This is a genomic window from Serratia sp. 2723 (assembly GCF_050434425.1).
In the GTDB taxonomy this organism is placed as follows: Bacteria; Pseudomonadota; Gammaproteobacteria; order Enterobacterales; family Enterobacteriaceae; genus Chania.
The window spans coordinates 115,343-169,851 of record NZ_JBNDIN010000010.1; the positions used below are offsets into that span (position 1 = coordinate 115,343).

The following is a 54,509-nucleotide window of genomic DNA, read 5'->3' on the forward strand; positions in this document are numbered from 1 at the left end:
CAGGCTGTCCGGGTTTTCCGGTAGTTCGATGCTGTTCAGGGCCAACTGCAACAGGTTGCCGTAGTCGCTGGTATCGCCGACCAGCACCGCGCCGAGCAACGTTTTGTTGTCTGCGCTGACGACCAGGCGCTTATAGACCTCTTTGCTTTCATCCAGATAGACGTAGCTGCGGGCGCCTTCGGTACGCGCGTGTGCATCACCAATACCCCCAACATCGACCCCCAGCAGCTTCAGCTTGGCGCTCATATCGGCACCCTGGAAGCTGTTTTCACGGTTCAGCAGATGGTCGGCGGTGACCTGAGCCATCTTGTAGCCTGGGGCCACCAGGCCGAAGGTGCGCTGCTGCCAGGAGGCGCATTCGCCGATGGCGTAAACGTCCGGATCGGAGGTCTGACAGTTATCGTTAATCGCAATGCCACCGCGTGGGGCGGTAGCCAGCCCACATTGGTGAGCCAGTTTGTCCTGTGGGCGGATGCCGGTGGAGAAGACGATAAAATCGACCTCCAGCTCGCTGCCGTCGGCAAAGTGCATGATTTTGCGTGCGCTTTTGCCGCCGTTGATGATTTCGGTGGTGTTTTTGCCGGTGTGGACCTTGACACCCATGCGTTCGATCTTGCGGCGCAACTGGTCGCCCCCCATCGGATCGAGCTGTTCTGCCATCAACATCGGCGCGAACTCGATCACATGGGTTTCCACGCCCAGGCTTTTCAGTGCGCCAGCCGCTTCCAGGCCGAGCAGGCCACCGCCCACCACTGCGCCACGCTTACTGCGGCGGGCGCAGGATTCGATGGCGTTGAGATCTTCGATGGTGCGGTAAACGAAGCAATCCTGAGTCTCTGAGCCTTTGATCGGCGGGACCCACGGATAGGAGCCGGTCGCCATGATCAGCTTGTCGTAATACACCGTGCGGCCGGTATTGGAGTGGATCACTTTCTCTGCGCGGTTAATGGTTATGGCGCGCTCACCCACCAGCACGTTGACGCCCTGTTTTTCATAGAAGCCTTCGCGGACCAGCGAAAGTTCTTCGGCAGTGTGGTGGGAGAAATAGGAGGAGAGGTGTACGCGGTCGTAGGCGATGCGCGGCTCTTCACAAAAGATGGTGATGTCGAACTGGTCTTTGTCTGCCTTTTCCAGCAGATCTTCGATAAAGCGGTGGCCGACCATACCGTTGCCGATAACCGCGAGTTGGACTCTGCTCATTATTGCCTCAAAATTCTGATTTCCTGGATGTACCTTATTCCTCCCAGAAGGCAATTTATTGATACAGGTCAAAGTAGCCCCTATATACCTCTAAGGTGGTATTTCTATGATATTTATCGTTATTTGATAAGCCGTGGTTTTTTCTCAATTTTAGCTGAATCGAGACAGTTAATGAAAAAAGCATTCATTGAGGAGTAGCCAGGGTAAGTAAAGCCAAGCGGTGACTTTGTCAGTCCACCATTGGGTCAGTATGATGAACCAAATAGTGAGCCGAGCAGAGGTAAAAAATGGCGAACAATCCGGTAAAGTTTATCGATAACCTGCGCCTGAGCGGGCATGAAGGGCTGTGGCAGTTGGCCATCGATCAGGGACGGATCGCGCATATCATTCCACAACCTGAGGGGCTGGAATGGCGCAGCGACGTGTTGGACGCCGAGGGTGGGCTGGCGCTGCCGCCGTTTATCGAGCCGCATATCCACCTGGATACCACGCAAACCGCCGGGCAGCCCGCATGGAACCAGTCCGGCACGCTGTTTGAAGGCATTGAACGCTGGGCAGAGCGCAAAGCACTGCTCACCCATGAAGACGTGAAGCAGCGCGCGTGGCAGACGCTGAAATGGCAAATCGCCAACGGCGTACAGCATGTGCGCACCCATGTCGACGTGTCCGATCCTACGCTGACCGCGTTGCGGGCTATGCTGGAGGTCAAGCAGGAGGTCGCTCCTTGGATCACGCTGCAGATCGTGGCCTTCCCTCAGGAAGGGATCATGTCGTATCCCAATGGGGAAGCCCTGCTGGAGGAGGCGTTACGGCTTGGGGCGGATGTGGTCGGGGCCATCCCGCATTTTGAGTTCACCCGCGAATACGGCGTGGAGTCGCTGCACAAGGCCTTTGCCCTGGCACAGAAATATGATCGGCTGGTGGACGTGCACTGCGACGAGATTGACGACGAGCAGTCCCGCTTTGTGGAGACCGTGGCCGCGTTGGCGTTGAAGCTGGAGATGGGCGCCAAGGTTACCGCCAGCCATACCACCGCGATGCATTCCTACAACGGGGCCTATACCTCAAGGCTGTTCCGGTTACTGAAAATGTCCGGTATCAACTTCGTGGCCAACCCGTTGGTGAATATTCACCTGCAAGGCCGTTTCGATACCTATCCTAAACGGCGTGGCATCACCCGGGTGAAGGAGATGTTGGAAGCGGGCATCAACGTCTGTTTTGGTCATGACGACGTGTTTGACCCCTGGTATCCGCTGGGCACCGCCAATATGTTGCAGGTGCTGCATATGGGGCTTCATGTCTGCCAACTGATGGGCTATGGCCAGATCGATGCCGGATTGGATCTGATCACCACCCACAGCGCACGAACCTTGAACCTGGCAGATTACGGTTTGCGTGCAGGTAATAGTGCCGATTTGGTGATCTTACCCGCAGACAGCGGTTTTGACGCAGTACGCCGCCAGACGCCGGTACGCTATTCGATCCGTGCTGGTGCGGTCATTGCGGCCACCCAGCCTGCGCAAACCACGCTGTATCTGAAGCAGGAAGAACAGGTCGACTTCAGGCGTTAGACATAAAAAAGGGTTCTGCGTTGGCAGAACCCTCATGGGGAAAACTAGCAGCAGTTAGTGCGTGGTATGCCCATGGTTGCGGTGCTTGGTTACAAAACCGAGCAGCAGACACATCACAAACACGGCCAGATACAGGCCGTTGGCCGTAGTCAGCGCGGCATGGACTCCGCTGCTGGCAACGATCGGGCCGGTGACTACGAAGGTCAGCATAGTGCCGATGGTGCCGCAGGTCAGGATAAAGTTGACCAGTTTCGGTGAGGAAACCCTGGTTTGCTGAGAACCGAGCGTGATCAGCGTGGTGTAGATCGCGCTGGAGACGAAGCCCAGAGCCATGATGTAGTAGCTCAGGTACTCAGGATTATCGGTGCTGATAAACAGGTACATGGCACCCGTTGCCAGCGCAGCCAGCACGGTGACGATGCGTTGCAGGTCAAAGAAGCGCAGCACGAAGCTGAACACCCACATACCGATCATGTAAGAAGTCCAGAAATTGCTGACCACCTTGCCCGCCTGGTCGATATTCATGCCGAAGGTTTTGGTGGCGTATTCCGGCACCCATTGGATAAAGCCCAACTGGCCAAGGATGTAGCACAGCGCGGCGATAGCCAGGAACAGCACTCCGACACCCCATTTCTCTTTCACCACCGGCTCGCTGCTTTTCTCCCCGTTGTTACCCAGAACCGGGAACTCGGAGCACAGCGTCAGCACGAAGATGGCCAGGTACAGCAACCCGATACAGGCGTAAACCCAGTACCAGCCAATGCTGCGTGCCAGCAGCATCGCGGCGACGATCGGGAAGATCATCCCGGCCATGCTGAAGAAGGAATCGGTAAACAGCAGGCGTGAACCGCGTTGGCGGCCAGCATACATATGGGTGATCAGGAAGGTGCCGATCGACATGGTGATACCGCTGACCACGCCGAGTACAAACATGCACAGCGAGAACAGGGTCAGGCTTTTGCCCACCATCAGCCCGGCGATGGCCAACAGCATCAGGATAAAGCCAAAGATCAGCTGACGTTTCAGCGGAATGATTTCCATCAGCCAGGCATTGAGGAAGATTGAAATCAAAATACCCGCGTTAAGGAAGGTAAAGGTATTGCTCATGCTGGAAACCGGCAGGTTGAAATACTCTGCGATGTTTCCCATCACCATCCCTGTGACGATCACTAATGCACCGGTCAGCGCATAAGAGAAGAAGCTGATCCAGGTTAGCCGGATGCGGTTGCTGTCATTCATGTATATAGGCCTGATTATCTTTGTTGTGGTTTATACCCGTGGGCTGTCAGGTCGTAACCTGAGATCCCTGGGGTTTAAAGCTGGCATAAGGCCGCAGGTTTTCCTGGTAAAAACTGGAAAAGATCCCGATCAGGCCACCAGGAGGCGGATCCTAGCATAGACAACGGGAGTTTTTGTGATATGCATCGATTTTTTGATGCAAGCAATGAACGGTTATTAAGTTTTATGTGATCAACTACCGAGCGTGGCGATCGAATCGCGCTGGACGATCTTCGGCTCAAAGCTCACCGGCGCGGTCAGTGGATCTATCAGCAGGCGAGCGGCATATTGCGCCATCTCGGTAATGGGGAAATGCACGCTGGTGAGCGCCGGGCGGACAAAAGGCGCTCGCTCGCCGCTGTCATAGCAGATCAACGAAATATCCTGCGGTACGCGCAGATGACGTTCATTGATCGCCAGCAGGGCACCCATCGCCATTTCTTCGTTGCAGCAGTAAATCGCCGTAGGCAGCACTTTGCTACGCAGCAGTTGATCGGTGCACCGGTAGCCGCTTTCCAGGTCATACACCCCTTCCGGGCAGCCTAGCGGTTGCAGGTTGGCGGCCTGCATCGCATTGAGGAATCCTTGTAACCGCAGTTGGCTGGAGGCTCGCTGGGCTGGGCCGCTGATACAGGCAATGCGCCGATGGCCCGCGTCGATCAACTGCTGGGTAGCAAGCTGGCTGGCGTAAACGTGATCGAAGGTGACACAGCGATCTTCCAGGCCCGGGACCAGGCGATCCAGCAGCACAAAGGCGTGCTGTTCGGCAGCCAACTGGCGTAGCCGATCGTCGCTGAGGCAGCGCACGTGCAGGATCACGCCGTCGCAACGCAGGCTGAACAGGCGTTGGATCGCCAGCAGTTCATTTTCTGCACTGTTACGGCCTTGGGTCACCAGCAGCTGTTTACCGTTGGACTCGGCCTCGGTTTGGACAAAATCCATCAGGGCACCAAAGAAGCCGCCTCGGTATGAGGTGGTGACCAGGCCCAAGGTGTTGCTTTGGCTGGATGCCAACGCCCTGGCCGCCGGGTTGGGGGTATAGCCCAGTTCGGCCACCGCCCGTTTGACCTTCTCGCGGGTGAGCGCTTTGACCTTGTTGTCGCCGTTGACCACGCGTGACACAGTCGCGCGGGATACGCCCGCTATCGCTGCGACATCTTCCAGTGTCACCATTTTGCTGCTCCTGATTACGGGCTTATCCCCCACTTGATCAGATTACAGGAGATAAGTGGGCCCGGCGAGCCGAACCCAATGTTGATGGTTATGCGTTAAACTGCGGTAAATAGGCTTTATTCACCTCCAGCACCTCTGCCAGCAGCGGCTGGGCAATTTGGGCGTTGGCGACCAGGGGATTGGTGACCAGTGCCAGCAGCCCACTGCGGCGATCGCCATGCACGGCGGCCTCTATCGTCAGGCGTTCATAGGCTTTAACCTGCTGGGTGAGCGCATGCATCGAATCCGGCAGTTGGCCAAACGTCAGCGGATGGGCGCCCTGAGCATCGACGATACAGTTGGTTTCTATCACAGCATCGTCTGGCAAACCGCGAATAGCGCCACGGTTTGCGGTATTGACCACTAATTGCGTGCCGAGATTGTTGTGAATGGCACGGATCAGCTCCAGCGCCACTTCGGAATAGAAGGAACCGCCACGGAAACTGAGTTGCTGGGGCTTGCTGTCGAGATGTGGGTCTGCATACAGCTCGAACAACTCCTTCTCTACTTTCATGACCTGTTCGGCACGGGTACCGCGTTCGGCAGCAGCGGCAACCTCTTCTGCCAGCATCTCTTTGGTCTGGTAGAAATAGCGGTGATAAGGGCAGGGGATCGCCCCAACGGCGCGCAGGAACTCCGGCGGCCAAGGCTCTTCCTTGATGTTGTTCATGGTCAGCGCGGCACCGTCACACAGCATGTCGATCACTTTGCCGGTCACGTCCTTGCCGTTTTGTAGCACCTGGTGGACCCACACCATGTGGTTCAACCCGGCGAATTGCAACTGTACCTCGGCGTAAGGGGCCTTCAGCATATTGGCGATCATGTGATGCATGCTGATCGGCACGTTACACAGGCCGATGATTTTCGCCTTGGTATAGCGCGAAACGGCTTCGGTCACGATCCCGGCCGGGTTGGTAAAGTTGATGATCCAGGCATCGGGTGCCAGCTGTTCTACTTTGCGGGCGATATTCAGCATCACCGGAATGGTGCGCAGCGCCTTGGCAAAACCACCAACGCCGGTGGTTTCCTGGCCGATCAACTGGTATTTGAGACCCAGGCGTTCGTCGGCTGCCCGGGCTGGCAACTGACCTACGCGAAACTGGGTGAGTACGAAACTGGCACCGCGAATGGCCTCGTCCAGGTCGAAATGCACGCTGACCTTCACTTGCTCCAGGCCGTTACGGGCCAGCATACGCTGGGTTAATGCGGCAATGATCTCGACCTTCTCCCGGCCAGGCTCAACGTCCACCAACGCCAGCTCGGTCACCGGCAGCTCTTCAATTCGCAGGATCAGGCCTTCCACCAGTTCCGGCGTGTAGCTGCTGCCGCCGCCAATAATAGCGATTTTTAATGAACTCATGAGCGGGCCTCCTGCTGTGCCTGACGGCGATAAAGTTCGATCATGTCATCGGCCAGATCCTGGATGACCATGGCGTTCATCAAATGATCCTGCGCGTGCACGGTGATCAGGGTGATGGCCAGTTTGCCGCAGCCTTCGTCCATGCCGATCAGTTGGGTTTGAATGCGATGGGCCTGTTTCACCGCCTGCCTGGATTCGGCCATATGTTCGGCGGAGCCGATAAAATCACCGGCACGGGCCTGTTGCAAAGCCATCAGCGCGCTGCTGCGGGCGCTACCGGCAAATACCAGCAGCTCCATAATGGTGCTTTCAAAATCCTGGCTGACTTCAGCCATCAGTTCAGTCACGTTATCTCTCCTGTTACTGCGCGGCAGCGGCATTACTGGCTTCGCGTTCAGCCTCGGCCTGCTCGTGTTCCTGCGCCAATAGTTGTTTTTCATACACTTTGAAGAACGGCAGCCAGATCGCCAGGTCTATCACCATCAGCACCAATACCAATACGGCGGCACGGATATCCCAGGAGGCGGAGATCATCGCTCCCAGCGGTGCTGGAGCGGTCCAGGGGGCCATCGCCACCATTTTCTCAACCATGTCCCAGTGCAGGGCGAAATAAGCCAGAGTGGCGTTAACCATCGGCACCACAATCAGCGGGATAAACAGCGTTGGGTTCATCACCACCGGCGAACCGAACAGCAGCGGTTCGTTGATATTGAACGCCGCCGGGACTACGCTCAGCTTGCCGATGGTGCGCAGATGAATGGAGCGGCTGCGCAGATAGAGGAAGGCCAGCACCAGCGTGGAGCCAGAGCCGCCAATACAGACATAGAATGACCAGAATGGTGCGGTCAGCGTTTGGGTCATGGCGGCACCGTTGGCGACCAGCGCGGCGTTGGTCGCCAGGTTAGCCATAAAGATCGGGTTCAGCAGGCCGGTCACGATGTTGTCGCCGTGAATACCGGCAAACCACAGCAGGTTGGCAATCAGCACCGCCAACAGGATGGCTGGCAGCGTATCGCCAACGGAAATCAGTGGCTGGAATACCTGCATAATTGCGGCTGGCAGCAGCAGTTGGAATTCGCTCTGCATCAGGAGGCTGGCGGGGTAGACCGTCAACAGAATGCCTACCACCGGATACAGCAGTTCAAATGAACGAGCAATGGCGGGGGGAACCTGCTCCGGCATGCGGATGGTGATGTTGTACTTTTTCAGCAAGCGGATCAGTTCGACCGACCAAATGGCGCAGATCAGGGCGGTGAATACTCCCTGGCCACCCAGGAAATCGAGGGACATTTTGTTGTCGACCTGTGGCGCAGAGGCCAGCAGGAATGCCATCAGCGACAGCAGCGCGGCGGTCAGGGCGTCCATTCCGTAGTGCTTTGCCAGACTGTAGGCGGTACCGATAGAGACAAATACGCTCATCAAACCCATGGTCATAAAGAACGGCATGGTGATGGTGTCCCAGTGCTTCTTGGCGAACCCTAACCAGGCTTGTCCGAAGCTGGAGGTGGTGGTCGCGTCAAACGGCGGGTTGGCGACGATCAGCATGATACTGCCGACGATCAAAAACGGCATGGCGCTGATAAAACCGTCACGAATGGCAATAATATGGCGCTGGCTACCGATCCGGCCGGCCAGTGGTGCGATATGGCTTTCGACCACGCGCATCAGGGAAGCGTATAGGCTCATGGGGTTCTCCGCGGCGTCAGGCGATCAGGCTGAGGGCTTTGTCTAATACCTTGTCACCGCGCATAGTGCCGTAATCCATCATGTCGATGACGGCAACCTGCAGGCCATGCGGCTCGGCAAGCTGGCTGAAACGGGCCAGTTCGTACTTCACCTGTGGCCCCAACAGCACCACGCTGGCGGTTGGTAACTCGGCTTCGAAATCCGCAGCCGGTACCGCCACAATCTCCACGGCCAGTTCGCGCTTTTGCGCTTCGGTTTGCATGCGTTTGACCAGCATGCTGGTGGACATCCCTGCGGCACAGCACAGCACTATCTTCTTCATTATTGCTCTCCAATATTATTATGCTTATAAGCGCTAATGAGAGCGCTCTCATTTGTTTAGCCTAGCTGGATCGCAGAACCAAACCGGGATTTATGTCGCAAAAAACGATGAAGGGCGAAAATGGGCAAATAATGCGTGATCGGCTTGGCAAAAATCAGTACGGGGATCATACTGTCGGCAGGAAAAAATCGGGCGCAGTAAGAAACGTCCGGCAATTGAGTAAATATAGGTAAATGGCTGGCGCTGCCGGGCGCAGCTCTTTAGAATTAAAGCGCTTTCCGTTGTTTGTATCTCAAAGAAAGGACCCGTTCATGTTCAAACGTACTTTAGTGACCTTCGTTGCGCTGTGTTCCCTGACAGCCATGGCACCTGCCGCATTAGCCGCCGGTGAGACCCACGTCATGCTGACCACCTCGGCAGGGAATATTGAATTGGCGCTCGACAGTCAGAAGGCACCGGTCTCAACCAAGAACTTTATCGACTACGTGAACAGCGGTTACTACAACAACACCGTTTTCCACCGCGTGATCCCGGGGTTCATGGTTCAGGGCGGCGGTTTTACTGCGGATATGCAGCAGAAAACCACCAATGCGCCGATCAAGAACGAAGCCGACAACGGCCTGCGTAACCTGCGTGGCACCATTTCCATGGCACGTACCGCCGATAAAGACAGTGCCACCAGCCAGTTCTTCCTGAACGTGGCAGACAATGCGTTCCTCGATCATGGCCAGCGTGATTTTGGCTACGCGGTATTTGGCAAGATCGTGAAAGGGATGGACGTGGTAGATAAAATCTCCCAGGTGCCAACCGGTAACGTGGGCCCTTACCAGAATGTCCCTAGCAAACCTATCGTGATCCTGTCAGCCAAAGTGCTGCCATAAATCGCCCAAGCCGGTCCCTGCCTAGGGGTCGGCCTGCTTTTCCCTCTCGAAGCTTTGCCTGCATCACTGTTTTTTTCGACCCCGCGTGATTTAATTGCCCACCTATAACCAGACCGGATACCCGGCACTTTGTCGATCACCCCGTTGTTCAGGATGAGCCGTTTTTATGTACGAATTTAACCAGGTTTTACTGCTGCTACAGCAGATGTGCGTGTACCTCGTTATTGCCTATTTACTGAGCAAGACGCCGCTGTTTATTCCGCTGATGCAGGTGACCATCCGCCTGCCGCACAAGCTGCTGTGCTACGTCATTTTCTCGGTGTTCTGCATTATGGGCACCTACTTTGGCCTGCATATTCAGGACTCCATCGCCAATACCCGCGCTATCGGTGCCGTGTTGGGCGGGCTGCTGGGGGGGCCTTCCGTCGGTTTCCTGGTTGGCCTGACGGGTGGCCTGCATCGTTATACGCTGGGGGGCATGACAGACGTCGCCTGTGCGATCTCCACGGTGGCCGAAGGGCTGGTTGGCGGCATCGTGCATAGTATTGCCATGCGGCGCGGGCGTATCGATCTGCTGTTCAACCCGCTGTTTGTTGCCGGGATTGCGCTGGTGGCGGAAGTGCTGCAAATGGCGATTATCCTGATCGTCGCGCGTCCGTTCCCTGAAGCTGTGCTGCTGGTGGAGCATATCGTCCTGCCGATGCTGATCGCCAATACCATCGGTGCCGCCATGTTTATGCAGATCCTGCTGGATCGGCGGGCGATGTTTGAGAAATACACCAGCGCCTTCTCCTCCAAGGCGTTGAAGATTGCCGAACGTACCGAGGGTATCCTGCGCCAGGGGTTTGACCAGGAAAACAGCATGAAGGTGGCGCGGGTGGTCTATCAGGAGTTAGGCATTGGTGCCGTGGCGATCACCGATCGCGACAAGCTACTGGCCTTTATCGGCATTGGTGACGACCACCATCTGCCGGGCACGCCGATCTCCTCGGTCCACTCCCATCGCGCTATCGATAACAACGAAGTGGTGTATGCCGATGGCAACGAGCTTTCTTACTGCTGTTCCATCAACGGCCATTGCAAGCTGGGCTCGACACTGGTGATCCCTTTGCGTGGTGAAAATCAGCGGGTGATCGGCACTATCAAACTGTATGAACCCAAAACCAAGCTGTTTAGCACGATCAACCGCACGCTGGGGGAAGGGATTGCCAGCCTGCTGTCGGCGCAAATCATGGCCGGGCAATACGAGCGCCATAAACAGCTGCTGGCCCAGTCGGAAATCAAACTGCTGCATGCGCAGGTGAACCCGCATTTCCTGTTCAACGCCCTGAATACACTGGTGGCGGTGATCCGCCGCGATGGCGACCGGGCCTGCGAACTGGTGCAGTATCTGTCGACCTTTTTCCGCAAAAACCTCAAGCGTTCCGACGATGAGGTGAGCCTGGCGGACGAGATTGAACATGTGAACGCCTATCTGCAGATCGAAAAGGCCCGCTTTGCCGATCGGCTGGAGATCACCGTTTCGCTGCCGGAAGAGTTGCTGGCGGTACGTTTACCGGCGTTCTCGCTGCAGCCGATTGTGGAAAATGCGATCAAGCACGGTACTTCCCATCTGTTAGGGATTGGCCGTGTCGATATTGGTGCCCGTCTGGAAGGCGATCATTTGCTGTTGCAGGTGACGGATAACGCCGGGCTGTTCCGTCAGCAGACCGGTGGCAGCGGGTTGGGGATGAACCTGGTCGATCGGCGTATCCGCGTACGCTATGGTGAAGATTATGGCGTGCAGGTCACCTGCGAACCTGAAGCCTATACCTGCATCACCCTTAACGTTCCCTTGGCGAGGGCTGCTTGATGTTGAACGTACTGATTGTTGATGACGAGCCCTTTGCCCGCGATAACCTGCGCCACCTGCTGGAAGAGGAAGAGGGCATCACCATTATTGGTGAATGCGCCAATGCCATTGAGGCCATCAGCCAAATCCACCGCTTGCAACCGGACGTGGTGTTCCTGGACATCCAGATGCCGCGTATCAGCGGACTGGAAATGGTTGGCATGCTCGATCCGAACCGTATGCCCTACATCGTGTTTCTGACGGCTTATGACGAATACGCGGTGCAGGCCTTCGAGCAGCATGCGTTTGATTACCTGCTGAAACCGGCGGAGCCTAATCGGCTGAATAAAACCCTGCAGCGCCTGCATCAGCGCCGTGCTCCACAGAATATTGCGGCGTTGGAAGAAAGTGCGGGCTACCTGAAATATATCCCCTGCACCGGCCACAGCCGGATTTACCTGCTGCGTTTCGACGAGGTGATTGCCATCCGTTCACGCTCGACCGGGGTGTACGTGGTACGCAATGACGGCATGGAGTGTTTTACCGAACTGACGCTGCGCACACTGGAAGGCCGTACGCCATTGGTGCGCTGCCACCGGCAATATCTGGTGAACCTTGAGCAGGTCAAAGAGATCCGTTTTGAAGAAAGTGGCACGGCGGAAATGATTATGTCGGTGGGGGAGCCGGTACCGGTCAGCCGTCGCTATCTCAAATCGCTGAAAGAAGAGCTGGGGTTACGCGGATAATCTTGACAGGTACTGTTTGGCATAAGGACTGTTTGGCATGAGGGACTCTAACGTGCTACAGATTGACTTCCGCGTTTGATATCGGCTCGGCATCAGCTCCCTCTCCCTAAAGGAAGCGACTGGTTGCACGTTCAACGATATGGTTTGGCATGAGGGACTCTAACGTACCACAGATTGACTTCCGCGTTTGATATCGGCTCCGCATCAGCTCCCTCTCCCTGTGGGAGAGGGTTGGGGTGAGGGGGCCTTTGTGTTTATCCTTGACGGGTTTACGTTGCGCTTATAGCCTTGATGATATCAACGGGCGCATTCGCGCCGTACAGGGTTATAGGAACAGAAAATGAGTGAAGCACGGATTATTGCCAAAGCGATGAAAGACGGGAAACCGGTGCAGGATCTGGTCATTTTGCCTGCCCTGGCAAACCGCCACGGGTTGATCACTGGGGCCACCGGTACGGGCAAAACGGTCACCCTGCAAAAGATGGCGGAGCAGTTCTCGCGCATTGGCGTTCCGGTTTTCCTGGCGGACGTTAAAGGCGACCTGTCGGGCATTGCGGCCGAAGGTGTTCCCTCCGAGAAGTTGCAGGCGCGGTTAGCCGCCATTGGCGTTACCGACTGGCAACCCCAAACCTGTTCCATGATCCCTTGGGATATTTTTGGCGAAAAGGGCCATCCGATCCGCGCCACCGTTTCCGATCTCGGCCCGCTGCTGCTTGGCCGCCTGCTGGATCTGAACGAGGTGCAGAGCGGCGTGTTGCAGTTGGTGTTCAAGATCGCCGATGACAACGCCTTACTGCTGTTGGATATGAAAGACCTGCGGGCGATGGTGCAGTACGTAGGGGATAACGCCAAACAGTTCCAAACCCAGTACGGCAATATCTCTTCGGCCTCGATCGGGGCGATCCAGCGCGGCTTGCTGACGCTGGAACAGCAGGGGGCCAATCAGTTCTTTGGCGAGCCGATGTTGGATATCAACGATCTGATGAGAACCGACGCCAACGGGCACGGTATCATCAACCTGCTGGCGGCGGATAAGCTGATTAACCAGCCGAAGCTGTATGCGGTGTTTTTGCTGTGGCTGCTGGCGGAGCTGTTTGAGCATTTGCCGGAAGTCGGCGATCCGGAACAGCCAAAGCTGGTGTTTTTCTTCGACGAGGCCCACCTGCTGTTTAACGATGCGCCACCGGCATTGCTGACCAAAATTGAACAGGTGGTGCGCCTGATCCGTTCCAAAGGCGTGGGCATCTACTTTGTCACCCAGAACCCGCTGGATATCCCAGACAGCGTTCTGGGTCAGTTGGGCAACCGTGTTCAGCACGCGCTGCGTGCCTTTACCCCTCGCGATCAGAAAGCGGTGAAGGCTGCGGCTCAAACCCTGCGTGCCAATCCAGACTTTGATGCGGAAACGGCAATCACCGAGTTAGGTGTGGGCGAGGCATTAGTCTCCTTCCTGGATGAGAAAGGGCGGCCGAACGTGGTGGAGCGTGCGATGGTGATCGCACCGGAATCAAAAATGGGCATGCTGGGGGCTGAAGGGATGAACAGCGCCATCAATAAATCTCCGCTCTACGGGCGCTATGAAGATATGGTGGATCGTGAATCAGCCTATGAAAAACTGGCCGCAGGCGGTTTTGCCACTGTGGGGACGCCGCAGCCTGGGCAGCCGGCTCAGAAACCGGCCGCAGGGCAGGAAAATGGCGGTGGTTTGATGGGCGGTTTGAACGAGATCCTGTTTGGTTCCACTGGCCCGCGCGGTGGTAAACACGATGGCATCGTACAAACTGCTGCCAAGAGCATGGCTCGCGATCTGGGCCGCCAGATCCTGCGCGGCGTTTTAGGCTCGATCATGGGTGGCCGTAAGAAGTAGGTCTGCGATTCTTTTGTGGGGCGCAGCATATACTCTGCGTCCGTTTAGCTTTGCCAGCGCTTTCAAGCCTGGCAGACTACACCACCCGTACGCAGCTTGGCAGTCAGAGCAGGTTTCGCAGACAGTGTCTGCGAAATGGCTTGCCTCACAAATTTCTCTGATAGCATCTGAGCAATTTCCAGACCAAGGCCCTAAAACTGCTCAAGATGCTGGGTGTGAAACTGGATGATTGAGCAAGTTATTAAATCAACACCTTAAGCCCATGTTTCAGGACCACGGTAAGTAACTTCAACGACAGGCCACTGGGGCGTTTTGCGCCGCTTTCCCATTTTTGGACTGTAGAAACGCTGGTGTTCAGATAACGGGCAAAGACTGGCTGGCTGACATTGAGATTTTCTCGTAATGCTTTTATTTCAAGTGGTTGAAGATCTTTGACGTTGCTGATGCAGGTTTGATCGAAGCTACGCATTGTCTCCTGCGGGATGGCATCGACGCTGAAGAACCCAGAAGCTGCACTATGGATGGCTTCAAACGCAGGACTTTTGAATTTACTTTTTGCAGTCATGACAAATCTCCACCAGCTCTTTATTTGTAATCAATGCCATAATCTTTTCATCTGTAAGTACCGCATAGTACTTTGCCAACTCTCGAAATCCAGCAGGTTCACGTTTATCGATGTTGGCCATATCCTGTTAAGCATACAGGAACGTGTAAAACCAATGCACTCCGCCTCCGAGGTCATCGGCCTTCCCTTCTATCACTGCGTCAATAGCCCGACATAATTCCCTATCTTTGATGCCATGAGATTCGGCCGTTTTGGCAAACCATTTGGTTTTAAATACGCGCATTAGGTTGACATCCTGTTACCTTAACTATAGCACTTGGTGCTATATTACTCTTTTTTGGCTGATTCAACGTTTTCAAATCAGCAAAACTGGCCGTCTTTATGGAGGACTGTTCGAACGTGGCTATAGGTGTAACGGCGAAGGTTAGATAAACTCGGCTATCTAGCTATTTGATACGGGCGACCGTAACGATCCTTCACACTAAGTTCATTTAAACATGCTGCTGCTGATCGATAACTACGACTCTTTTACCTACAACCTCTATCAGTACTTCTGCGAGCTGGGTGCAGAAGTGCTGGTGAAGCGAAACGATGAACTGCAACTGGCCGATATCGAACGGCTGGCACCGCAGCATCTGGTGATCTCCCCTGGCCCCTGTACGCCGAACGAGGCGGGCATCTCACTGGCTGCCATTCGCCATTTTGCCGGTAAGCTGCCGATCCTTGGGGTTTGCCTCGGCCATCAGGCATTGGGCCAGGCGTTCGGTGCCGACGTGGTTCGTGCCCGGGAGGTGATGCACGGTAAAACCTCTGCCATCCGCCATAATAATCTCGGCGTGTTCAAGGGATTGAATAATCCGCTGACCGTCACCCGCTACCATTCGCTGATCCTGGACGCTGCCACATTGCCGGAGTGTTTTGAGGTAACGGCCTGGAGCGAACGTGACGGCGAGCGGGATGAGATCATGGGTATCCGCCATCGGACGCTGGCGCTGGAAGGCGTGCAGTTCCACCCGGAGAGCATTCTCAGCGAACAGGGGCACCAACTGCTGGATAATTTCCTTGGAAGTTAGCCGTTAGTGGTTTTTTAAGCTTGCCCTTGGTTGGTTTTTTATGCATATTTTGTGATTATATTTTCACTTGATAGTTAGCCGTCTGGAGCCAATAATGACCGAAAGAACCGCAGTCACCCGTAGCACCTTTGATCAGGTTATCCTGCCTGTTTATGCACCCGCCCAGTTTGTGCCGGTGAAGGGCAAGGGGAGCCGCGTATGGGATCAGCAGGGGAAAGAGTATATCGACTTCTCTGGTGGCATTGCGGTGACTGCGCTGGGGCACTGCCATCCGGCCCTGGTTGAGGCTTTAAAGCAACAGGGTGAAACCTTATGGCATACCAGCAACGTATTCACCAATGAGCCAGCGTTGCGTTTGGCCAGTAAACTGATCGCAGCCACCTTCGCCGACCGGGTATTCTTCGCCAACTCGGGAGCGGAGGCTAACGAAGCGGCCTTCAAGCTTGCGCGTCATTACGCGATTACCCGCCATAGCCCGTATAAAACCAAGATCATCGCGTTTAATAATGCTTTCCATGGCCGTACGCTGTTCACCGTTTCCGTGGGTGGGCAGCCAAAATATTCCGACGGCTTTGGGCCGAAACCGGCCGATATCGTCCATGTGCCTTTCAACGATCTGGCCGCGGTGAAAGCGGTGATGGACGATCACACCTGTGCGGTAGTGATGGAGCCTATTCAGGGTGAAGGGGGCATTACCGCTGCCGATCCCGTCTTCCTCAAGGGCGTGCGTGAACTTTGCGACCAACATCAGGCGTTGCTGGTATTTGATGAAGTGCAAAGCGGTATGGGCCGCAGCGGCAAGCTGTTTACCTATATGCATTACGGCATTACACCTGACATCCTCACGACAGCCAAAGCGCTGGGCGGCGGTTTCCCGGTGAGTGCGATGCTGACCACCGAAGAGATCGCCTCGGTGATGCAGGTTGGCACTCATGGTACCACCTACGGCGGCAACCCACTGGCCTGCGCTGTGGCAGAGGCTGCGTTGGACGTTATCAACACACCGGAGGTGCTAAGCGGTATTGAACAGCGTCGTGGGCTGTTTGTTCAGGCTTTGCAGGAGATCGGTAAGAAATACGATGTGTTCAGCGATATTCGTGGCATGGGGCTGTTGATTGGTGCAGAGCTGAAGGCAAACTATCACGGCAAAGCGCGTGATTTCCTCACCGCCGCCGCCGCACGTGGCTTGATGATCCTCAACGCCGGGCCAAACGTGATCCGTTTTGCGCCTTCTCTGGTGGTTGAGCTGAAGGATATCGATGAAGGTATGGCGCTGTTTGAGCAGGCCGTGCAGGATGTGATTAAGGCTTAAGTCATTCGTCGGGGCCGAACTTCAGCATCGGCCCCGGCAACCTCAGCTTTCCCGCAGTTTGCGCTTCAGCCAGATCCCATGATGTGGGCGCTGGCGCCACGCCAGTGACGAAATGGTATGCATCACGGTCAGGTGAGAAAGGATCCGCCGCAGGTGGCGTTCCATCTCGGTTACCGGCATGTCCGGGTGCAGGTCCGGTGGCTGCATGATGCTGTTACTGGTACTCGGGCCGTCATATTCCAAGCGCTGCTGGCAGCTCTGCAAAGCTATCTCAGAGGTTTGCAGATACTCCTGAGCCAGTTTTGGCGTCAGCATATAGTGCTCGCGCGCCAGAATGGTCATCGCATTCAGGTGTTCAACGATAAACTGGTTATGGGTGATCCACAGCCGCATATCTGCCAGATAATTCGATTCAAACCCCGGTTCCTGCATTGCCTGATTGAGCGAGGTAAACAGGGCGTTATGCGCCTGATTGACCTGCATACGCGTGTAGGCCAGTTCGCTGGGGTCCGGCTCCTGTTCTTCAAGCAATAAGCGTAATGCCGTCTGATCGTGCTCCAGCGCCTGATGGGCGTTTTTACGTAGCAGGCCACTCTGCCACTGCGGCCATAGCCAGATCGTGCCGCCAAACACCAATACGCAGCCGATAAGGGTATCGATCAGGCGGGGGACCAGGAAATGGGTGCCATTCAGCGCCAGGAGCTGCAAGGTGTAGACGGCGGTCACGGTGAAGCCCATCACCGCCAGCCCGTAGTTTTTCCGCAGGATCAGATAGGCTGCCAGGGTGATCGCCAACATGATGCTCAGCGTCACGTTCTCCGGCATCTGCAGTTGCAACAGCCCGGCGGCAATCACCAACCCGGCCAACGTGCCGAGGGCACGGTGCTGGATCCTCACCCGCGTAGCGTTATAGCCGTTTTGGCTGACCAGCATGATGGTCAGCAAGATCCAATAGGGTTTTGGCAGGTTGAACAACATGCCCAGGCTGCTGCCTGCCGCCAGAATGACCCCCAGCCTGGTGGCGTTGCGCAGGGCGTTGGATTTGAATGACAGATAGCTCACCACCGCGGGCCAGAACGGCAGCCGTGACTGATTGGCCATCAGATTGCGGCGGTAAAGCGGGTGCTGGGTGCGCAGCAGGCGTGCGATGCGGCTGAAGTGGTAATAGCAGAACTGGCCAACCGGATTATCTGCGTGTTGTGAGGCCACTTTTTCCAGCGCCGCCAGCTCATTCTTCATACTGAAACGCGCAGAGTGTCGATGATAGAGAATATCGTCGGCCACCACCCGCAGGCGCGTGGCGATCACCTGGGCGTTGCGGCGGATAATCGCTTCGGCCTGGCTTTGCTCCACCAGCTTTTGCACTTCTTCCGGCAGATGCAGGCTGACGGTGATGTGCTCTTGCAAATCGAGCGCCACCTGAAACGTGCGTTGCAGGCGCTTCTGCTCCAGGTTATCGGCATGGGGCAGGAAGTTAAGCTGTTGGTATAGCAGACTGATCAGATCCATCACTTGCTGTTGGCGTTGCAACAGCGGCGGCAGGGCCGTTTCAGGAACGGTGTGCTGCGTCAGTAATGAGTATTTGGCTTCAAAATAGTCCGCCAACTGCATATACAGCTGGCTTAAGGATTCGCGCATCGGCTGCTCTTTCCACAGCTTGAACCAGGCCCAGGTAAACAGCCCGTACCAGGCGGTGCCAACGATATACAGCAAAGGGGCATACCAGATTGGTACGGTGCCTACCATGCTGAGGGAAAAGATGGCGGCAACCAGTGCGGCTGGCAGCAGGCGTGCATGTAGTGGGCTGATCTCACCGCTGACGCCGAGTAACAGCGCCATTGCCAACATCAGCAAGGGTAACGGCAGGTCCCACAGCAGGGCTTGTTGCAGCAGAAAGCTGCTGAGTGCGAATAGAGAGCCACCTACGATCAGGCGTTTGAAAAAGCGTTTGTGTGGCGTATCCAGCCCGGCAATGTTGCAGCAGGCGGGCACCAACGAGAACAGCATGCCGAGTTGCAGGTTGCCAATCAGCAAACCAAACGCCACCGGCAGGCACAACACCAGCGTTTGCCGCAGTGCGTAGTTGACTTCCGGGTGGTAGATCAGACGGCGCCACATGGTTGGCTATTCAGCAGGCAAAGAAACGGCGCATTGCTGCACCGTTTCCCTGGGGATTAACGCGTACCGTACACGACAATGGTTTTGCCGTGTGCGGAGATCAGGTTTTGATCTTCGAGCATTTTCAAAATACGACCGACGGTTTCACGTGAGCAACCGACGATTTGGCCAATTTCCTGGCGGGTGATCTTGATCTGCATGCCGTCTGGGTGAGTCATGGCATCAGGTTGTTTTGCCAGGTTCAGCAAGGTCTGTGCAATGCGACCAGTAACGTCAAGGAAGGCGAGGTTACCCACTTTCTCTGAGGTGACTTGCAGGCGGTTAGCCATCTGTGCGGACAGGCGCATCAGGATATCCGGGTTTACCTGGATCAACTGGCGGAATTTCTTGTAGGAAATTTCAGCCACTTCACAGGCGGTTTTGGCCCGTACCCAGGCGCTACGCTCCTGGCCTTCTTCAAATAATCCAAGCTCGCCGATGAAATCCCCCTGGTTAAGGTAGGACAGGATCATCTCTTTGCCTTCTTCATCTTTAATCAGCACCGCGACGGAGCCTTTGACGATGTAGTAAAGCGTTTCGGCCTTTTCACCTTGGTGAATCAGCGTACTCTTTGATGGATATTTGTGGATATGGCAATGAGACAGGAACCATTCGAGAGTCGGGTCTGTTTGCGGTTTGCCGAGAACCATTCGCTGTTATCCTCTGTTGTTATCGCTGCCTTGTATCACAGGGGTCAGAGTTCCCTGTAAAACGTGCTTATAGCCTGGTGTTTTAATTGTGGCTATCAACAGGTTTTGAGGCGTGTTATAGAAATACGCTTGTGCTCTAGCATATTAACTTGCGGGGAGTGCTGCAAGCTACATTCTGTTAACATACCAATATAGGGGCCTTTCCTTGGACGTATCCCTGAAATCGGTGACCTGGAAAGAGTTATTGCGGCTCTGTTTGTAGCACAGAGTGAGGCGGGTGTCTTGTGTTGTCTCGCTTCAGCATGATTAGCATCAGGTTACGTTGCCAGAATGTATGCGAAAGCGTACCCTGTTTTTAAGAAATTAACCGGAGTGTGTAACATGCAGGCAAGAGTTAAGTGGGTAGAAGGGCTGACATTCCTGGGTGAGTCTGCGTCCGGCCACCAGGTTTTGATGGATGGCAACGCGGGCGATAAAGCGCCAAGCCCGATGGAAATGGTGTTGATGTCCGTCGGCGGCTGTAGCGCCATTGATGTGGTGTCGATCCTGCAAAAAGGGCGTAACGATGTGCGTGACTGTGAGGTAAAACTGACCTCTGAGCGCCGTGAAGAAGCGCCACGTCTGTTTACCCATATCAACCTGCATTTTATTGTCACCGGCAAAGGGCTGACCGATAAGACTGTAGAGCGCGCGGTGGATCTTTCCGCCGAGAAATACTGCTCCGTCTCCTTGATGTTGGGTAAAGCCGCCAGCATCAGCCACAGCTTCGAAATCCGCGAAGTGGCGTGATCCTCCTACCAAGGGTAGCGCAGGCAGTGGGCTCGCAATAAATCAAGAAATCGCCGTGCCGTCACGGTTAGCGGCGATTTTTGTGAATACAGTACGCAATATTGAGCCTGTGGTAGCGTGTCGATAGGCAATGTTACCAGCCGATGCTGCAAATGGAACGGTGCGCTCATCGCCCGCGCCACGATAGTCAAATAATCCGCCTCCAACACCATATTCAAGCCGCAGGTCACTGAATCCGAGCGAATGGGCGATCGGCTCAATTGCTGATAGAAAGTGCCCAACACCGCGCGCAGCTGCTGGTAATAGCCCATATCGGTTTCCGGCAATAACCATTTGGCGTCACGTAGTTCATCCAGGCAGTTTGCCTGAGCCAGCGGGTGCCCCTGGCGCGCAATAATGCCAAAAGAAGCGTTGAACAGCGGTTCTCGTACCAGATCCTCCAGCGGCAACTCCGGGCTGACGGTACCTACGGCAAAATCCAGGCGGCCTTCGCGCAGTGCTGGTAGCAGGGTAGAAAGCTGCGCCTCACGGATCAGCAGATTGGTTTGCGGAAACGGCTGTTTGAAGGCTTCGACCAGTTCGGGTAATACCGTGAGTGCCAGTAGCGAAGAGCAGCCGATGGCGACGTTACCTTGCGAATGTTGATTCAACTGCTGGATCTCATCGGCAGCGCGCTGCAATTCCTCCAGGATCAACTGCATCCGCAGGGCGAAGGCGCGGCCGGTTTCGGTCAGCGTCATTCCCTGGCTGCTGCGAATGATCAACTGGGTTTCCAGGGTCTGTTCCAGTTCACGGATGGTACGACTCACCGCCGGTTGAGACTGCTCCAGCGCGCGCGCGGCCCCGCGAATACTGCCGCTGCGGATCACCTGCTGGAAGACTTTCAACTGCTGTAACTTCGGTAAATAGCGCATTCCCTACCCTATCAATAAAAAGCATCACCCCTTACAAAATTGTATCTTATGCCGCTCGGTAAAAGGCGATAATTTCAGCGTGTTATTGTAAGTGACTGTTATTAAAAATATAAAGTGACTTGGATCACATTATTAAATTACGCCTGCCAAGCTGGTAGGCAGCCTGGGTGATAACTTAAAGGAATATCAGTGTTGAAAAATCGTTCGCTAATGATTTTTTTGCTGTTTGTGGGCTATGTCGTGGTGTACATCGATAAAACCGTGATGGGTTTTGCGTTGTTACCTATCGAACGCGAGTTCAATCTACAGCCGGAACAACTGGGCTACATTACCGGGATGTTTTTCCTGGCGTATTCCCTGTTCCAGATACCAGCGGGATGGCTCAATGACCGCTTTGGTTTTAAGAAAGTGCTGTGCAGTTCGTTACTGCTGCTGGGGGGATTTGCCCTGTGCTTCGGCATTCTGGGGTTCGGCCTGGGCCTGCTGGTGACGTTCCGCTTCCTGTCCGGTATTGGCCACTCCGGCTATCCGTGTTCCTGCGCCAAGGCGGTAGTGGCGAATTTCCCACTGGAACAGCGCACCTTCGCGCAGTCCATTCTGCTGTCCTCCGCCGGGTTGGCGATGACCGTCGGGCCGCTGGTCGCAGTCTATTGCCTGGATCACATCGGCTGGCGTGGGTCGTTCTCTGCGCTAGGTCTGCTGGCATTCGTGATTGCCGCCTGCATCTTGTGGCTGGTTCCCAATCCGCCACAGGCGGCACCCGCCAAAGCTGGGGCAGCCGCAGCCAACTATAAGGCCCTGCTGAAAAACCCAATCGTGTTGCTGCTGTTTGTGGCGATCTTCTGTATCAACATCCCATCGTACGGCCTGATGGCCTGGCTGCCGAAATTCCTGGTACAGCAGCGGGGAATGCCAATTGACGTTTCCAGCATGGTGGTAGCCGCCGGTGGTCTGGGGATCTGGATCTCCTCACTCGGTACCGGCTGGCTGGTCGGGCGCTACCTGCAAGGGCGTGAGCCGTGGGTGATCTTCTTCAGTTCTCTGCTCAGCGCCTTGTGCATCTGGCTGGTGTTTACCAGCGAATCAGCTCTGACGGCCAGCCTGTTCTTGTTCCTGGGTTATATCTTCCTGATGGCCTCGTTCGTTACCGTGTTTACCCTGCCGATGAAGCGCTTGCCTACGGAAGTGATGGGTGCAGCAATGGGGCTGATTAACACCGGAGGAACCTTGGGTGGCTTTGTGGCCCCTATCGCCATCGGGTATCTGATCACCATCAGCCACAACTACATGACGACGTTTATCTTTTTGGCACTGGCTATGGTGGTTTCCGGGCTGGTGATCCTGCCATTGGCGGGCAAAGCACGCCAACCAGCACTGAATTAAGGAGTATGAACATGAACATTGAACAGCTGATTGCCGGCGTGGAACAACAGGTATTGCAGTGGCGCCGCCACCTGCATGCCAATCCGGAGTTGTCATTCCAGGAAGCGCAGACGGCAGATTACATTGCCGGGCAGTTGGCCAGCCTTGGCCCGTTGAAGATCTCACGTCCTACACCAAATAGCGTAGTGGCCGAATTGCAGGGCGCAGCGCCGGGGCCGTGCTATGCATTGCGCGCCGATATCGACGCTTTGCCTATCCAGGAGGAAAGCGACGAACCTTTCTGCTCTACCCGGCCAGGGGTGATGCATGCCTGCGGCCATGATGCCCACAGCGCGATGTTGCTGGGAGCGGCCAGCGTGCTTTGCCAGTTGCAGGCGCAGTTGCAAGGCTCAGTGCGCTTTATCTTCCAGCATGCCGAAGAAGTGCCGCCGGGCGGAGCCCAACAGCTAGTGGATTTAGGGGTTCTGGATGGCGTGAAGATGATCTTCGGCCTGCATGTCATGCCCAACTTCCCGACCGGTGAGGTGGGGATGAAGCAGGGCGTGTTCAGTGGCTCCAGCGATAACTTCGACATTGTGCTGCAAGGTAAGGGGGGGCATGGCTCAATGCCGCATCTGTGTATCGATCCGGTGCCGATTGGTGCGGAGATCGTTAGCGCTTTGCAGCAGATCGTGGCACGTAAGCTGGATCCGTTAAATGCACCGGTGTTGACGGTGGCGACCTTCCAGGCGGGTGACAGCTATAACGTCATCCCAGACAGCGCCCGGTTGGCGGGAACGCTACGCACTCATAATCAAGAAGTACGTGAGCGGGTGCCGTTGTTGGTTGAGCAAACCGTCGCTGGGATCAGCCAGGCACACGGTGCCAGCTACAAGATTGACTGGACGCGTGGCTATACCATCGGCAATAACCACCCTGATGCCTGCGCCATTGCGCGCGAGGTGGTGGCCGAAGCCGTGGGGCCACAGGCGCTGCGGGAATTGACCTCCGCGATGTTTGGCAGCGAGGATTTCTCCTCCTATCAGGAGAAAGTGCCGGGGTGCTTCCTGTTTATCGGCAGCGGTAACGAGGCGATCGGTGCCACCTACGGCGTGCATAATCCCCGTTTTAAACTGGACGAGGCGGCGATGCAGATTGGGGTGAAACTGCACGTCGGTTTTATCCGCCATCTGTTGATGCGTTAACAACGGTGGGCGCGGTGATTGGCCGCGCCCGATAATTTACTCGATCTTCTTACCTTCCATCAGCCGCTGCACCAGCGGTGCCATGATCAGTTCCATTGCCAGCCCCATCTTGCCACCCGGCACTACCAGCGTATTGATATGCGAGATAAACGATCCTTGCAGCATTGCCAGCAGGTAAGGGAAATCGATCTGATCCAGCCCACGGAAGTGGATCACCACCAAGCTTTCATCCAGCGAGGGGATCGCCTTGGCGGCGAACGGGTTGGAGGTATCCACCGTCGGGACGCGTTGGAAGTTGATATGGGTGCGCGAGAACTGTGGCGTGATGTAGCTGATGTAATCCTCCATCGAACGGACCACCGAGTCCATCACCGCTTCACGGGAATGGCCACGCTCGCCGGTATCGCGGATCAGCTTCTGGATCCACTCCAGGTTGACGATCGGCACCACGCCGACCAGCAGATCGACATGTTTGGCTACGTCGATCTGATCGGCCACTACGCCGCCGTGCAGCCCTTCGTAGAACAGGACATCCGTCGGGGCGGGCAGTGGCTCCCAAGGCGTGAAGGTGCCCGGTACCTGATTGTAAGGCACTGCCTCGTCGTAGGTATGCAGATATTTGCGTGAGCGGCCGGTGCCATTCTTGCCGTATTGGATAAAGCTCTGCTCCAACAGGCCAAAGTCGTTGGCTTCCGGACCGAAGTAGCTGATATGGCGGCCCATATCGCGTGCTTTACGGATTGCCGCATCCATTTCAGGCCGGGTGTAACGGTGGAAGCTGTCGCCTTCCAACTGGGCGGCGCGCAGGTTTAGCTGCTGAAAAATTTTGCGGAATGCCAGGCTGGTGGTGGTAGTGCCGGCTCCGCTGGAACCGGTCACCGCGATAACGGGATGTTTGGCAGACATGGTCGAGGGTCACTCCGTATTAAATGCGCAGGCTCAGAATGAGATTTTTAGTATGGCTGATGCCCTTTCGCCCAAGGCGAAATTGTGCGCGTTGGTTTGCAATACTGCATTGTTACCTGATTTTTTCCCTCAGTCATAGCATGCAATAAGACTAAATTTCCTCCTGCCCAGCGCGGATCTGCCCGCGAGGCATGATGTTGACGGTTTCATGCAGCTCTGACCACACCAGCACCACTTCGCCGCTTTTCAACTGGCGGCGCACGTCGTCGACCTTCTGTTCCAGCGAACGTTCGTGCTCGCCGTAGTCGGTCCCTTCGCGTAATACAAAGGATTCGATCAGGCTGTTGAGAGTCTCTTGTTCAATTTCTTGCCAGGGAATAATCACTTGGTGGGTTCCAAAAAAGGAGAAAGCCAGGCTGGGATACGTTGCTCCAGCCACATTTGCGGTTTTTTCAAGGTGCCGCCGACAAAGCCGACGTGGCCACCGCACTCCGTCAGTTGATATTCGATATTAGGCGGCAGGTTGGCGAGGTCGGGGATCACCGCATCGGTCATAAACGGATCGTCTTTAGCGTGAATGATCAGCAACGGCGTGGTGATCTGCGGCAACAGCGGTAGGGCGCTGCAACGGCGATAATAATCGACCGCGTCGCTGAAGCCGTGAATGCGTGAAGTGATCGCATCATCAAACTCGCGAATGCGCCGCAGCTTGTTCAGTTGCGACAGATCCAAGGGTAAGGTGCCTGGGTAGTGTAGCAGCTTGCGGGTGGCATTCTGCTTGAGTTGGCCCAGCAGATAGCGCTGATAAACGCGTGAGAACCCTTGTTCCATACGGATCGAGCAAGGTTCCAGCATCAGCGGGGCGGAAACGACCACGGCCGCCTGTAGCAGGCTGTTATTGCCCTGTTGGGCCAGATAATAGGCCAGCATATTGCCGCCAAGGGAAATCCCTACCGCCGCCGTTGGCACTGCGCCAAAGCTGTCACGCAGCCAGCGCAGGAAGAAGCGGGCATCTTCCGTTTCGCCAGAATGGTAGATGCGTTGCTTGCGGTTGGGCACGCCGCTGCAACCACGGAAATGCATCACCACGCCTAACCAGCCTTGCTCACGCCAGGCATTGAGCAGCCCATGGGCGTAAGGGCTGTAGAAATTGCCCTCTAATCCATGGAACAGCACCACGCGAGGTTTATCTCGGGCTAACTGGGGATCTTCACTCCAGGCCAGATCGACGAAATCGCCATCCGGCAACTCCAGCCGCTGCCAATGGGGTTGCAGCAGCACGCGGCGGCGCACCAGCCGTGGCAGCAGGGTTTGCAGGTGTGGATTACTGGCCCCGGTCAGGGGGCGAAAGGATTCATACATAATGAATAAAATTCTTGTTGGCGGCTATTGTGTGATCCGAACCGCACTGTTAGCTTCAAACACATGTATTAGCAATCATACTGCAAAAAAGTCATTTGGGTGAGGAGCACCCGCTTCATGGAACTGAGTTTATTTCTTTCGATGCTAGGCTTCCTGTGGGTGGCCGCGATCACCCCTGGCCCCAATAATATGTTGCTTACCACCTCAGGCGCCAATTTCGGCTTTATGCGTTCATTATGGCTGATGATCGGCATTATGCTGGGTATGCAGAGTATTCTGGTGCTGGTGGCATTTGGCGTTGGTGGGTTGATCCTGATTTATCCTTCCTTGCACCTGATCTTGAAAATTCTTGGCAGCCTCTATCTGTTGTGGCTGGCGTGGAAAGTGGCGACGGCAGCCTACGAAAAGCTGGAAACCGACGCGCCGCCACCGAAGCCTGTACGTCTGTATCAAGGCTGGCTGTTGCAATTCCTCAACCCCAAGGCCTGGCTGATGGCGCTGGGGGCGGTGGCGAGCTTTAGCCTGGCGGGGGATAAATACAACCACTCCATTCTGGCCATCGCCTTCGGTATCTTTGCCGTCAATATCGTGGCTGGGATTATCTGGTTGGGTTTTGGTACGGTAATTGGTCGCCTGCTGCGCAGCAAGAAAGCCTGGATTATCTTCAACGTGTCGATGGGGCTGTTAACCGCGGCCTGCGTATTACTGATTTGGCATTAAGGGAACGCTGATGAACGAAAACTATTTCCATGTGGATGCCTTTATCGGCGAGGGACTGCGGGGCAACCCGGCCGGTGTCTGCCTGCTGCAACAACCGCTGGAGGCGGCGCAGATGCAGGCCATCGCCAATGAGCTTAACCTGCCGGAAACCAGCTTTGTCTGGCAGGATGGCGATATGTACGCGATCCGCTGGTTCACGCCAACGCGGGAAGTGGATCTGTGCGGGCATGCTACTTTGGCTACGGCGCACGTGCTGTTAAATGTGGTCAACCCGGGGTTGAGCGATATCCGTTTCCGTTCCGCCAGCGGTGAGCTGTATGTCAAACGCGATGTGGCCGACGGTGAACGGCTGATCCTGGATTTCCCTTCTCGCCCGGCTCAGAAGATTGCCGAACCGGCGCAGTTGGCCGCGTTGCTCGGTGTGCAACCGCAGGAAGTGTGGCAAGCCCAGTCGCTGATGGCGGTATTGGCCGATGAGGCGCAGGTCAGGGCGGTGCAGCCTGCGATCGCCGAGCTGATCGACCATGTGGGCTGCGGCGTGATCGTCACGGCGCCGGGTGATGAGGTGGATTTTGTCTCGCGCTATTTCTCAATGGATCGCAGCGAAGATCCGGTAACCGGTTCTGCCCATTGCATACTAATGCCTTACTGGACGGCACGTCTTGGCCGCCAGAAGTTACATGCCAAACAGCTGTCATCACGCGGCGGTGAGCTGTTCTGTGAGCAGCAAGGAGTGCGTACGTTGCTGGGGGGCTACGCGCGCATCTTCTTGCGTGGTTCTCTTTCTGGCTGAACTCCGTGCCAGCAGTTGCCATTCCGCTACGTCATGGCAAGCAGACTGATGGCCTGTGGGTCAGGTGAATATTTCAATAAGTAATAAAGAAGATTTTTTTATTCTTTTATTGCCGAGCACCGCTCAGATAAAACTGTTGGTCACAGCACAGAATTTTATCAACGGAGCGGATCATGGCGAGCAAACCTTTCTCATTACGTAGTGCAGTATTGTTGGCTTTATCGCTCGGTGCGGCCAGTGCCCAGGCCGTGGATGTCACCGTGGCGTACCAGACCTCCGCCGAACCCGCCAAGGTGGCGCAGGCGGAAAACAGCTTTGCCAAACAGTCTGGCGCGACCGTTGATTGGCGCAAGTTCGACAGCGGCTCCAGTGTGTTGCGTGCGCTGGCCTCTGGTGACGTGCAGATTGGCAATATCGGCTCCAGCCCACTGGCCGTGGCCGCCAGCCAGAAGCTCCCTATCGAAGTGTTCCTGATCGCCTCGCAGCTGGGCAGTTCCGAAGCGTTGGTGGTGAAAAAGGACATCAAATCTCCCCAGGATCTGATCGGTAAGCGCATTGCGGTACCGTTCATTTCCACCACTCACTACAGCCTGTTGGCCTCCCTGAAGCACTGGGGTATCAAACCTGACCAGGTGCAGATCCTCAACCTGCAACCGCCAGCCATTGCCGCGGCCTGGCAGCGCGGGGATATCGACGGGGCTTACGTATGGGCTCCGGTGGTCAATGAACTCGCCAAACAAGGTAAGGTGCTGACCGACTCCGAGCAGGTTGGCCAGTGGGGCTCACCAACGCTGGACGTGTGGGTAGTGCGTAAAGACTTCGCTGAGCAGCACCCGGAAGTTGTCACCGCGTTTGCCGCCAGCGCCCTGCAAGCACAGAAGACCTACCTGGCACAGCCGGAGCAGTGGCTGAAAGATCCAAGTAACCTGAGTACGCTGGCTCGCCTGAGCGGAGTGCTGCCAGAGCAGGTGCCGGAACTGGTGAAGGGTAACCGCTACCTGCCGGTCGCCGATCAGATCACTCAGTTGGGCCAGCCAGTAGATAAAGCCATTCGTGATACCGCCGAGTTCCTTAAGCAACAGGGTAAGATCCCGCAGGTGGACAGCGATTACAGTGCCTATGTGACCGACCGCTTTGTCAAACAGGTGCAGGCTGCGCCGCAGTCGTAAGGGGCCGTCATGCTAAACGTTAACCATCTTTCGGCCGATTATCAGGGGCGTGCGGCACTGCGCGATGTATCGTTCCAGATAGCCAGAGGGCAACTGGTGGTGGTGCTTGGACCTTCGGGCTGCGGCAAGACCACGTTGCTGAATTTGATCGCCGGCTTTATTGAGCCAACGGCAGGCAGCATTACGCTGGATGATGTTCCCGTCAAAGGTCCGGGTGCCGAGCGGGGCGTGGTCTTCCAGCATGAAGGCTTACTGCCGTGGCGCAACGTGGTGGATAACGTGGAGTTTGGCTTACAACTGGCCGGTGTGGCCAAGCCGCAACGCCGCAAGGTGGCGCAGCAGATGTTGCAACGTGTGGGGCTGAGCGGCTATGAACAACACTTCATCTGGCAACTGTCCGGTGGGATGCGTCAGCGGGTGGGCATTGCCCGCGCCTTGGCTGCCGATCCTCGGCTATTGCTGCTGGATGAGCCTTTCGGGGCGCTGGACGCATTCACTCGCGAACAGATGCAAGAACTGCTGTTGAACATTTGGCGCGATACCGGCAAGCAGGTGCTGCTGATCACCCATGACATTGAAGAAGCGGTGTTCCTGGCCAGCGAGCTGATACTGCTTTCTCCTGGCCCTGGGCAGGTGGTGGAGCGTTTATCGCTGAATTTTGGCCAGCGCTATGCTGCCGGAGAGGCTTGCCGCGCCATCAAGTCCGATCCTGAGTTTATTGCCCAGCGTGAATACGTGCTGGGCCGGGTGTTCCAACAGCGCGAGGCCTTGCTATGAGCCTGCATTCTGTTCTGAAAGCCGCAGTACCGACAGCGGTGCGCCAATCTCGTTTCACGCTGCCGCGCAGCCTCAAGCTGAGCACGGCAACCTTGCTGCTACTGTTGGCGGTCTGGTGGGCGGTAACTGCCTTGCAGCTGATCAGCCCGCTATTTCTGCCCGCACCGCAGCAGGTATTGCATCAGTTGGTGGTCATTGCCAGCCCGCAAGGCTTTATGGATGCCACGCTATGGCAACACCTGGCCGCCAGCCTGAGTCGGATCCTGGTGGCACTGCTGGCTGCTGTGGTGATTGGTGTCCCGGTGGGTATTGCGATGGGGCTGAGTGAGACAGTGCGCGGCCTGCTCGATCCCTTGATTGAAATTTATCGTCCGGTGCCGCCGCTGGCCTATCTGCCACTGATGGTGATCTGGTTTGGCATCGGTGAAACCTCGAAAATCCTGCTGATCTACCTGGCGATTTTTGCTCCGGTGACGCTTTCGACCGTGGCAGGCGTACGCAGCGTAGCGCAGGTGCGCATTCGTGCTGCACAAGCTTTGGGAGCCAACCGCTGGCAACTGTTGCGCTTTGTGGTGTTGCCCAGCGCGCTTCCGGAAATTCTGACCGGCATCCGTATTGGCCTGGGCGTCGGCTGGTCTACGCTGGTGGCCGCCGAACTGATTGCCGCCACGCGCGGCTTGGGATTTATGGTGCAGTCCGCAGGTGAGTTTTTGGCGACCGACGTGGTGATCGCCGGTATCAGCGTGATTGCGATAATCGCATTTGGTCTGGAGTTGGGGCTGCGTGCCTTACAGCGCCGGTTGACCCCCTGGCATGGAGTACAACAATGAACGAACGTCTGGTGATCTCCCCGTTGGGGTCTTATATCGGTGCACTGGTGGAAAACGTCAATCTGGCACGGCCATTGGGCGACGGCCAGTTTGAACAGCTTTACCATGCCTTGCTCAAGCATCAGGTGCTATTCCTGCGCGATCAGCCGATCACACCGCTACAACAGCGCGAGCTGGCAGGCCGTTTTGGCGATCTGCATATTCATCCGGTGTATCCACATGCTCCCGATGTGGAGGAGATCATTGTGCTGGATACCCATGACGATAACCCGCCGGATAACGACAACTGGCATACCGATGTCACCTTTATTGAAAACCCTCCGCAGGGGGCGATTTTAGCCGCCAAGCGGCTGCCGACGACCGGTGGGGACACTCTGTGGGCTAGCGGGATTGCTGCTTATGAAGCGTTGTCCGAACCCTTTAAACGCCTGTTGGTCGGGTTGCAGGCGGAGCATGACTTCACCAAGTCGTTCCCCGAATATAAACATCGTGGCAGTGAGGAAGAGCATCAGCGCTGGCAGTTGGCGGTGCAGAAAAACCCACCGCTGCTACATCCGGTGATCCGCACCCACCCGGTGACCGGTAAGCAGGCGTTGTTCGTCAATGAAGGATTTACTACGCGGATTGTCGGGCTGGCGGCGAAGGAGAGCGATGCCCTGCTGAGCTTCCTGTTTGCGCATATCACCAAGCCGGAGTTTCAGGTGCGCTGGCGCTGGCAGACCAATGATATTGCCATCTGGGATAACCGGGTGACGCAGCATTACGCCAACGCGGATTACCTGCCGCAGCGGCGCATAATGCACCGCGCGACCATTTTGGGGGATAAGCCGTTCTATCGTGCCTGAAGATCACTCCACCATCAGGTTTCTGGAAAAGTTTCGCATATCTACCCCCACTTTCCTGCGGTACAGGCGTGCCTTGCGTGCGCCTGTTGCCACTCTCTCGCCGGTTTCCTCAAACATTTCCGAAGCGTCAAAACGCCGCATCAGGCTTTTGCGTTGCACCGTATGCGACAAAATGATCTCGATCACTTCCTGCAATTGGGAAAGCGTGAACTCCGCTGGCAGGCAATAGACCGGCAGCATGGAGTAAGCCGTTTTTTGTCGTAGTCGCTGCAGTGCCGCTTCTACGATCGTTTGATGATCGAAAGCTAGCTGCTGCGCTTGCAGGTTGTCCAACGGCACCCAGGCGACGTCACTCACGTCGGCGATATGCGGCTGGCAATCGGCATGGGCGATCAGAGCAAAGTAGACCGTGGTCAGACTCCAGCCGCGCGGGTCCCTTTCCGGGCCAGAAAAACTGGCCAACTGCGCCAGATAGGGCGGCACCACACCGGTTTTTTCCCTCAGTTTACGTTCGGCCGTCGCTTGCGTGGAGGCGTCGCGCTGCAAATCGATAAACCCGCCGGGCAATCCCCATTGATCGAGGAAAGGGTGATTAGCGCGCTTGGCCAACAGCACGCACAGCTTCCCGCCGTGTACGGTAAACAGCACGCTGTCGACGGTGACAAGCGGTGAGGGGAAGAGGCGCGGATCATAGTTTTTCAGGTACTCGGCTTGCGTGGTCATGCTGGCGCTCGGCTAAAAGGTCTTTGGGACAATATAACAATAGCTGCCGGCTAATGATAATTATTAAAAGCGTAAATAAACAAATGGTTAAGCGAATTTACTGCGATTAAGACATTTTTCGCTTGCCAATAAATGTCTCTTGGACAATTATATAAATGTCCTAGGGACATTAATTGGTGGGGGGGAAGAATATGAGCGCACAACTGCAATTGTTTTTGAACGACATTGAAGTGAAGGTGACAACCGGACAGTTTCCCGATGGGGCGGTGTATGCCCGGTTTGCACCGCCTGAAACAACGGGGGCTTCGCAGATGCGTATTCGTGCCAGCGCAATGAGCAGCATGGATGACTTCATGCTGCTGGCACAGTTGACGCAGGCGGTGCGCCACCAGTTCTTAATCAAAGAAAGCCTGCTTGAGCTGCCTTATCTGCCCTACGCCCGCCAGGATCGCCATATGACCTCCGGCGATAGCTTTGCGCTCAAGGTTTTCGGCCAATTACTCAATACCTTGGCGTTTGACCGTGTGACGGTGTTGGATCCACACAGCGAAGTGGCTGCCGCCGTGATCGACAACATGCACATCATTACTCAGCAACAGTGCATGCAGCACAGCAGCAGATTGGCCAGTTTACTGACCCAGCAGCAGCTGTTCCTGGTGGCACCGGATGCCGGCGCGCTGAAAAAAATTCACGCGGTAGCGGCGCACTTTGGTATCGCGCAATACGGCATCCTGACCAAACATCGTGACGTGTTCAGCGGCGAACTGACGGGCTTTGAACTGCTGGCTGGCGATGTGCAGGGCAAAGACGTGCTGATTGTGGATGATCTGTGCGACGGTGGCGGCACCTTTATTGGCTCGGCCCAGGTGTTACGCCAGGCGGGGGCGCGTACGGTCAGTCTGTATGTTACCCACGGGGTGTTTTCCAAAGGTACTGCGGCTTTGCTGAACCAAGGCATCGATAACATCTATACCACCACTTCCTATGCTGCGGCGGAACTCGCTGGGCAACGTGTTGAACTGATTGATATTGCGCGTATCTACGCTCACTAAGGAACCGACTATGTTAACCAATCCTATTCTGGCAATTGATGGCTACAAAGTGTCTCACCGTGAGCAGTATCCGCTGGGCACTACGCGGATCTACTCCAACTTCACGCCGCGCAGCGATCGATTCTTTGCTTCTCCACTGCCGGATGGCCAACTGGTGTTCTTCGGTTTACAGGGCTTTTTACAGTGGTTCATGGTGGATCTCTTCAACCAACAGTTTTTCGCCCAACCGGAAGAGCAGGTAGTGGGGGAATATAAAAAGCTGATGGATAGCTACATTGGACAGGACCGGGTCTGCGTGGAGCATATTCGCGCCCTGCATCGGTTGGGTTATCTGCCACTGCATATCAAAGGGTTGGATGAAGGCAGCAAGGTGAGGATGAAGGTGCCTGTGTTGACCATCACCAATACGCGTGAGGAGTTCTTCTGGCTGGTCAACTACCTGGAAACGGTGATCTCGGCCGAACTGTGGAAGGCTTCCACCAATGCCACCATTGCCCACCATTACCGCAAGATCTGCCAGATGTGGGCGGATAAAACCTGTGATGACCTGGCGCATCTGGATTTCCAATGCCACGACTTTTCCTTCCGCGGCATGTCGGGCATGCATGATGTCGCGCAATCCGGTGCCGGGCATTTGCTCAGCTTCAAGGGGACCGACAACATTCCTGCGGTGCTGTACGCACAGAAGTATTATCCAACCGCAGAAGATTACTTCGTGGCTGGCAGCATCCCCGCCACCGAACATAGCGTGATGTGCATGGGAGAGCAGGCAACGGAGATCGAAACGTTCCGCCGCTTGATAGAAGATCTTTACCCGAACGGGCTGGTTTCCATCGTGTCGGATACCTGGGATTACTGGCAGGTACTGACGGAGTTTACCCGTGAGTTACACAGCAAGATTATGGCGCGCGATGGCCGCGTGGTCTTCCGCCCAGACAGTGGCGACCCGGTGGCGATCCTTTGTGGGACTGGCGATGACAGCGATCGAAGTGCGCAACGCAGCGCCGAAGAGAAAGGCTCGGTAGAAGTGTTGTGGGAAATCTTTGGTGGCACGGTTAACGGCAAGGGCTACAAAGTGCTGGATCCCCATGTCGGGCTGATTTATGGCGACTCCATCACTCTAGAGCGCGCTCAGGAAATCCTGCAACGCCTGGAGGCGAAAGGTTTTGCCAGCTCTAACGTGGTATTTGGCGTGGGTTCCTTTACTTATCAGTATAATACCCGCGATACCTTTGGTTTTGCGATGAAGGCGACCTACGGTGAGGTAAACGGAGTGGGGCGCCCTATCTTCAAACAACCGAAGACCGACAGCGGCCTGAAACAATCTGCCCGCGGCTTGTTACGGGTGATCCGCGATGGGGAAGGAGAATATCAACTGCTGGATAATCAGGATTGGCAGCAGGAACAGCAGGGTGAACTGAAAACGCGCTTCCTGGATGGCAGACTCTACAACCAGGACTCACTGGAGCAGATCCGCCAGCGCCTTGCCTGTCCCTCATCCCAAGCCTCTCCCACAGGGAGAGGGAGCTGAATTGAGCTCGTAGGCGATTACAGAGTTAAGCTGTAGCACGATAGGTCCCCTCTCCTTTTAGGAGAGGGTTAGGGGGCGTTAAATCAACTCTCTGCTTCAAACGCCTGGGTCAGCGTCTCCAGCTGTTCCTGGGCATCCAGCCAGGTCATTTCCGTTTCTTCCAGAGCAGATTTCGCCTGGCTTTGCTTTTGCAGGCAGGCGGTCAGATCGGCTTTGCGGCTGATGTCGTACAGCGCCGAGTCTGCCAGTTGTTCTTCCACCGCGGCCAATTCGGCACCCAGCTTATCCATCTGTTGTTCCAGCTTGGCGATCTGCTTACGCAGCGGTTGGGTTTGCGTACGGAATTCGGCTTCACGGCGCTTTTGGTCTTTACGTGCCTGGGCGCTGTTGCCGTTATCCTGCTTCGGTGCGGCATCCTGCTGCGCCTGCTGCTTTTGCAGATCGCTAAGCCACTGCTGGTAATCGTCGAGATCGCCTTCGAACTGCTCTACCTGGCCATCGTGTACCAGATACAGATCGTCGGTAGTAGAACGCAGCAGATGGCGGTCGTGTGAAACCACCACCAATGCCCCCTCGAAATCGATCAGCGCTTCGGTCAACGCCTGGCGCATGTCCAGATCCAGGTGGTTGGTCGGTTCATCGAGCAGCAGCAGGTTAGGGCGCTGCCAGACGATCAGCGCCAGCACCAGTCGTGCTTTTTCACCGCCGGAGAAACGTTCGGTGTTTTCGGTGACCTTATCGCCCTGGAAGCCGAAGCCGCCAAGGTAATCCCGTAGTTGCTGCTCCAGTACGCGAGGGGCGATGCGGCTCAGATGCTGTAGCGGCGACTCATCGGCGCGCAGGAACTCCAACTGATGCTGGGCGAAGTAACCCAGTTTGATGCCCTTTGCCAGCCCGATCTCCCCGCTTAGCGGCTCCAACGTGCCAGCCAGCATTTTGATCAGCGTTGATTTACCGGCACCGTTACGCCCCAACAGGCCAATACGCGAGCCGGGCACCAGGTTGAGCTTGATTGACTGCAAGATCACCTTGTCGCCATAGCCTGCACTGACTTTTTCCATGCGCAGCAATGGGTTCGGCAGGCTTTCGGGTTGGCGGAAGCTAAACGTGAACGGGTTATCGACGTGCGCCGGGGCAATCAGCTCCATCCGTTCCAGCATCTTGATGCGGCTCTGTGCCTGTTTGGCCTTGGTGGCCTGGGCACGGAAACGGTCAATATAGCTTTGCAGGTGCGCTACTTTTTCCTGTTGGCTCTGATACAGCGACTGCTGCTGTGCCAGTTTGGTGACGCGCTGGCGCTCGAAGGAGGAATAGTTACCGGTATATTCGTTGATGGTCTCATTTTCGATGTGCAGGATTTTGTCGACGATAGGGTCGAGGAAGTCACGGTCATGCGAAATCAGCACCAGGGTGCCCGGATAGCTTTTCAGCCAACGTTCCAGCCAGATCACTGCATCCAGATCCAGGTGGTTGGTGGGTTCGTCCAGCAACAGCAGATCGGAACGGCAAACCAAAGCCTGTGCCAGGTTGAGGCGCATACGCCATCCGCCGGAGAAGGCTCGCACCGGGCTTTGCAGTTGCTCGTTGGAAAAACCTAAACCGTGCAACAGGCTGGCGGCACGGGAGCGGATGGTCCAGGCATCCAGGGCATCGAGCTTGCCGTGCAGCGTGGCGATGGCGTGGCCGTCGTTGTTATCGTTTGCCACCTGTAATTCGGCTTCCAACTGGCGGAACTCCCGATCTCCATCGATAACATACTCAATGGCGGGCACGTCCAGTGCCGGCGTTTCCTGATTCACCCAGGCCAGCGCCCAGTTGTTTGGGAAGGTGTAGCTGCCACCGTCTGCGGCGATCTCACCCTTCAGCAGGGCCAACAGCGTGGATTTCCCACAGCCGTTCTTACCCACCAGGCCGACCTTCTGACCTGGATTAACCGTCGCCGTGGCGTTGTCCAACAGGACGCGGGTACCGCGTCGGATTTGTAGCGAGGAGAAAACAATCATAAAGCGCCGTTTGTTCAGAGTATGTTAAATTGAATTGAGTTTACGTTAACAGGACGCTGACCCGTCCTATTATTAGTCTTTGCGTTGCATGGTAACGGAAATCCGCCACCCTGACGACGCTTTGGAGGGGAATGATGTCACAGCCGCCGAAGGTTTTGCTGCTGTATGCCCATCCGGAATCCCAGGACTCGGTAGCAAACCGGGTTTTGTTACAACCGGCACAGCAGTTGGAACATGTTACCGTGCACGATTTATACGCGCACTATCCGGATTTCTTTATTGATATCCATCACGAACAACAGCTGCTGCGCGACCATCAGGTCATCGTTTTCCAACACCCTTTATATACCTATAGCTGCCCGGCCTTGCTCAAAGAGTGGCTGGACCGTGTGCTGTCCCGTGGCTTTGCCAGTGGGATGGGTGGTAATGCGCTGGCAGGCAAATACTGGCGTTCGGTGATCACCACCGGGGAGCCGGAAGGTGCCTATCGCACCGGCGGTTACAATCGCTATCCGATCGAGGATATTCTGCGCCCTTTTGAGCTTACCGCGGCCATGTGTCATATGCACTGGCTGACGCCAATCCTCGTTTATTGGGCGCGCCGCCAGAAACCGGAAGTATTAAGCAGCCATGCCAGCGCCTATGGGGATTGGCTGCGTAACCCGTTGCCGCATACCGGGAGGCACTGATGGAAGGTTCTACGCTATTAACCGCCATACTGCTGTTCCTGTTTGCCGCAGTGGTGACGGTGCCGATTGCCCGTCGCCTGGGGATCGGGGCTGTTTTAGGTTATCTGATCGCCGGTATCGCCATCGGCCCGTGGGGCTTGGGATTCATCCGGGATGTGGATGAAATTCTGCACTTCTCCGAGTTGGGCGTGGTGTTCCTGATGTTTATCATCGGACTGGAACTGAACCCGGCCAAGCTGTGGGAGCTGCGTCGTTCGATCTTTGGTGTCGGTGCCGGGCAGGTATTGGTCACGGCGGCAGTGCTCGGCGCGCTGCTTTACTTCAGCCATTTTGCCTGGCAGGCGGCGGTGATAGGCGGCATAGGTTTGGCCATGTCATCGACGGCCATGGCGCTGCAACTGATGCGTGAAAAAGGCATGAACCGCAACGAGGGGGGCCAGCTAGGCTTCTCGGTGCTGCTGTTCCAGGATATGGCAGTGATCCCGGCGTTGGCGTTGATCCCGATCCTGGCCGGGAGCGCAGGCACCAGCGACGATTGGGCAGAGATCGGCATGAAGGTCGCGGCCTTCGGCGGTATGTTGATCGGGGGGCGCTTCCTGTTACGCCCGTTATTTCGTTATATCGCCTCATCTGGAGTGCGCGAAATATTTACGGCTGCCGCGTTGTTGGTGGTGCTGGGGGCCGCGCTGTTTATGGATGCCCTTGGCCTGTCGATGGCATTGGGGACCTTTATCGCCGGGGTGCTGCTGGCAGAGAGCGAATATCGCCATGAGCTGGAAATCGCCATTGAGCCTTTCAAGGGGTTGTTGCTCGGGCTGTTCTTCATCTCGGTAGGCATGGCGCTGAATATGGGCGTGTTGTATACCCATCTGCTGGAAGTGTTGCTTGGCGTAGTGATCCTGGTAGCGGTGAAGTCCGGTGTGTTGTACTCGTTAGCGCGTATCTTTGGCCTGCGGCGTTCGGTGCGTCTGCAATTTTCCGGGGTGTTGAGCCAGGGCGGTGAGTTTGCCTTTGTGCTGTTCTCGGCCGCTTCGACGCAGCATATCCTGGGCGACGAGCAACTGGCCTTGCTGTTGGTTGTGGTGACGCTCTCAATGATGACCACGCCGTTGCTGATGCAGATTATCGATCGCATTCTGGCCCGCCGCTATAACGCCAAAGATGAGGATGAAGAAGCACCCTACGTGGCAGATGACGATCCGCAGGTCATTATCGTCGGTTTCGGCCGCTTCGGGCAGGTAATTGGCCGCTTACTGATGGCTAACAAGATGCGTATCACCGTGCTTGAACGAGATGTTAGTGCGGTTGGCGTATTGCGCCGATACGGTTACAAGGTTTACTACGGGGATGCCACAGAGCTGGAGCTGCTGCGGGCAGCCGGTGCGGAAAAGGCCAAATCTATCGTTATTACCTGTAATGAGCCGGAAGATACCATGGCCATCGTCCATCTGTGCCAGCAGCACTTCCCCAACCTGTCCATTTTGGCGCGGGCGCGGGGGCGTGTGGAAGCACACGAGTTGCTACAGGCTGGCGTGAAGCAGTTTAGCCGGGAAACCTTCTCCAGCGCCCTGGAGCTAGGGCGCAAGGCGTTAACAGAATTGGGGATGCACCCGCATCAGGCTTATCGCGCTCAGCAGCATTTTCGCCGTCTGGATATGCGCATGCTGCGTGAACTGATGCCTCCGCATCTGGGGGACGTGGCCCAGATTTCCCGCGTGAAAGAAGCCCGGCGCGAGCTGGAAGAACTTTTCCACCGCGAAATGCAAAAAGAAAAACGGCAGTTCGACGGCTGGGATGAATATGAATGATTTGGAGCTCAATGATGTCTGCAACACGTAAAAGATTTATCGCCGGGGCGGTTTGCCCAAGCTGTAACGCTATGGATACGCTGGCGGTTTGGCGTGAAGATCAGGTCGAAGTGGTGGAGTGTGTCAAGTGTGGCCATCATCAGCGCCAGACCGAGCAACAGGTGGAAAAACACGTTCGCCCGCAGGAACAGGTTATTGGTATTTTTCATCCGGAGTAGCGTTATCTGCCGTGATTTTTTATGCTGAAGGGTACAGCGCTGGAGATTTCCGCTACAATCTCCACCGATTTAGTTTCCAACGGTAGGAGATATCATGAAAGTAACAAAAGACTTGGTGGTCAGCCTGGCTTACCAAGTACGTACAGAAGACGGTGTTTTGGTTGATGAGTCTCCGGTGAGTGCACCGTTGGACTATCTGCACGGGCATGGCTCTCTGATTGCAGGTCTGGAAAAAGCACTCGAAGGTCACGAAGCGGGCGATCGTTTCGACGTTCATGTTGCCGCTAACGAAGCTTACGGCAACTACGATGAAAACCTGGTGCAGCGCGTTCCTAAAGACGTCTTTATGGGCGTTGATGAACTGCAGGTAGGCATGCGCTTCCTGGCTGATACCGATCAGGGTCCGGTTCCGGTTGAAATCACCGAAGTTGATGGTGACCACGTAGTGGTTGATGGTAACCACATGCTGGCTGGCCAAGACCTGAACTTCCACGTAGAAGTTGTGGCGATCCGTGAAGCGACCGAAGAAGAACTGGCTCACGGCCACGTTCACGGTGAGCACGATCATCACCACGAACACGGTGACGGCTGCTGCGGCGGTCATGGCCACGATCACGACCACGATCATGACCACGGCAAGAAAGGCGGCTGTGGTGGCAACGGTGGTTGCGGCTGCCACTAATGCTGGTGCTGTAACTGCAACAAAAGGTCGCTTCGGCGGCCTTTTTTAGTAATGCGGGGGAGGAGTCTCTTCCGACTGCGAGGCGATCATTGAAGGTTGGCTGGCGCGCAGTTTGTCGGTCAGCAGGCGTAGATGCTCTTGTATCTTCAGCATTTCAAGCTGATGCTGCACCACGGTTTGGTTGAGTTCCTCAATCGTCACTTCCTGAAAGGCCTGGCGGCTTTCCATCTCTTCCAACCGCTGTAGCAGGCTCTCATAGTCTTTCTCGTGCATGATGTTACCTCTGGCACTGTTAAATCCGGGATTCTGGCACTATGTTATCAGTGGCGGTCAGCTTTGTGCTTGCCAATTTCGGCGAACGGTTTTTCATTGCCGCAAGCAGGGCAATTCAATTCACAAGATTTTCAATTAAAACACTTAATTATCAATGTTATAGTTGTTTTTCTTGAACTTTGCCACCAATGTGGGGTCACATCTTGACTCGATTTGGTTACCTGTGTGACTGTTTTGTTTTGTTTCAGGCAGCTATAGTAGCCCGGTTAACTTACTTAATGATGGTTTGAGGCACCGCTTCAGACACTGGAGAAATGGATGAAATCTTTGTTTAAAGTCACGCTTCTGGCAACCACTATGGCTCTTGCTTTGAATGCGACCCAAGTTATGGCAGCCGATGAGGCCAAACCTGCTGATGCAGCCACCGTTACCACGACGGGTGAGGTCGCGCCTGCTGTTGCTGCGGCGGCTAAACCGGCAGAAGCGCCAAGCACCGGTAAGTTCAAGAATGACGATGAGCAGGTCGCTTACGCACTGGGTGTTCAACTTGGCCGCTACATGGAAAACTCGCTGGATGAGCAAGCCAAGCTGGGCATCAAGCTGGATAAAGATGTGATGCTCGGGGCCGTTAAGGACGCGTTTGCCAAGCAGAGCAAACTGAATGACTCCGACATCGAAAAAACCCTGCAAGGTTTTGAAGTGCGCGTGAAGGCCTCCGCTCAGGCTAAGATGGAGCAGGACGCGAAAGAAAACGAAGCGAAAGGCGTTAAATACGCTGAAACCTTCGCCAAAGAAAAAGGCGCGAAGAAAACCGAATCTGGTCTGCTGTACAAAGTAGAGAAAGAAGGTACCGGTGAAGCACCGAAAGACAGCGATACCGTAGTGGTAAACTACAAAGGTACCCTGACCGACGGCACCATGTTTGACAGCTCCTACGATCGTGGCGAGCCATTGTCATTCCGTCTGGACGGCGTGATCCCAGGCTGGACTGAAGGCCTGAAACACATCAAGAAAGGCGGCAAAATCAAGTTGGTTATCCCACCGGCACTGGCCTACGGTAAAAATGGCGTTCCAGGGATCCCTGCCAACTCCACGCTGGTGTTTGATGTTGAACTGCTGGATGTGAAACCGGCAGCCAAGGCTGACGACAAAACAGAAAAAGCGGCTGACGAAGCTGCTGCAGACGCTAAAGCCAAATAAGTCTGAGATTTTCCCAACCGCCGCGAATGTTCTTCGCGGCGGTTTTCATTTCTGCGCTACCAAGAATGCAAAATATCCTGCAACTTTACTTCCTGTCTCTACTGATCGCTTGACGCCTGCCGGGCATCGGGCTTAACGTCAATATCACGCGCAAATGTAAGGACCAGCATCTGGCCGTTTTGCTAGACTCTGGGTCTGAACTTATGAATCATGCGCCTGCCCCTTAGGGCGTGTACCTAAAACTGCTCCCGGCAGCGATTGTCTCCTGCGCGAGCCGTTTTAGTTGCGTCCCCTGGCACAGGCGATCTATGTAGGTGGTATCTTCGATGTCAAATTCGCTTTTATCCAGCGAAGCCAGCGAACTTGATTTGCTGAATGAGCGTCCGTTTAGTCAGACGGACCATGAAATCCTGAAGTCGTATGAAGCCGTGGTCGATGGGCTGGCGATGCTGATTGGTGGGCACTGCGAAATCGTGTTGCACTCCCTGGAAGATCTGAAATGCTCCGCCGTGCGTATCGCCAATGGTGAGCACACCGGGCGTAAGATCGGTTCGCCGATCACCGATCTGGCACTGCGTATGTTGCATGATATGGCGGGCGATGACAGCAGCGTCTCCAAAGCCTATTTCACCCGGGCCAAAAGTGGCGTGTTGATGAAGTCGGTGACGATTGCCATCCGCAATCGCGAACAGCGGGTGATCGGCCTGTTGTGTATCAACATGAACCTCGATGTACCGTTTTCTCAGATCATCCAGACCTTTATGCCGCCGGAAACGCAGGAGGTGGCCTCCTCGGTCAACTTCGCCTCCTCGGTTGACGATCTGGTGGCGCAGACGTTGGAGTTCACCATCGAAGAAGTGAATGCCGATCGCAATGTGTCCAATAACGCCAAAAATCGCCAGATCGTACTCAACCTGTACGAGAAAGGCATTTTTGATATCAAGGACGCGATCAATCAGGTTGCCGATCGCCTCAATATCTCCAAACATACCGTCTACCTGTATATCCGCCAGTTCAAGAGTGGCGATCTGCTGGGTAATGAGCGCTGATGCTTAACTACTGCCTGTTGGTCACTGGCCCGGCTTATGGCACTCAGCAAGCGAGCAGCGCCTGGCAGTTCGCCCAGGCCCTGTTGGCGGCAGGCCACCGCATTACCAGCGTTTTTTTCTATCGCGAAGGGGTGCTGAATGCCAACCAACTGATCTCTCCGGCCAGCGATGAATTCGATCTGGTGCGTGCGTGGGTTGATCTGGCACAGCGACATGGCGTGGAGCTTAACGTCTGTGTGGCGGCAGCTTTGCGCCGTGGCGTGACCGATGAACAAGAAGCCGCACAGTTGGCGTTGGCGGCTGCCAACCTGCAGCCGGGGTTTACCCTCAGCGGTTTGGGTTCATTGGCAGAAGCGGCGCTGAGCAACGACCGCCTGGTACAGTTTTAATGAGCAAGATGAAACGAGTTGCGTTTGTATTTACCCAAGGGCCACATGGCAGTGCGGCTGGTCGGGAAGGGCTGGATGCGGTGCTGGCGACGTCGGCACTGAGCGAGGATATCGGCGTGTTTTTTGTCGGCGATGGCGTGTTGCAACTGCTGCCGGGCCAACAACCCGAAAAGATCCTGGCCCGCAATTACATCGCCACCTTTGGCGTATTGCCGCTGTATGATGTTGAAAACTGCTATCTCTGCGCAATGGCTATCCAGGAGCGCGGCCTGCAACAGGTCACCGACTGGGTGCTGAAGGCCGAAATTCTGCCTGCAGATACTCTGCGCCAGAAACTGGCCACTTACGATGTGGTCATGACTTTCTAGGATATTTTGATGCTGTATACCCTCAGCCGTTCCCCAACCCGTTGCGACCTGCCTGCGTTGTTAAGGCTCACCAGAGAAGGTGATGCCCTGCTGTTACTGCAAGACGGCGTACTGGCCGGCCTGGCCGGTAGCGCCAGCCTTGATTTATTGCTCAATGCCTCCATATCCCTTTATGCACTGCAGGTCGATCTGGATGCCAGAGGCCTGTCTGGTCATTTTTCACCCAAAATCACGCTAATCGGTTATACTGACTTCGTTGTGTTAACCGAGAAACACCACAGCCAAATGGCATGGTAATGCGTGTGATGTTGTATATTTCTTGACACCTCTACCAGTCAGCCATAAAATTCTGCGTCCTCGTACTGTGCCAATAGTGCATACGGGGGGATTTATCACATGTTTACGAAGCAAAAAACGAAGCAAAACCCAGGAGCTTTTTTTAATGACTACGATTAATCAGCTGGTTCGCAAACCACGCTCTGTGAAGGCTGCTAAAAGCAACGTTCCAGCGCTGGAAGCCTGCCCGCAGAAACGTGGCGTATGTACTCGCGTATATACCACCACCCCGAAAAAACCAAACTCCGCACTGCGTAAAGTTTGCCGTGTGCGTTTGACTAACGGTTTCGAAGTGAGTTCTTACATCGGTGGCGAAGGCCACAACCTGCAGGAACACTCCGTAATCCTGATCCGTGGCGGTCGTGTAAAAGACTTGCCAGGTGTGCGTTACCACACCGTCCGTGGTGCACTTGACTGCTCCGGCGTTAAAGACCGTAAGCAAGCTCGTTCCAAGTACGGCGTGAAGAAGCCAAAGGCTTAATGGTTCTCCGTTAAGTAAGGCCAAACATTTTAATGTCAAAATAAACTCGTAGAGTTTTGGACAATCCTGAAATTTTCAACGGAGTATTTCCATGCCACGTCGTCGCGTAATAGGCCAACGTAAAATCCTGCCAGATCCTAAGTTCGGATCCGAGCTGTTGGCTAAATTTGTAAACATTCTGATGGTAGATGGTAAGAAATCTACTGCAGAAGCAATCGTCTATACCGCGCTGGAGACCCTGGCTCAGCGTTCTGGTAAAGGTCACCTGGAAGCTTTCGAAGTCGCTCTCGACAACGTGCGCCCGACTGTAGAAGTTAAGTCTCGCCGCGTTGGTGGTTCTACTTACCAGGTACCAGTTGAAGTTCGTCCGGTTCGTCGTAATGCCCTGGCAATGCGTTGGATCGTTGATGCCGCTCGTAAACGTGGTGATAAATCCATGGCTCTGCGCCTGGCGAACGAACTGTCTGATGCAGCAGAGAACAAAGGTTCTGCTGTTAAGAAGCGTGAAGACGTTCACCGTATGGCAGAAGCCAACAAGGCGTTCGCCCACTACCGCTGGTAATCCACGCAGTAGTTATGCTAACCAAGTGGGCGCTTCAAGAAGCCAACCCGCTTGGTTTCACCGAACCGCCTAAGGCAATAGAGGAATCAAATGGCTCGTACAACACCCATTTCGCGCTACCGTAACATCGGTATCAGTGCGCACATTGACGCCGGTAAGACCACTACCACTGAACGTATTCTGTTCTATACCGGTGTAAACCATAAAATTGGTGAAACGCACGAAGGCACCGCGACCATGGACTGGATGGAGCAGGAGCAGGAGCGTGGTATTACCATTACTTCTGCAGCGACAACTGCTTTCTGGTCTGGTATGGCCAAGCAGTTTGAGCCGCACCGTGTAAACATCATCGACACCCCAGGGCACGTTGACTTCACCATCGAAGTAGAACGTTCCATGCGTGTGCTTGATGGCGCGGTAATGGTTTACTGTGCTGTTGGTGGTGTTCAGCCACAGTCTGAAACCGTATGGCGTCAGGCTAACAAATACAAAGTGCCACGTATCGCGTTCGTTAACAAAATGGACCGTATGGGTGCTAACTTCCTGAAAGTTGTTGGTCAGCTCAAATCTCGTCTGGGCGCGAATCCAGTTCCATTGCAACTGGCTATCGGCGCAGAAGAGAAATTCACCGGTGTTGTTGACCTGGTGAAAATGAAAGCCATCAACTGGAGCGAAGCCGATCAGGGCGTGACCTTCGAATACGAAGAGATCCCAGCTGACATGCAGGAACTGGCTGCTGAATGGCACCAGAATCTGGTTGAGTCTGCAGCTGAAGCGTCAGATGAGCTGATGGACAAATACCTGGGCGGCGAAGAGCTGACCGAGGAAGAAATCAAGAAAGCTCTGCGTCAGCGCGTGCTGAACAATGAAGTGATTCTGGTAACCTGTGGTTCTGCCTTTAAAAACAAAGGCGTACAGGCAATGCTGGATGCGGTTATCGAATACCTGCCTGCACCAGATGACGTTGAAGCTATCAACGGTATTCTGGACGACGGTAAAGATACCCCGGCCGTGCGTCATTCTGACGACGCCGAGCCGTTCTCTGCACTGGCGTTCAAAATCGCTACCGACCCATTCGTGGGTAACCTGACGTTCTTCCGTGTGTACTCTGGCGTAGTTAACTCCGGTGACACCGTTCTGAACTCCGTGAAGGCCGCGCGTGAGCGTCTGGGCCGTATCGTTCAGATGCACGCTAACAAGCGTGAAGAGATTAAAGAAGTTCGTGCCGGCGACATCGCTGCGGCTATCGGTCTGAAAGACGTAACTACCGGTGATACGCTGTGTGATCCTGCTAGCCCGATCATTCTTGAACGTATGGAGTTCCCTGAGCCGGTAATCTCCGTTGCGGTAGAACCAAAAACCAAAGCTGACCAGGAAAAAATGGGTCTGGCTCTGGGCCGTCTGGCGAAGGAAGACCCATCCTTCCGCGTATGGACTGACGAAGAATCAGGTCAGACCATCATCGCAGGTATGGGTGAACTTCACCTGGATATCCTGGTTGACCGTATGCGTCGCGAATTTAACGTTGAAGCTAACGTCGGTAAACCACAGGTTGCTTACCGTGAAGCGATTCGCGCGAAAGTTACTGACATCGAAGGTAAACACGCCAAGCAGTCTGGTGGTCGTGGTCAGTATGGTCATGTTGTTATCGACATGTACCCACTGGAGCCGGGCTCAAATCCGAAAGGCTACGAGTTCATCAATGACATTAAAGGTGGTGTGATCCCAACGGAATACATCCCTGCCATTGATAAAGGTCTCCAGGAGCAGCTTAAGTCTGGTCCACTGGCCGGTTATCCGGTAGTTGACCTCGGTGTGCGTCTGCATTTCGGTTCTTTCCACGATGTTGACTCCTCCGAATTGGCGTTTAAACTGGCCGCGTCTATCGCCTTTAAAGATGGTTTTAAGAAAGCGAAACCTGTTTTGCTTGAGCCTATCATGAAGGTTGAAGTTGAAACGCCGGAAGAGAACACTGGTGACGTCATCGGTGACCTTAGCCGTCGTCGTGGTCAACTGAAAGGTCAGGAATCCAACGCTACTGGCGTTCAGATTCACGCTGAAGTTCCGTTGTCCGAGATGTTTGGATACGCAACTCAACTGCGTTCTCTGACCAAAGGCCGTGCTTCTTACTCCATGGAGTTCCTGAAGTACGATGATGCGCCGAACAACGTCGCTCAGGCCGTTATTGAAGCCCGTGGTAAATAAGCCTTCGGGTTTAACACATTGATCAGTGCTCTCTCCATGAGGGGGGAGCAAAAGAGTTAAGGAATATAGCCGTGTCTAAAGAAAAATTTGAACGTTCCAAACCGCACGTTAACGTTGGTACTATCGGCCACGTTGACCACGGTAAAACTACCCTGACCGCTGCAATCACTACCGTTCTGGCTAAAACCTACGGTGGTTCTGCACGTGCTTTCGACCAGATCGATAACGCGCCAGAAGAAAAAGCTCGTGGTATCACCATCAACACTTCTCACGTTGAATATGACACCCCGACTCGTCACTACGCGCACGTTGACTGCCCAGGGCACGCCGACTACGTGAAAAACATGATCACCGGTGCTGCTCAGATGGACGGCGCTATCCTGGTTGTTGCTGCGACTGACGGCCCTATGCCTCAGACCCGTGAGCACATCCTGCTGGGTCGTCAGGTTGGCGTACCTTACATCATCGTATTCATGAACAAATGCGACATGGTTGATGATGAAGAGCTGCTGGAACTGGTAGAAATGGAAGTTCGTGAACTTCTGTCTGCTTATGACTTCCCTGGTGATGACCTGCCAGTTGTTCGTGGTTCTGCGCTGCAAGCGCTGAATGGCGAAGCTGAGTGGGAAGCTAAAATCATCGAGCTGGCCGGTTACCTGGATTCTTACATCCCAGAACCAGAGCGTGCTATCGATCAGCCGTTCCTGCTGCCAATCGAAGACGTCTTCTCCATCTCCGGTCGTGGTACCGTAGTTACCGGTCGTGTTGAGCGCGGTATCGTTAAAGTTGGCGAAGAAGTTGAAATCGTTGGTATCAAAGACACCGTTAAGTCTACCTGTACTGGCGTTGAAATGTTCCGTAAACTGCTGGACGAAGGCCGTGCTGGTGAGAACGTGGGTGTTCTGCTGCGTGGTATCAAGCGTGAAGACATCGAACGTGGTCAGGTACTGGCTAAACCAGGTTCCATCAAGCCACACACTCAGTTCGATTCAGAAGTGTATATCCTGAGCAAAGAAGAAGGTGGTCGTCATACTCCATTCTTCAAAGGCTACCGTCCACAGTTCTACTTCCGTACAACTGACGTGACCGGTACCATCGAACTGCCAGAAGGCGTAGAGATGGTAATGCCAGGCGATAACGTGAACATGGTTGTTACCCTGATCCACCCAATCGCTATGGACCAAGGCTTGCGTTTCGCAATCCGTGAAGGCGGCCGTACTGTAGGTGCGGGCGTTGTTGCTAAAGTTATCGCTTAATCGCGAATAATTTATAAGCACTAAAAGAGGGCACTTCGGTGCCCTTTTTTTATACAATTTTTTACCAATCTTAATTGAAATAAAAACGATTCTTATTTAGACTTACTGCATCGGTTAAGAAGTGAGTCTCTCTATGTACGTATGTCTGTGTAATGCTGTGTCTGACAAAGCGATCCGTAAGGCGGTGCGTCAGCACAATCCCCATACCATGAAGCAACTACGTGAGCTGGTGCCGATTGGAACTGACTGCGGTAAATGCATTCGTCAGGCAAGGCAAATTATGGTGGAGGAACGCGCAACCCTGATTCATATGCATGAAGTCGCCTAATAAAGAGTAGGGTTATTTTTTGACTCTTGGCCCGCAGCTTCTACACTTTTAGAACTGCCCAGGAGGATTTACCTATGAAAGGCGATAAAAAGATCATTGCTCACCTCAACAAGCTGCTCGGTAACGAGCTGGTTGCCATCAATCAATACTTCCTGCACGCGCGTATGTTCAAAAATTGGGGCCTGATGCGTCTCAATGAGAAGGAATATCACGAGTCGATCGATGAGATGAAACATGCCGATCGCTACATCGAGCGTATCCTGTTCCTTGAGGGGTTACCGAACCTGCAAGATCTCGGCAAGCTGAATATCGGCGAAGATGTCGAAGAGATGCTGAGGTCTGATTTGGCCCTGGAGCTGGACGGCGCCAAGAACCTGCGGGAAGGTATCGCCTATGCCGACTCTATCCATGATTACGTCAGCCGCGATCTGATGAAAGAAGTCTTGGCCGATGAGGAAGGGCATATCGACTGGTTGGAGACTGAGCTGAGCCTGATAGAGCGGCTTGGCATCCAAAACTATTGCCAGGCGCAAGTGTTGGAACGCAAAGACTGAATGCCCCTCACCCTAACCCTCTCCCACAGGGAGAGGGGACAGTCCGAGGCATAACTTAACTGCGACATTCTTCCTTTACATTCCACTATTACAGAGCAGCTTTAACGCCATAACAGCCCCCACATTCTCCCGTTACAGATTATCTCCTGCACTTGCCAATAGTGCCGATCGGCTCCCTATCACTAAAGGAGGGGTCGGGGGAGGGACAAAACTCATTAAATACCGCTCATTCTGAGCATATTTCCATCCGTGGCTTGCAACCTGGCCTGGTTTGCGTATAATGCGTGGGCTTACCTAATCTTGGTAAGCCTGATTTTAGCGAATCAGTCGATTGGCAAGAACGTTTTGCCCTTCGAACAATACTCCCGATATGGGGGTTATATGTTGACGATTACACTCCCCCATCAATCGAAATGGGTGTGAGGAGTAATTATTTACGTTTATAAATAATTGGAGCTCTGGTCTCATGCAGAACCAAAGAATCCGTATCCGCCTGAAAGCGTTTGATCATCGTCTGATCGATCAATCAACTGCGGAAATCGTCGAGACTGCCAAGCGCACTGGTGCGCAAGTCCGTGGTCCGATCCCGCTGCCAACTCGCAAAGAGCGCTTTACCGTTCTGATCTCCCCGCACGTCAACAAAGACGCGCGTGATCAGTACGAGATCCGCACTCACAAGCGTCTGGTTGACATCGTTGAGCCAACTGAGAAAACCGTTGATGCTCTGATGCGTCTGGATCTGGCTGCCGGTGTAGACGTGCAGATCAGCCTGGGTTAATCAGGTCATTGACGATTGAGAGGTTGAAACAATGATTGGTTTAGTCGGTAAAAAAGTGGGCATGACTCGTATCTTCACTGAAGATGGCGTTTCTATCCCAGTAACCGTGATTGAAATTGAAGCGAACCGCGTGACTCAGGTTAAAGACCTGGACAACGACGGATACCGTGCCATTCAGGTCACTACCGGTAGCAAAAAAGCTAACCGTGTGACCAAACCGGAAGCGGGTCATTTCGCTAAAGCTGGCGTCGAAGCTGGCCGTGGTCTGTGGGAATTCCGCCTTGAAGAAGGTCAAGAGTTCGCTGCAGGTCAAGAAATCAGCGTAGAAATCTTCGCTGACGTTAAAAAAGTCGATGTTACCGGTACTTCCAAAGGTAAAGGTTTTGCTGGCACTGTAAAGCGCTGGAACTTCCGTACTCAGGATGCAACCCACGGTAACTCCTTGTCTCACCGCGTTCCGGGTTCTATCGGTCAGAACCAGACTCCGGGCAAAGTGTTCAAAGGCAAGAAAATGGCTGGCCACCTGGGTGACGAGCGTGTAACCGTTCAAAGCCTGGACGTAGTACGTGTTGACGCTGAGCGCAACCTGCTGCTGGTTAAGGGTGCTGTACCGGGCGCAACCGGTGGCAACCTGATCGTTAAACCAGCTGTGAAGGCGTAAGGGGATAGCAATGGAATTAGTATTGAAAGACGCGCAAAGCGCGCTGACTGTTTCCGAAACTACCTTCGGTCGTGATTTCAACGAAGCGCTGGTACACCAGGTTGTTGTTGCTTATGCAGCAGGTGCCCGTCAAGGTACCCGTGCTCAGAAGACCCGTGCTGAAGTGACTGGTTCCGGTAAAAAACCGTGGCGCCAGAAAGGTACAGGCCGTGCGCGTTCAGGCACTGTAAAGAGCCCGATCTGGCGTTCTGGTGGTGTAACCTTCGCTGCGAAGCCACAAGACCACAGTCAGAAAGTAAACAAAAAGATGTACCGCGGCGCGCTGAAAAGCATCCTGTCCGAACTGGTACGTCAAGATCGTCTGATCGTTGTCGAGAAGTTCTCTGTAGAAGCGCCTAAAACTAAGCTGCTGGCACAGAAACTGAAAGATATGGCCCTGGAAGATGTGCTGATCGTGACCGGTGAACTGGATGAGAATCTGTTCCTGGCAGCTCGCAACCTGTACAAGGTTGACGTGCGCGATGTAGCAGGTATCGACCCAGTTAGCCTGATCGCCTTCGACAAAGTGGTTATGACTGCTGATGCTGTGAAGCAAGTTGAGGAGATGCTGGCATGATCCGTGAAGAACGTTTGCTGAAAGTGCTGCGTGCACCGCACGTATCTGAAAAAGCATCCGCTGCGATGGAAAAAAGCAACACCATCGTACTCAAAGTTGCCAAAGACGCGACCAAAGCAGAAATCAAAGCTGCAGTGCAGAAACTGTTTGAAGTCGAAGTCGAAGACGTTAACACCCTGGTAGTTAAAGGGAAAGTGAAGCGTCAAGGTCAGCGTGTTGGTCGTCGTAGCGACTGGAAAAAAGCTTACGTCACCCTGAAGGAAGGCCAGAACTTGGACTTCATCGGCGGCGCAGAGTAAGTCGGAGGAGTAAGAACAATGGCAATTGTTAAATGTAAACCTACATCTCCGGGTCGTCGCCACGTTGTTAAAGTGGTTAACCCTGAGCTGCACAAGGGTAAACCTTATGCCCCGCTGCTTGAGAAACTGAGCAAAAGCGGTGGTCGTAACAACAATGGCCGTATCACCACCCGTCATATCGGTGGTGGCCACAAGCAACATTATCGTCTGGTTGACTTCAAACGCAACAAAGATGGTATCCCTGCTGTGGTTGAGCGTCTGGAGTACGATCCGAACCGTTCCGCGAACATCGCGCTGGTTCTGTACAAAGACGGCGAACGCCGTTATATCCTGGCGCCGAAAGGCCTGAAAGCTGGTGACCAGATCCAATCTGGTGTTGATGCTGCAATCAAAGCGGGTAACACCCTGCCTATGCGCAACATCCCAGTAGGTTCAACGGTTCATAACGTAGAAATGAAACCAGGTAAAGGCGGCCAGCTGGCTCGTTCTGCTGGTGCCTACGTTCAGATCGTCGCACGTGATGGTTCCTACGTAACTCTGCGTCTGCGCTCTGGCGAAATGCGTAAAGTTCCAGTTGATTGCCGCGCCACCCTGGGTGAAGTCGGTAACGCTGAACATATGCTTCGCGTTCTGGGTAAAGCAGGTGCTGCACGTTGGCGTGGTATTCGTCCTACCGTTCGCGGTACGGCGATGAACCCAGTCGATCACCCGCACGGTGGTGGTGAAGGTCGTAACTTTGGTAAGCACCCGGTAACTCCGTGGGGCGTTCAGACCAAAGGTAAGAAGACCCGTAGCAACAAGCGTACTGACAAGTTCATCGTACGTCGCCGTAGTAAAAAATAATTAGAGGATAAGCCATGCCACGTTCTCTCAAGAAAGGTCCTTTTATTGACCTGCACTTGCTGAAGAAGGTAGAGAAAGCGGTGGAAAGCGGTGACAAGAAGCCTTTGCGCACTTGGTCCCGTCGTTCAACGATCTTTCCTAACATGATCGGTTTGACCATCGCTGTCCATAATGGTCGTCAGCACGTACCAGTATTTGTTTCCGATGAAATGGTCGGTCACAAACTGGGTGAATTCGCGCCGACTCGTACTTATCGCGGCCATGCGGCTGATAAAAAAGCTAAAAAGCGCTAAGGTAGGAGGAAGAGATGGAAACTATCGCTAAACATCGCCACGCTCGTTCTTCTGCTCAGAAGGTTCGCCTTGTTGCAGACCTGATCCGCGGTAAGAAAGTGTCGCAAGCTCTGGAAACTCTGGCCTACACCAACAAGAAAGCTGCTGGTCTGGTCAAGAAAGTGCTGGAGTCTGCCATTGCTAACGCAGAACACAACGATGGCGCTGACATCGATGATCTGAAAGTCACGAAAATCTTCGTAGACGAAGGCCCAAGCATGAAGCGCATTATGCCTCGTGCAAAAGGTCGTGCAGATCGCATCCTGAAGCGCACCAGCCACATTACTGTGGTTGTGTCCGATCGCTGAGACTCTGGAGACTAGCAATGGGTCAGAAAGTACATCCTAATGGTATTCGCCTGGGTATTGTCAAACCTTGGAACTCTACTTGGTATGCGAATACCAAAGAATTCGCTGACAACCTGGACAGCGACTTTAAAGTTCGCCAATTCTTGACTAAAGAACTGGCGAAAGCTTCCGTTTCTCGCATCGTTATCGAGCGTCCAGCGAAGAGCATCCGTGTGACTATTCACACCGCTCGTCCTGGCATCGTTATCGGCAAGAAAGGTGAAGATGTCGAAAAACTGCGTAAGGTCGTAGCGGATATCGCTGGCGTTCCTGCGCAAATTAACATCGCCGAAGTCCGTAAACCGGAACTGGACGCAAAATTGGTTGCTGATAGCATCACTTCACAGCTGGAACGTCGCGTTATGTTCCGTCGTGCTATGAAGCGTGCTGTACAGAACGCAATGCGTCTTGGCGCTAAAGGTATCAAAGTTGAAGTAAGCGGCCGTCTTGGCGGTGCTGAAATCGCGCGTACCGAATGGTACCGTGAAGGTCGTGTTCCGTTGCATACACTGCGCGCGGATATCGATTACAACACATCTGAAGCGCACACCACTTATGGTGTAATCGGCGTTAAGGTATGGATCTTCAAAGGTGAGATCCTGGGTGGTATGGCTGCAGTTGAACAACCGGAACCGGCTGCTCAACCTAAAAAGCAGCAGCGTAAAGGCCGCAAGTAAGGAGAGTCGCTGATGTTACAACCAAAGCGTACAAAATTCCGTAAGGTGCACAAGGGCCGCAACCGTGGTCTGGCGCAAGGTACGGATGTTAGCTTCGGCACTTTCGGTCTGAAAGCTGTTGGCCGTGGCCGTCTGACTGCTCGTCAAATCGAAGCAGCTCGTCGTGCAATGACTCGTGCAGTGAAGCGTCAAGGTAAGATCTGGATCCGTGTATTCCCGGACAAACCAATCACCGAGAAGCCTCTTGAAGTGCGTATGGGTAAAGGTAAGGGTAACGTGGAATATTGGGTTGCCCTGATCCAACCTGGCAAAGTCCTGTACGAAATGGACGGCGTTCCAGAAGAAGTCGCCCGTGAAGCGTTCAAGCTGGCAGCAGCTAAACTGCCGATCAAAACCACCTTTGTAACTAAGACGGTGATGTAATGAAAGCACAAGAGCTGCGTGAAAAAAGTGTTGAAGAGCTGAACACTGAGCTGCTCAACCTGCTGCGTGAGCAATTCAACTTACGCATGCAGGCGGCGAGTGGCCAACTGCAACAAACTCACCTGTTGAAACAAGTGCGTCGTAATGTCGCACGCGTTAAGACTTTACTGACTGAAAAGGCGGGTGCGTAAATGACTGATATTATCCGTACTCTGCAAGGTCGTGTTGTTAGTGACAAAATGGAGAAATCCATGGTTGTTGCTATCGAACGTACGGTGAAGCACCCGATCTACGGGAAATTCATCAAGCGTACGACTAAGCTGCACGTACATGACGAGAACAACGAATGTGGTATCGGCGACGTGGTAGAAATCCGCGAATGCCGCCCACTGTCCAAGACTAAGTCATGGACGTTGGTTCGCGTTGTAGAGAAAGCGATTCTG

General features: G+C 54.6%; 61 protein-coding genes and 1 pseudogene (2 of these 62 running past the window's edge). 44 read left to right on the forward strand and 18 right to left on the reverse strand.

All coding sequences use genetic code 11. The features are described from left to right. Positions 1 to 1,200 carry the 5' end (the start) of a nitrite reductase large subunit NirB gene (gene nirB, locus ABIE29_RS15950; RefSeq protein ID WP_429619710.1) on the reverse strand. 1,350 nt of this gene lie to the left of the window's left edge, so only the first 1,200 of its 2,550 coding nucleotides appear in the window; it begins with the start codon at positions 1,198 to 1,200; its stop codon lies off the left edge, out of view. Positions 1,201 to 1,487: 287 nt separating this feature from the next. Between nirB and ABIE29_RS15955 the strand changes: the two genes are divergently transcribed. Continuing rightward, on the forward strand, positions 1,488 to 2,771 hold the full coding sequence (locus ABIE29_RS15955; RefSeq protein ID WP_429619711.1) for a cytosine deaminase: 1,284 nt from the start codon (positions 1,488 to 1,490) through the stop codon (positions 2,769 to 2,771). Between the two features lie 54 nt (positions 2,772 to 2,825). On the opposite strand, the gene tsgA is transcribed toward ABIE29_RS15955, so the two are convergent. The 6 genes from tsgA to ABIE29_RS15985 form a co-directional block, all read right to left on the reverse strand. Further along, a complete protein-coding gene (gene tsgA / locus ABIE29_RS15960; RefSeq protein WP_429619712.1) occupies positions 2,826 to 4,010 on the reverse strand; it encodes an MFS transporter TsgA in 1,185 nt (394 codons plus the stop codon). Between the two features lie 231 nt (positions 4,011 to 4,241). After that, on the reverse strand, positions 4,242 to 5,222 hold the full coding sequence (locus ABIE29_RS15965) for a LacI family DNA-binding transcriptional regulator (protein WP_429619713.1): 981 nt from the start codon (positions 5,220 to 5,222) through the stop codon (positions 4,242 to 4,244). Positions 5,223 to 5,310: 88 nt separating this feature from the next. Further along, the gene (locus ABIE29_RS15970) at positions 5,311 to 6,621 is read right to left on the reverse strand and encodes a 6-phospho-beta-glucosidase (RefSeq protein WP_429619714.1); all 1,311 of its coding nucleotides are present in this window, start codon (positions 6,619 to 6,621) and stop codon (positions 5,311 to 5,313) included. Beyond that, on the reverse strand, positions 6,618 to 6,956 hold the full coding sequence (locus ABIE29_RS15975; protein ID WP_429619760.1) for a PTS lactose/cellobiose transporter subunit IIA: 339 nt from the start codon (positions 6,954 to 6,956) through the stop codon (positions 6,618 to 6,620). The genes ABIE29_RS15970 and ABIE29_RS15975 overlap by 4 nt, the downstream gene beginning before the upstream one ends. Positions 6,957 to 6,981: 25 nt before the next feature. After that, complete coding sequence (locus ABIE29_RS15980; RefSeq protein WP_429619715.1) at positions 6,982 to 8,307, reverse strand: PTS sugar transporter subunit IIC; 1,326 nt, start codon at positions 8,305 to 8,307, stop codon at positions 6,982 to 6,984. 16 nt (positions 8,308 to 8,323) lie between these two features. Next, positions 8,324 to 8,629 carry a PTS sugar transporter subunit IIB gene (locus tag ABIE29_RS15985; protein WP_429619716.1) on the reverse strand — a complete coding sequence of 102 codons (306 nt, stop codon included), beginning with the start codon at positions 8,627 to 8,629 and terminating at the stop codon, positions 8,324 to 8,326. A gap of 311 nt (positions 8,630 to 8,940) precedes the next feature. Between ABIE29_RS15985 and ppiA the strand changes: the two genes are divergently transcribed. The 4 genes from ppiA to ABIE29_RS16005 all read left to right on the forward strand — a co-directional run bounded on the left by ppiA (position 8,941) and on the right by ABIE29_RS16005 (position 13,954). After that, entirely contained in the window at positions 8,941 to 9,510 is a 570-nt protein-coding gene (ppiA, locus tag ABIE29_RS15990) for a peptidylprolyl isomerase A (protein WP_021181682.1), read from the forward strand. Positions 9,511 to 9,676: 166 nt separating this feature from the next. Next, positions 9,677 to 11,362, forward strand: a complete 1,686-nt coding sequence (locus ABIE29_RS15995) for a LytS/YhcK type 5TM receptor domain-containing protein (protein ID WP_429619717.1) — start codon at positions 9,677 to 9,679, stop codon at positions 11,360 to 11,362. Continuing rightward, entirely contained in the window at positions 11,362 to 12,087 is a 726-nt protein-coding gene (btsR, locus tag ABIE29_RS16000; RefSeq protein ID WP_429619718.1) for a two-component system response regulator BtsR, read from the forward strand. The genes ABIE29_RS15995 and btsR overlap by 1 nt, the downstream gene beginning before the upstream one ends. Before the next feature lie 340 nt (positions 12,088 to 12,427). Then, entirely contained in the window at positions 12,428 to 13,954 is a 1,527-nt protein-coding gene (locus ABIE29_RS16005; protein ID WP_429619719.1) for a helicase HerA-like domain-containing protein, read from the forward strand. A gap of 241 nt (positions 13,955 to 14,195) precedes the next feature. On the opposite strand, the gene ABIE29_RS16010 is transcribed toward ABIE29_RS16005, so the two are convergent. Then, positions 14,196 to 14,519 (reverse strand): helix-turn-helix domain-containing protein, encoded by a 324-nt coding sequence (locus tag ABIE29_RS16010; protein WP_429619720.1) that lies wholly within the window; start codon positions 14,517 to 14,519, stop codon positions 14,196 to 14,198. Next, positions 14,503 to 14,802, reverse strand: a pseudogene (locus ABIE29_RS16015) (type II toxin-antitoxin system RelE/ParE family toxin). Before ABIE29_RS16015 ends, ABIE29_RS16010 begins: the two are co-directional and overlap by 17 nt. A 214-nt stretch (positions 14,803 to 15,016) precedes the next feature. Between ABIE29_RS16015 and ABIE29_RS16020 the strand changes: the two are divergent. Both ABIE29_RS16020 and argD read left to right on the forward strand, forming a co-directional pair. After that, positions 15,017 to 15,592 carry an aminodeoxychorismate synthase component II gene (locus tag ABIE29_RS16020; protein WP_429619721.1) on the forward strand — a complete coding sequence of 192 codons (576 nt, stop codon included), beginning with the start codon at positions 15,017 to 15,019 and terminating at the stop codon, positions 15,590 to 15,592. Between the two features lie 94 nt (positions 15,593 to 15,686). After that, positions 15,687 to 16,904: a bifunctional acetylornithine/succinyldiaminopimelate transaminase gene (gene argD, locus ABIE29_RS16025; RefSeq protein WP_429619722.1), complete on the forward strand. Its 1,218-nt coding sequence runs from the start codon at positions 15,687 to 15,689 to the stop codon at positions 16,902 to 16,904. A gap of 42 nt (positions 16,905 to 16,946) precedes the next feature. Here the strand turns inward: argD and ABIE29_RS16030 are convergent, their stop codons facing one another. Next, a complete protein-coding gene (locus tag ABIE29_RS16030; RefSeq protein WP_429619723.1) occupies positions 16,947 to 19,022 on the reverse strand; it encodes a YccS/YhfK family putative transporter in 2,076 nt (691 codons plus the stop codon). Between the two features lie 56 nt (positions 19,023 to 19,078). After that, the gene (gene crp / locus ABIE29_RS16035) at positions 19,079 to 19,711 is read right to left on the reverse strand and encodes a cAMP-activated global transcriptional regulator CRP (protein WP_005969523.1); all 633 of its coding nucleotides are present in this window, start codon (positions 19,709 to 19,711) and stop codon (positions 19,079 to 19,081) included. Between the two features lie 381 nt (positions 19,712 to 20,092). On the opposite strand from crp, the gene ABIE29_RS16040 reads away from it, so the two are divergent. Next, the gene (locus ABIE29_RS16040) at positions 20,093 to 20,500 is read left to right on the forward strand and encodes an OsmC family protein (RefSeq protein WP_429619724.1); all 408 of its coding nucleotides are present in this window, start codon (positions 20,093 to 20,095) and stop codon (positions 20,498 to 20,500) included. A gap of 5 nt (positions 20,501 to 20,505) precedes the next feature. Here ABIE29_RS16040 and ABIE29_RS16045 read toward each other — a convergent pair whose 3' ends face one another. Continuing rightward, complete coding sequence (locus ABIE29_RS16045; protein WP_429619725.1) at positions 20,506 to 21,414, reverse strand: LysR substrate-binding domain-containing protein; 909 nt, start codon at positions 21,412 to 21,414, stop codon at positions 20,506 to 20,508. A gap of 189 nt (positions 21,415 to 21,603) precedes the next feature. Here ABIE29_RS16045 and ABIE29_RS16050 point away from each other — a divergent pair, with 189 nt between their 5' ends. Further along, a complete protein-coding gene (locus ABIE29_RS16050) occupies positions 21,604 to 22,797 on the forward strand; it encodes an MFS transporter (RefSeq protein WP_429619726.1) in 1,194 nt (397 codons plus the stop codon). A gap of 5 nt (positions 22,798 to 22,802) precedes the next feature. Beyond that, a complete protein-coding gene (locus ABIE29_RS16055) occupies positions 22,803 to 23,981 on the forward strand; it encodes an amidohydrolase (RefSeq protein ID WP_429619727.1) in 1,179 nt (392 codons plus the stop codon). 36 nt (positions 23,982 to 24,017) lie between these two features. Here ABIE29_RS16055 and ABIE29_RS16060 read toward each other — a convergent pair whose 3' ends face one another. From ABIE29_RS16060 to ABIE29_RS16070, 3 genes are all read right to left on the reverse strand, one after another. Then, the gene (locus ABIE29_RS16060; RefSeq protein ID WP_248947533.1) at positions 24,018 to 24,887 is read right to left on the reverse strand and encodes a phosphoribulokinase; all 870 of its coding nucleotides are present in this window, start codon (positions 24,885 to 24,887) and stop codon (positions 24,018 to 24,020) included. 151 nt (positions 24,888 to 25,038) lie between these two features. Next, on the reverse strand, positions 25,039 to 25,272 hold the full coding sequence (locus ABIE29_RS16065) for a YheU family protein (protein ID WP_021808044.1): 234 nt from the start codon (positions 25,270 to 25,272) through the stop codon (positions 25,039 to 25,041). Beyond that, positions 25,269 to 26,249, reverse strand: a complete 981-nt coding sequence (locus tag ABIE29_RS16070; protein ID WP_429619728.1) for a hydrolase — start codon at positions 26,247 to 26,249, stop codon at positions 25,269 to 25,271. The genes ABIE29_RS16065 and ABIE29_RS16070 overlap by 4 nt, the downstream gene beginning before the upstream one ends. Before the next feature lie 117 nt (positions 26,250 to 26,366). Between ABIE29_RS16070 and ABIE29_RS16075 the strand changes: the two genes are divergently transcribed. The 6 genes from ABIE29_RS16075 to tauD all read left to right on the forward strand — a co-directional run bounded on the left by ABIE29_RS16075 (position 26,367) and on the right by tauD (position 31,383). Continuing rightward, positions 26,367 to 26,969 (forward strand): LysE family translocator, encoded by a 603-nt coding sequence (locus ABIE29_RS16075; protein WP_021808042.1) that lies wholly within the window; start codon positions 26,367 to 26,369, stop codon positions 26,967 to 26,969. A 10-nt stretch (positions 26,970 to 26,979) separates the two neighbouring features. Beyond that, a complete protein-coding gene (locus ABIE29_RS16080) occupies positions 26,980 to 27,762 on the forward strand; it encodes a PhzF family phenazine biosynthesis protein (RefSeq protein WP_429619729.1) in 783 nt (260 codons plus the stop codon). A 173-nt stretch (positions 27,763 to 27,935) separates the two neighbouring features. Continuing rightward, positions 27,936 to 28,931: a taurine ABC transporter substrate-binding protein gene (gene tauA, locus ABIE29_RS16085; RefSeq protein ID WP_429619730.1), complete on the forward strand. Its 996-nt coding sequence runs from the start codon at positions 27,936 to 27,938 to the stop codon at positions 28,929 to 28,931. A gap of 9 nt (positions 28,932 to 28,940) precedes the next feature. Next, the gene (gene tauB, locus ABIE29_RS16090) at positions 28,941 to 29,708 is read left to right on the forward strand and encodes a taurine ABC transporter ATP-binding subunit (protein WP_429619731.1); all 768 of its coding nucleotides are present in this window, start codon (positions 28,941 to 28,943) and stop codon (positions 29,706 to 29,708) included. Next, positions 29,705 to 30,538, forward strand: a complete 834-nt coding sequence (gene tauC, locus ABIE29_RS16095; protein ID WP_429619732.1) for a taurine ABC transporter permease TauC — start codon at positions 29,705 to 29,707, stop codon at positions 30,536 to 30,538. Before tauB ends, tauC begins: the two co-directional genes overlap by 4 nt. After that, positions 30,535 to 31,383, forward strand: a complete 849-nt coding sequence (tauD, locus tag ABIE29_RS16100) for a taurine dioxygenase (RefSeq protein WP_429619733.1) — start codon at positions 30,535 to 30,537, stop codon at positions 31,381 to 31,383. Before tauC ends, tauD begins: the two co-directional genes overlap by 4 nt. A gap of 3 nt (positions 31,384 to 31,386) precedes the next feature. Here the strand turns inward: tauD and ABIE29_RS16105 are convergent, their stop codons facing one another. Continuing rightward, positions 31,387 to 32,106 carry an NUDIX hydrolase gene (locus tag ABIE29_RS16105; RefSeq protein ID WP_429619734.1) on the reverse strand — a complete coding sequence of 240 codons (720 nt, stop codon included), beginning with the start codon at positions 32,104 to 32,106 and terminating at the stop codon, positions 31,387 to 31,389. 191 nt (positions 32,107 to 32,297) lie between these two features. On the opposite strand from ABIE29_RS16105, the gene prs reads away from it, so the two are divergent. Both prs and ABIE29_RS16115 read left to right on the forward strand, forming a co-directional pair. After that, positions 32,298 to 33,158 (forward strand): ribose-phosphate diphosphokinase, encoded by an 861-nt coding sequence (gene prs, locus ABIE29_RS16110; protein ID WP_429619735.1) that lies wholly within the window; start codon positions 32,298 to 32,300, stop codon positions 33,156 to 33,158. A 10-nt stretch (positions 33,159 to 33,168) separates the two neighbouring features. Beyond that, positions 33,169 to 34,689 carry a nicotinate phosphoribosyltransferase gene (locus ABIE29_RS16115; protein WP_429619736.1) on the forward strand — a complete coding sequence of 507 codons (1,521 nt, stop codon included), beginning with the start codon at positions 33,169 to 33,171 and terminating at the stop codon, positions 34,687 to 34,689. 83 nt (positions 34,690 to 34,772) lie between these two features. Here the strand turns inward: ABIE29_RS16115 and ABIE29_RS16120 are convergent, their stop codons facing one another. After that, complete coding sequence (locus tag ABIE29_RS16120; RefSeq protein ID WP_429619737.1) at positions 34,773 to 36,692, reverse strand: ABC transporter ATP-binding protein; 1,920 nt, start codon at positions 36,690 to 36,692, stop codon at positions 34,773 to 34,775. 134 nt (positions 36,693 to 36,826) lie between these two features. Between ABIE29_RS16120 and kefG the strand changes: the two genes are divergently transcribed. From kefG to slyD, 4 genes are all read left to right on the forward strand, one after another. Further along, positions 36,827 to 37,381, forward strand: coding sequence for a glutathione-regulated potassium-efflux system ancillary protein KefG (kefG, locus tag ABIE29_RS16125; protein WP_024482696.1), 555 nt, complete (start codon positions 36,827 to 36,829; stop codon positions 37,379 to 37,381). Continuing rightward, positions 37,381 to 39,189 (forward strand): glutathione-regulated potassium-efflux system protein KefB, encoded by a 1,809-nt coding sequence (gene kefB, locus ABIE29_RS16130; protein ID WP_429619738.1) that lies wholly within the window; start codon positions 37,381 to 37,383, stop codon positions 39,187 to 39,189. The genes kefG and kefB overlap by 1 nt, the downstream gene beginning before the upstream one ends. Before the next feature lie 14 nt (positions 39,190 to 39,203). After that, positions 39,204 to 39,407: a YheV family putative zinc ribbon protein gene (locus ABIE29_RS16135; protein WP_037376686.1), complete on the forward strand. Its 204-nt coding sequence runs from the start codon at positions 39,204 to 39,206 to the stop codon at positions 39,405 to 39,407. A gap of 94 nt (positions 39,408 to 39,501) precedes the next feature. Then, on the forward strand, positions 39,502 to 40,089 hold the full coding sequence (gene slyD / locus ABIE29_RS16140) for a peptidylprolyl isomerase (RefSeq protein WP_429619739.1): 588 nt from the start codon (positions 39,502 to 39,504) through the stop codon (positions 40,087 to 40,089). A gap of 45 nt (positions 40,090 to 40,134) precedes the next feature. Here slyD and ABIE29_RS16145 read toward each other — a convergent pair whose 3' ends face one another. After that, a complete protein-coding gene (locus ABIE29_RS16145) occupies positions 40,135 to 40,362 on the reverse strand; it encodes a SlyX family protein (RefSeq protein ID WP_429619740.1) in 228 nt (75 codons plus the stop codon). A gap of 318 nt (positions 40,363 to 40,680) precedes the next feature. Between ABIE29_RS16145 and fkpA the strand changes: the two genes are divergently transcribed. The 22 genes from fkpA to rpsQ form a co-directional block, all read left to right on the forward strand. Further along, positions 40,681 to 41,562 (forward strand): FKBP-type peptidyl-prolyl cis-trans isomerase, encoded by an 882-nt coding sequence (gene fkpA / locus ABIE29_RS16150; protein ID WP_429619741.1) that lies wholly within the window; start codon positions 40,681 to 40,683, stop codon positions 41,560 to 41,562. Positions 41,563 to 41,888: 326 nt separating this feature from the next. Next, positions 41,889 to 42,611, forward strand: coding sequence for a helix-turn-helix transcriptional regulator (locus ABIE29_RS16155; protein ID WP_021181642.1), 723 nt, complete (start codon positions 41,889 to 41,891; stop codon positions 42,609 to 42,611). Next, on the forward strand, positions 42,611 to 43,000 hold the full coding sequence (gene tusD, locus ABIE29_RS16160) for a sulfurtransferase complex subunit TusD (RefSeq protein ID WP_429619742.1): 390 nt from the start codon (positions 42,611 to 42,613) through the stop codon (positions 42,998 to 43,000). Before ABIE29_RS16155 ends, tusD begins: the two co-directional genes overlap by 1 nt. A gap of 8 nt (positions 43,001 to 43,008) precedes the next feature. Further along, positions 43,009 to 43,368 carry a sulfurtransferase complex subunit TusC gene (tusC, locus tag ABIE29_RS16165; protein ID WP_429619743.1) on the forward strand — a complete coding sequence of 120 codons (360 nt, stop codon included), beginning with the start codon at positions 43,009 to 43,011 and terminating at the stop codon, positions 43,366 to 43,368. Between the two features lie 9 nt (positions 43,369 to 43,377). Further along, on the forward strand, positions 43,378 to 43,665 hold the full coding sequence (gene tusB, locus ABIE29_RS16170; RefSeq protein WP_429619744.1) for a sulfurtransferase complex subunit TusB: 288 nt from the start codon (positions 43,378 to 43,380) through the stop codon (positions 43,663 to 43,665). 145 nt (positions 43,666 to 43,810) lie between these two features. Next, positions 43,811 to 44,185, forward strand: a complete 375-nt coding sequence (rpsL, locus tag ABIE29_RS16175; protein WP_021181638.1) for a 30S ribosomal protein S12 — start codon at positions 43,811 to 43,813, stop codon at positions 44,183 to 44,185. Positions 44,186 to 44,276: 91 nt separating this feature from the next. Further along, positions 44,277 to 44,747: a 30S ribosomal protein S7 gene (gene rpsG / locus ABIE29_RS16180; RefSeq protein ID WP_021181637.1), complete on the forward strand. Its 471-nt coding sequence runs from the start codon at positions 44,277 to 44,279 to the stop codon at positions 44,745 to 44,747. Between the two features lie 90 nt (positions 44,748 to 44,837). Next, entirely contained in the window at positions 44,838 to 46,952 is a 2,115-nt protein-coding gene (gene fusA / locus ABIE29_RS16185; RefSeq protein ID WP_429619745.1) for an elongation factor G, read from the forward strand. Positions 46,953 to 47,023: 71 nt separating this feature from the next. Continuing rightward, on the forward strand, positions 47,024 to 48,208 hold the full coding sequence (gene tuf / locus ABIE29_RS16190) for an elongation factor Tu (RefSeq protein ID WP_429619746.1): 1,185 nt from the start codon (positions 47,024 to 47,026) through the stop codon (positions 48,206 to 48,208). Between the two features lie 133 nt (positions 48,209 to 48,341). Continuing rightward, entirely contained in the window at positions 48,342 to 48,536 is a 195-nt protein-coding gene (gene bfd / locus ABIE29_RS16195; protein ID WP_024485620.1) for a bacterioferritin-associated ferredoxin, read from the forward strand. Between the two features lie 74 nt (positions 48,537 to 48,610). After that, positions 48,611 to 49,090: a bacterioferritin gene (bfr, locus tag ABIE29_RS16200; RefSeq protein ID WP_021182231.1), complete on the forward strand. Its 480-nt coding sequence runs from the start codon at positions 48,611 to 48,613 to the stop codon at positions 49,088 to 49,090. 466 nt (positions 49,091 to 49,556) lie between these two features. Further along, positions 49,557 to 49,868, forward strand: coding sequence for a 30S ribosomal protein S10 (gene rpsJ / locus ABIE29_RS16205; protein WP_001181005.1), 312 nt, complete (start codon positions 49,557 to 49,559; stop codon positions 49,866 to 49,868). A 31-nt stretch (positions 49,869 to 49,899) separates the two neighbouring features. After that, positions 49,900 to 50,529, forward strand: a complete 630-nt coding sequence (gene rplC, locus ABIE29_RS16210) for a 50S ribosomal protein L3 (protein ID WP_004956193.1) — start codon at positions 49,900 to 49,902, stop codon at positions 50,527 to 50,529. Positions 50,530 to 50,539: 10 nt separating this feature from the next. Then, positions 50,540 to 51,145 carry a 50S ribosomal protein L4 gene (rplD, locus tag ABIE29_RS16215; RefSeq protein ID WP_021182230.1) on the forward strand — a complete coding sequence of 202 codons (606 nt, stop codon included), beginning with the start codon at positions 50,540 to 50,542 and terminating at the stop codon, positions 51,143 to 51,145. Then, entirely contained in the window at positions 51,142 to 51,444 is a 303-nt protein-coding gene (gene rplW / locus ABIE29_RS16220) for a 50S ribosomal protein L23 (protein ID WP_021182229.1), read from the forward strand. The genes rplD and rplW overlap by 4 nt, the downstream gene beginning before the upstream one ends. 18 nt (positions 51,445 to 51,462) lie before the next feature. Beyond that, positions 51,463 to 52,287, forward strand: coding sequence for a 50S ribosomal protein L2 (rplB, locus tag ABIE29_RS16225; protein WP_021182228.1), 825 nt, complete (start codon positions 51,463 to 51,465; stop codon positions 52,285 to 52,287). 14 nt (positions 52,288 to 52,301) lie between these two features. After that, positions 52,302 to 52,580 carry a 30S ribosomal protein S19 gene (gene rpsS / locus ABIE29_RS16230; RefSeq protein WP_004929772.1) on the forward strand — a complete coding sequence of 93 codons (279 nt, stop codon included), beginning with the start codon at positions 52,302 to 52,304 and terminating at the stop codon, positions 52,578 to 52,580. A gap of 14 nt (positions 52,581 to 52,594) precedes the next feature. Then, a complete protein-coding gene (rplV, locus tag ABIE29_RS16235; RefSeq protein ID WP_004391423.1) occupies positions 52,595 to 52,927 on the forward strand; it encodes a 50S ribosomal protein L22 in 333 nt (110 codons plus the stop codon). A gap of 17 nt (positions 52,928 to 52,944) precedes the next feature. Continuing rightward, entirely contained in the window at positions 52,945 to 53,643 is a 699-nt protein-coding gene (rpsC, locus tag ABIE29_RS16240) for a 30S ribosomal protein S3 (RefSeq protein ID WP_004956187.1), read from the forward strand. Positions 53,644 to 53,655: 12 nt separating this feature from the next. Further along, positions 53,656 to 54,066 (forward strand): 50S ribosomal protein L16, encoded by a 411-nt coding sequence (gene rplP / locus ABIE29_RS16245; RefSeq protein WP_004929764.1) that lies wholly within the window; start codon positions 53,656 to 53,658, stop codon positions 54,064 to 54,066. Beyond that, positions 54,066 to 54,257, forward strand: coding sequence for a 50S ribosomal protein L29 (rpmC, locus tag ABIE29_RS16250; RefSeq protein WP_002218942.1), 192 nt, complete (start codon positions 54,066 to 54,068; stop codon positions 54,255 to 54,257). Before rplP ends, rpmC begins: the two co-directional genes overlap by 1 nt. Then, positions 54,258 to 54,509 carry the 5' portion of a 30S ribosomal protein S17 gene (gene rpsQ / locus ABIE29_RS16255; RefSeq protein ID WP_020837241.1) on the forward strand. 3 nt of this gene lie beyond the right edge of the window, so the window shows 252 of its 255 coding nt (coding positions 1–252); it begins with the start codon at positions 54,258 to 54,260; its stop codon lies off the right edge, out of view.

Coding starts and splice junctions, on each gene's coding strand:
- rpsC (WP_004956187.1), top strand. CDS start 52,945: ATGGGTCAGAAAGTACATCCTAATGGTATTCGCCTGGGTATTGTCAAA.
- ABIE29_RS16120 (WP_429619737.1), bottom strand. CDS start 36,692: ATGATTGTTTTCTCCTCGCTACAAATCCGACGCGGTACCCGCGTCCTG.
- ABIE29_RS16020 (WP_429619721.1), top strand. CDS start 15,017: ATGCTGCTGCTGATCGATAACTACGACTCTTTTACCTACAACCTCTAT.
- rplV (WP_004391423.1), top strand. CDS start 52,595: ATGGAAACTATCGCTAAACATCGCCACGCTCGTTCTTCTGCTCAGAAG.
- rpsG (WP_021181637.1), top strand. CDS start 44,277: ATGCCACGTCGTCGCGTAATAGGCCAACGTAAAATCCTGCCAGATCCT.
- rplW (WP_021182229.1), top strand. CDS start 51,142: ATGATCCGTGAAGAACGTTTGCTGAAAGTGCTGCGTGCACCGCACGTA.
- ABIE29_RS15955 (WP_429619711.1), top strand. CDS start 1,488: ATGGCGAACAATCCGGTAAAGTTTATCGATAACCTGCGCCTGAGCGGG.
- slyD (WP_429619739.1), top strand. CDS start 39,502: ATGAAAGTAACAAAAGACTTGGTGGTCAGCCTGGCTTACCAAGTACGT.
- rplC (WP_004956193.1), top strand. CDS start 49,900: ATGATTGGTTTAGTCGGTAAAAAAGTGGGCATGACTCGTATCTTCACT.
- ABIE29_RS15970 (WP_429619714.1), bottom strand. CDS start 6,621: ATGAGTTCATTAAAAATCGCTATTATTGGCGGCGGCAGCAGCTACACG.
- ABIE29_RS16045 (WP_429619725.1), bottom strand. CDS start 21,414: ATGCGCTATTTACCGAAGTTACAGCAGTTGAAAGTCTTCCAGCAGGTG.
- ABIE29_RS15980 (WP_429619715.1), bottom strand. CDS start 8,307: ATGAGCCTATACGCTTCCCTGATGCGCGTGGTCGAAAGCCATATCGCA.
- kefG (WP_024482696.1), top strand. CDS start 36,827: ATGTCACAGCCGCCGAAGGTTTTGCTGCTGTATGCCCATCCGGAATCC.
- ABIE29_RS16075 (WP_021808042.1), top strand. CDS start 26,367: ATGGAACTGAGTTTATTTCTTTCGATGCTAGGCTTCCTGTGGGTGGCC.
- tauA (WP_429619730.1), top strand. CDS start 27,936: ATGGCGAGCAAACCTTTCTCATTACGTAGTGCAGTATTGTTGGCTTTA.
- ABIE29_RS15995 (WP_429619717.1), top strand. CDS start 9,677: ATGTACGAATTTAACCAGGTTTTACTGCTGCTACAGCAGATGTGCGTG.
- prs (WP_429619735.1), top strand. CDS start 32,298: ATGAGCGCACAACTGCAATTGTTTTTGAACGACATTGAAGTGAAGGTG.
- rpsS (WP_004929772.1), top strand. CDS start 52,302: ATGCCACGTTCTCTCAAGAAAGGTCCTTTTATTGACCTGCACTTGCTG.
- argD (WP_429619722.1), top strand. CDS start 15,687: ATGACCGAAAGAACCGCAGTCACCCGTAGCACCTTTGATCAGGTTATC.
- tauC (WP_429619732.1), top strand. CDS start 29,705: ATGAGCCTGCATTCTGTTCTGAAAGCCGCAGTACCGACAGCGGTGCGC.
- rpmC (WP_002218942.1), top strand. CDS start 54,066: ATGAAAGCACAAGAGCTGCGTGAAAAAAGTGTTGAAGAGCTGAACACT.
- bfr (WP_021182231.1), top strand. CDS start 48,611: ATGAAAGGCGATAAAAAGATCATTGCTCACCTCAACAAGCTGCTCGGT.
- fkpA (WP_429619741.1), top strand. CDS start 40,681: ATGAAATCTTTGTTTAAAGTCACGCTTCTGGCAACCACTATGGCTCTT.
- ABIE29_RS16055 (WP_429619727.1), top strand. CDS start 22,803: ATGAACATGAACATTGAACAGCTGATTGCCGGCGTGGAACAACAGGTA.
- rplD (WP_021182230.1), top strand. CDS start 50,540: ATGGAATTAGTATTGAAAGACGCGCAAAGCGCGCTGACTGTTTCCGAA.
- ABIE29_RS15965 (WP_429619713.1), bottom strand. CDS start 5,222: ATGGTGACACTGGAAGATGTCGCAGCGATAGCGGGCGTATCCCGCGCG.
- tauB (WP_429619731.1), top strand. CDS start 28,941: ATGCTAAACGTTAACCATCTTTCGGCCGATTATCAGGGGCGTGCGGCA.
- ABIE29_RS16155 (WP_021181642.1), top strand. CDS start 41,889: ATGTCAAATTCGCTTTTATCCAGCGAAGCCAGCGAACTTGATTTGCTG.
- tusB (WP_429619744.1), top strand. CDS start 43,378: ATGCTGTATACCCTCAGCCGTTCCCCAACCCGTTGCGACCTGCCTGCG.
- tsgA (WP_429619712.1), bottom strand. CDS start 4,010: ATGAATGACAGCAACCGCATCCGGCTAACCTGGATCAGCTTCTTCTCT.
- tusC (WP_429619743.1), top strand. CDS start 43,009: ATGAAACGAGTTGCGTTTGTATTTACCCAAGGGCCACATGGCAGTGCG.
- ABIE29_RS16105 (WP_429619734.1), bottom strand. CDS start 32,106: ATGACCACGCAAGCCGAGTACCTGAAAAACTATGATCCGCGCCTCTTC.
- ABIE29_RS15975 (WP_429619760.1), bottom strand. CDS start 6,956: ATGGCTGAAGTCAGCCAGGATTTTGAAAGCACCATTATGGAGCTGCTG.
- kefB (WP_429619738.1), top strand. CDS start 37,381: ATGGAAGGTTCTACGCTATTAACCGCCATACTGCTGTTCCTGTTTGCC.
- rpsL (WP_021181638.1), top strand. CDS start 43,811: ATGACTACGATTAATCAGCTGGTTCGCAAACCACGCTCTGTGAAGGCT.
- ABIE29_RS16010 (WP_429619720.1), bottom strand. CDS start 14,519: ATGACTGCAAAAAGTAAATTCAAAAGTCCTGCGTTTGAAGCCATCCAT.
- rplB (WP_021182228.1), top strand. CDS start 51,463: ATGGCAATTGTTAAATGTAAACCTACATCTCCGGGTCGTCGCCACGTT.
- btsR (WP_429619718.1), top strand. CDS start 11,362: ATGTTGAACGTACTGATTGTTGATGACGAGCCCTTTGCCCGCGATAAC.
- ABIE29_RS16005 (WP_429619719.1), top strand. CDS start 12,428: ATGAGTGAAGCACGGATTATTGCCAAAGCGATGAAAGACGGGAAACCG.
- tauD (WP_429619733.1), top strand. CDS start 30,535: ATGAACGAACGTCTGGTGATCTCCCCGTTGGGGTCTTATATCGGTGCA.
- ppiA (WP_021181682.1), top strand. CDS start 8,941: ATGTTCAAACGTACTTTAGTGACCTTCGTTGCGCTGTGTTCCCTGACA.
- fusA (WP_429619745.1), top strand. CDS start 44,838: ATGGCTCGTACAACACCCATTTCGCGCTACCGTAACATCGGTATCAGT.
- ABIE29_RS16135 (WP_037376686.1), top strand. CDS start 39,204: ATGTCTGCAACACGTAAAAGATTTATCGCCGGGGCGGTTTGCCCAAGC.
- ABIE29_RS16080 (WP_429619729.1), top strand. CDS start 26,980: ATGAACGAAAACTATTTCCATGTGGATGCCTTTATCGGCGAGGGACTG.
- ABIE29_RS16115 (WP_429619736.1), top strand. CDS start 33,169: ATGTTAACCAATCCTATTCTGGCAATTGATGGCTACAAAGTGTCTCAC.
- crp (WP_005969523.1), bottom strand. CDS start 19,711: ATGGTTCTCGGCAAACCGCAAACAGACCCGACTCTCGAATGGTTCCTG.
- ABIE29_RS16060 (WP_248947533.1), bottom strand. CDS start 24,887: ATGTCTGCCAAACATCCCGTTATCGCGGTGACCGGTTCCAGCGGAGCC.
- rplP (WP_004929764.1), top strand. CDS start 53,656: ATGTTACAACCAAAGCGTACAAAATTCCGTAAGGTGCACAAGGGCCGC.
- ABIE29_RS16070 (WP_429619728.1), bottom strand. CDS start 26,249: ATGTATGAATCCTTTCGCCCCCTGACCGGGGCCAGTAATCCACACCTG.
- rpsJ (WP_001181005.1), top strand. CDS start 49,557: ATGCAGAACCAAAGAATCCGTATCCGCCTGAAAGCGTTTGATCATCGT.
- ABIE29_RS16030 (WP_429619723.1), bottom strand. CDS start 19,022: ATGTGGCGCCGTCTGATCTACCACCCGGAAGTCAACTACGCACTGCGG.
- tusD (WP_429619742.1), top strand. CDS start 42,611: ATGCTTAACTACTGCCTGTTGGTCACTGGCCCGGCTTATGGCACTCAG.
- ABIE29_RS15985 (WP_429619716.1), bottom strand. CDS start 8,629: ATGAAGAAGATAGTGCTGTGCTGTGCCGCAGGGATGTCCACCAGCATG.
- ABIE29_RS16040 (WP_429619724.1), top strand. CDS start 20,093: ATGCAGGCAAGAGTTAAGTGGGTAGAAGGGCTGACATTCCTGGGTGAG.
- bfd (WP_024485620.1), top strand. CDS start 48,342: ATGTACGTATGTCTGTGTAATGCTGTGTCTGACAAAGCGATCCGTAAG.
- ABIE29_RS16145 (WP_429619740.1), bottom strand. CDS start 40,362: ATGCACGAGAAAGACTATGAGAGCCTGCTACAGCGGTTGGAAGAGATG.